A 55,977-nucleotide genomic window follows, 5' to 3' on the forward strand; every position below is an offset into this window, starting at 1 on the left:
AAGACGTCGCGGGCGGTCTTCGGACCTCGACCCTGATACCATACTGACGCGCTGAAGACCGCCCGTCTCCCCCATTTCAATGACCAGACGCGATTTTGCGGGCGTGGTGAGGATTTTCCGTATTTAATCCACCTCGCTTATGCCGATCTCCACCACCCTCATGCTGAGCTCCCACCTCCCTCATGCTGAGCCTGTCGAAGCACGCAACAACATTATTGCAGTCTCCCCGGAACACTGCAGCGAGCCCACCATGAGGGTTGGCTCACCACAGGCGAAGTGCGGGATCAGGTGATGACGCTGGGCTTGTCGCGCCTGGTGTGCGCCTTGATTTCGGCGATCGCCTCGGCGGCGCGGATGAGATCGGCCAGCGCGTCCTGTGTCTCCATATCGTGGCGGGCGGGATCGGGCTCATACCGTTCGATATAGACGCGAACGGTGGCGCCGGAGGTTCCGGTGCCCGAAAGGCGGAACACCACGCGCGAGCCGCCCTCGAACAGGACGCGGATGCCCTGATGCTCGCTGACGGACTTGTCGACCGGGTCGTGATAGGCGAAATCGTCGGCTGCGGCGACGGTCAGGCCGTCGAATGCCTTGCCCTTCAGGCTGGTCAATTTCGCCCGCAGCGCTTCCATCATTGCATTGGCGCCGGCGCTGTCCACACCCTCATAATCATGGCGCGCATAGTAATTGCGGCCATAGGTCGCCCAATGTTCCTGCGCGATGTTCCTGACGCTGGTGCGGCGGACCGCCAGAATGTTGAGCCAGAGCAGCACGGCCCAGAGCCCGTCCTTTTCCCGCACATGGTTCGAGCCGGTGCCGGCGCTCTCCTCGCCGCAGATTGTGGCCATGTCCGCATCGAGCAGATTGCCGAAGAACTTCCAGCCTGTCGGCGTTTCGTAAAGGCCGATGCCGAGCTTCTCCGCCACGCGGTCGGCCGCGCCGCTCGTCGGCATGGAACGGGCAATGCCCTTCAGCCCCGACTTGTAGCCGGGCGCAAGCTGCGCATTGGCAGCAAGCATGGCCAGCGAATCCGAGGGGGTGATGAAGATACCCTTGCCGATGATCAGGTTGCGGTCGCCATCGCCATCCGAGGCAGCGCCGAAATCGGGGCCGTCCTCCGACATCAGCAGATCATAGAGTTCTTTCGCATGGACGAGATTGGGGTCCGGATGATGCCCGCCGAAATCGGCAAGCGGCTCGAAATTCAGGCAGGTGCCATCCGGAGCGCCAAGGCGCTTCTCGAGGATCTCCTTGCCATAGGGGCCGGTGACCGCGTGCATGGAATCGAAACGCAGGGTGAAGCCGGATTTGATGAGCGCGCGGATGGCGTCGAAATCGAAGAGGGTTTCCATCAGTTCGGCATAGTCGGCGACCGGATCGATGACATCGATCTCCATGTCGGCGAGCGTCTGCCGGCCGATCGTGTCGATATCGACGTCCGGCGCATCGGCTATGCGGTATTCATCGATCGATCTGGAGCGGGCAAAGATCGCCTCGGTGATCTTTTCCGGCGCCGGGCCGCCATTGCCGATATTGTACTTGATGCCGAAATCCTCGTTCGGCCCGCCCGGATTGTGGCTGGCCGACAGGATGATGCCGCCAAAGGCCTTGTATTTGCGGATGACGTTGGACGCCGCCGGCGTCGAGAGTATGCCGCCCTTGCCGACGAGCACGCGGCCGAAACCATTGGCTGCGGCCATCTTCATGGCAATCTGGATGACCTCGCGATTGTAATAGCGACCGTCGCCGCCGATCACGAGAGTCTTGCCCTCGAAACCCTCGAGCGAATCGAAAACGGACTGGATGAAGTTTTCGGCATAATTGGGCTGCTGAAAGACCGGGACCTTCTTGCGCAAGCCCGATGTGCCGGGCTTCTGGTCGTCATAGGGTTTCGTGGAAACGGTTTTGAACATTGGCGCCTTTCCAGTTTATGCAATCGTTCTTCAATCTAGAGCCTATATCTCGCAAAAGACCAGCCCTGACCATGGGAATGGCAGGACATTACAACCGAAACGTGACAAAGGCCCGACATGAATTGTCGCCCGGCCCGGCCGCAAGGCAGGCGGCGATTGAATGGCCGGCTCCGGGGATCGGGATCGCTACCCCCAGAACGCAGGAAGAGGGCGCCGGGGGCACCCTCTTCACGCACTACTGGACGACCTGCCAGCCTATTTCACGATCACCTTCGCGCCGACCTGCGCGCGATTGTAGAGATCGATGATGTCCTGGTTCATGAGCCTGATGCAGCCCGACGACATGGCCTTGCCGATGGACCACCATTCGGGGGTGCCATGCAGGCGGTAGCCGGTATCGCCGCGCTTGTTGAACAGGTAAAGCGCGCGGGCGCCGAGCGGATTCTGCAGGCCCGGCTCCATTCCGCCGCGGAATTCGGCGAGCTCCGGCTTGCGCTTGATCATTTCGGAAGGCGGCGTCCACCGCGGCCATTCACGCTTCAGCGCTACCCGTGCCGTTCCGTTCCACTCGAAGCCTTCCTTGCCGACGCCGATACCGTAGCGCATGGCCTTGCCGCCGCCGAGGACGAGATAGAGGAACTTCGCGCCCGTATCGACGATGATCGTGCCCGGCTCTTCCGCGCCGTCATAGCGCACCTCCTGGCGCAGATATTGCGGCGGCACCTTGGCCCTCGGTATGGCCGGAAGCACATAGCCAGCATCGGTCACCGAACTATAGGAAGCGGTAGAATAGTTGAGCCCAATAGTGGAACAGCCGGAAATAGCGGTTGCCCCCATCAGCCCAACCGCCAGGAAAGCAGTCTTAAATCGCATGGTCACCCCAGAAAGTTGTTCGAATCGCGGTAAATCTTATTGTTGCCTCTCTAGGGCCATTATTGTTAATGCTTCATTAACCGTAAAGCTTAGTTTCCCGTTAACCGTGGATATTGCCGCTGCGCTGTGAAAAATTTTGCGCATGGTTGCAATTTTGCCGATAATGCTTCGATCATGCCGCTCGTAAGTCCCGTTCGCTCCAGCCCGCTCGTCGATGGACGGCAATCGGAAAACGCCATGCTCGTCCGGCGTGGCGTGCAGCGGCTTTTTCTCGAAATGGGGCTGGCCGTCGTGCCGGAACTGCCGCTCGCCTCGGGGCGCCGCGCCGATCTGGTCGCCCTCACGCGCAACGGCGAAATATGGATCGTGGAGATCAAGTCGTCGATCGAGGATTGGAAGGCCGACAGGAAATGGCCGATCTATCGCGACCATTGCGATCGGCTGTTCTTCGCCACGCATCCCGGCGTGCCGGCCGACATCTTCCCGGCCGATTGCGGCTTCATCCTGTCCGACGGCTACGGTGCGGAGATCATCCGCGACGCGCCCGAATACAAGCTCGCGGGCGCGACGCGCAAGGCCATGACGTTGAGATTTGCACGGGTGAGTGCCACGCGCATGACCCTGGCCGAATTGTCGGGCATCGACCTGCCCGACACGGACATGGAATAGGGTCACCAGCAATATATGCTACTAGCGCGGCGCCCGCTTGGCCAGTATCCGCTGCAGCGTGCGGCGGTGCATGTTCAGCCGGCGTGCCGTCTCGGAAACATTGCGATCGCACATTTCGTAGACGCGCTGGATATGCTCCCAGCGCACGCGATCGGCCGACATCGGGTTTTCGGGCGGCGCGACCTTTTCGCCGGAACGCCGGGTCAGGGCGGCGAATACTTCATCCGCATCGGCCGGCTTGGACAGATAGTCGATCGCGCCGAGCTTGACGGCATTGACCGCCGTCGCGATGTTGCCGTAGCCGGTGAGAATGACCGCGCGCGTATCTTCGCGCCGCGCCCGGATGGCTTCGATGATGTCGAGGCCGTTGCCATCGCCAAGGCGCATGTCGACGACGGCATAGGCGGGGGCATGCGTCTTGACGCTTGCCAGTCCGGCCTCCACCGATTCTGCCGTTGCGACCGTGAAGCCGCGCGATTCCATTGCTCGCGCCAGGCGTTGTAGGAATGGCTTGTCGTCATCGACAAGAAGAAGTGTGGGATCGTCGCCTATGGCGGCAATATCGTCCTGATCCGTAGTATCCATCAGGGTTTCCTGCTCTTTTGTCATCATTATTCGCTGTTAATGGGTCCCGGCGAGCGAAAAGTCAAAGCCTTCAATGATTTTTGTACGGTTTCGGCGGTATAATGCCGCTATTCGGCAATGATGGCGCCGCGCGGCCAGGTAACGATGACTTCGGCGCCCTGGCCGGGATCGTTGCGGTTGCGGAACGTGATGGTGGCGCCGGAGCGTTCGAGCAGGGTCTTGGCGATGAAGAGCCCGAGCCCCAGTCCGCCGCCATGTTCGTTGAGCGTCCGGTCGCGTCCGGTCGTATAGGGCTCGCCGATCCTGTCGAGTATATCGAGCGCGAAACCCTTGCCATCGTCGCTGACGATGATCTCGATGGTGCGCTCGTTCCAGCCCCACCGCACCTGGACCGTATTGGTGGCGAAGTCCACCGCGTTCTCGACGAGATTGCCGAGGCCGTAGATGATGCCCGGATTGCGCCGGACCACCGGTTCGTTGCCCTCGCCGGAAAGCTTCGTCACCTCGATACCTATGCCGAAATTGCGGTTCGGCTCGATGACCTCCTCGATCAGCGAGGAAATCTTCAGCCGCGACATATGTTCTTCGCTGGTGGAGGAAAGGCTGGTCAGCCGCTTGAGGATCTCGCGGCAGCGATCCGTCTGCGAACGCAAGAGTTCGACGTCCTCGGCGAAGCGGTCATCCTGCTTCAGCGCGCGCTCCATTTCCTTGGCGACGAGCGCGATGGTCGCGAGCGGCGTGCCGAGTTCATGCGCCGCCGCCGCCGCCAGCCCATCCAGCGCGGAAAGGTGCTGCTCGCGCTGCAGCGTCAGTTCGGTCGCCGTCAGCGCATCGGCGAGAAGCCGTGCCTCCTCGGCGACGCGATAGGCATAGACGGCGGTGAAGGCCAGTGCGGAAACCACCGAGCACCAGACGCCGGCGATGAAGACCAGCGGCAATTGCATGACCTGGCCCGGATACCAGGGCAGGGGAAGATAGACATAGGCAAGAACCGTCGCGCACAGCGTGACGAGCGCCCCGAGCGCCATGGTCGAACGCGAGGGCAGCGACGTCGCCGAAATGATCACCGGCACGATCATCAGCACGGCGAAGGGATTCTGCAGCCCTCCGGTCATGTAGAGTAGCCCCGCCACCTGCAGGATGTCGAAGGCCAGCACCGTTATGGCGGCGCGCGGCTCGAGGCGATGATTGATCGGATAGCGGAAGGACATCAACAGGTTCAGCCATGCCGAGCAGGCGATGAGCGCGAAGCAGATGCTGACCGGGAAGGGAAATTTGAGATAGAGCGCGACGAAAAGCACCGCGACGCTCTGGCCGGCGACGGCGAGCCAGCGCAGGCGGATGAGCGTCGTCAGCCGCAGACGCCGCGACAGATAGGAAGAACGTATCCCGATATCCTGAACCATGCGGCTGCTTTAGAGCAATCGCCGCGCAAAGGGAATTGGGAATTGCGGACTGCTTGCCAAGACCATTGGCCAAGACTATTGACCGGTCAACTGCCCCGGGGTTTGGCGCGGCTGGTCGCGACTGCGGTGGCGGGATCGTCCGGCCAGACATGGCGGGGATAGCGGCCGCGCATCTCGCTGCGCACGTCCGACCAGGACCCCTTCCAGAACCCCGGCAGGTCGCGGGTGATCTGGATTGGCCGGTGCGCCGGAGACAGCAGTTCCAGCAATAGCGGCACGGTGCCGTTGGCTATCGCCGGGTGGGTGGCAAGCCCGTAGAGTTCCTGCACGCGCACGCTCAGCACCGGCTCCCCTTCCTCGTAGCGGATGGGAGTGTTCGAACCCGTCGGCACGGTGAAATGCGTCGGCGCCAGCGTATCGATCCTGCGCTGCAATTCATGCGGCACCAGCGACCTCAGCCCGTTGGTGATGGCGGCGGCGCCTATGTCGTTCAGCCGCGGCGTGCCGCCGAGAAACGGCAGCAGCCAGTCCTCCAGCGTCTGCAGCAGCGCTTCGTCCGACATGGCCGGCCATGGCGCGCCGAGGCCGCTATGCAGCCAGGCGAGACGCCGCCGCAGGATCGATGCTTCCTTGGGCCAGGGCAGGATGTCGAGGCCATGGGCGCGGATCGCCTCGATCACGCCGAGATTCGCCTCGTCCCCACCAGGCGCGGGCAATGTTCGTTCCGCCAGGACCAGCGCCCCGATGCGCACCGTCTCGCGCGTCGAAAGCGCATTGCGGGTGCTGTCATAGGCGGTCTGCCGCGCGGTGACGATCTTGCCGGCCAGCGCCTCGGCGATGTCGGCCTCGGAAACCTCGGCGGCGGCGAGGATGCGCGCGCGCCCCGCTCTGCCCGCCATATCCGCGACCACCAGGAATGCCGCCCGGGCCAGCGGCGATATGGCATCGACCTCGCCGCCGCGACCATTGGCGAGGGTGAACTGGCCGTTGCCGCGCGATTTGGCGACGCGGTCCGGATAGGCGTCGAGCAGCAGCCGGCCGGCATGGACCATCGCCGCGGCCTTGTTGGCGCCGGGTCCCGCCAGTCTTTGCGCCAGGGCTCGCGCCGCCCTTGCCCGCTCGCCGCGATCACGGCGGAAATTTGCGAGCCGCGCGTCGAGATCGGCATCATTGCCGCCAAGGCCGCGTTCGGTGACGAGAACGGCGAGTTCGGCCGCCTGCAAGGCTTCGCCGCGCTCCCGTGCAAGCAGGACCATGTGGGCGAGGCGGGCCGGCAAGGCGAGGCCGCGCATGGCCTTGCCGACCGGCGTGAGCCGCTCGTCCTCCAGCGCCCCGAGTTCATTGAGCAGCAGCCGCGCTTCATTGAGTGCAGGACGCGGCGGCGCATCGAGAAACCGCAGGTCGGCGGGGTCGGCAAGGCCCCATGCCGCACAGTCGAGCAAGAGTCCGGTGAGGTCGGCCTGCAATATCTCGGGCGTGGTGAAGGTTTCGAGGGCGGCGGTCTGTTCGGCCCGCCAGAGACGCAGGGCGATGCCGGGTTCGGTCCGGCCTGCGCGGCCCGCCCGCTGATCGACCGCCGCTCGAGAAGCGCGAACCGTTTCGAGCCGCGTCAGTCCGGTGGCGGCCTCGAATCTCGGCAGCCGCGCCAGCCCGCTGTCGATGACGATGCGAACGCCGTCGATGGTGATGGAGGTTTCGGCTATCGACGTCGCCAGCACGATCTTCCGCTTGCCGGGCGGCGCCGGTTTGATGGCCGCATCCTGCATCGCGGCTTCGAGCGCGCCGTAGAGCGGCACGATGAAGCAATCCGCCGGAAGATCATCCGCCAGCAGCTGCGCCGTTCGCTCGATCTCGCGCTGGCCGGGCAGGAAAGCGAGGATGCTGCCCGGCTCCGCATGGACCATGTCGCGGATGGCCTTGGCCATGGCGGCCTCTATGCGTTCCTCCGGGCGCCGCTCGCGATGGCGGATGTCGATCGGATAGGAGCGCCCTTCGCTTTCGAGGACGGGCGCATCGCCGAGGAGCCGTGCGACCCGCGCGCCATCGAGCGTTGCCGACATGACCAGCAGTTTCAGGTCCGGCCGCAGCGCTCCCTGCACGTCCAGCGCCAGCGCCAGGCCGAAATCGGCATCGAGGCTGCGCTCATGGAATTCGTCGAAAAGCACCGCCGCTATGCCGGCAAGCATCGGATCGTCGAGCACCATGCGGGCGAATACGCCTTCGGTCACGACGATGATGCGGCTTTGCGCGGACACCTTGCTGTCGAGCCGCATACGGTAGCCGACCGTCGCCCCGACATCCTCGCCGAGAAGGCCGGCCATCCGCCGCGCCGCCGCCCGCGCCGCCAGCCGTCGCGGCTCGAGCAGCACGATGGTGCCGTCGCCGCGCCAATCGGCCTGCAACAGATGCAAGGGGATGAGCGTCGTCTTGCCGGCACCCGGCGGCGCCACCAGCACGGCGCCGTTTTTCGTTGCCAGCGCCTGATCCAGCGCGGGAAATATCTCGGTGACGGGAAGGAGGGGCAGGTCGTTCAAGCGCTTCGTCCGGGGCTGGTTGTGCCGGGTTTTTGACAGGCTTTGCCCGGAAATGTCCAGCCCCCAGGGAGGGTTCGCCGGTGAGTTCGCCGGTGGGTTCGCGGCCGAGTTCGGGGACGGGTGGGGCAAACGCCTTTCATGGCCTGGCACGAGGACTGGCACGAGGACTGGCAGGAGACGGTATTGTTCGACGGGTCGCCTCATACCTTCGCCGTATAAATCTCGGCGACGCCGGATCTATGTATATGAAATATAACACATTTCTTTCCTAAGAACTTTGCCGGCAGTCGGTTGATCCGTGACCATAGACTTTCGACCAATTGACGCTGCCGTAGCGGTTGGAAATGCTGTCCCTTTCAAAAGAGGGGTATTTCAACAAAATGAATTACAGAGCTTTTTCCCTTGCCGTTCTGGCTTTCCTGGCCGCATGCGACGATAGCCAGGAGAAGGCATCAGAAAGCAATTTTACTCCTCCGGCGGAAATCGTCGCAGCCCTGCCGGTGGTGATACAGGCCGCCGCGGAACCAGCGCAGGTAAAGCCGCCACTAACGCCGGAAGAGGCGTTCAACGCTGCCGCACCGCCTGACACGATAATAGATGAGAAGACACATTTCGACACGACGGCAGATGGAAGCGTCGCGCTTGCCGACGTAAGCCAGAAGGCTTCAGCGAAACGCCACAATATGGTGCTTGACGGAAAGACCGTATATTTCACTGCCCGTGCAGGTCATCTGGTGACCTACGATGCGGACAAGAAAAATCCGGAAGCAGCGGTGTTTTACACCGCCTATACGAGGGATGATCTGCCCAAGGAAAAACGTCCAGTGACGTTCTTCTGGAACGGGGGCCCCGGGTCGTCCTCCATTTGGCTGCACATGGGGTCCTGGGCGCCAAAAAGGTTGAAATCCGATGCGCCCAACATTCCAGAAAGCGATTATGCCAAACAGCCGGAAAGCTTTCCGTTTCTGGACAATGATATCAGCCTGCTTGGACAATCTGACCTGGTCTTTGTCGATCCCCCCGGCGCGGGTTACTCGGCGGCAATCGCGCCGCTGAAGAACAGGGATCTATGGGGAACGGATATCGATGCCAAGGTGGTTGCCGACTTCATTACCCGTTATAACAACGTCAACGGTCGCCAAAGTTCGCCGAAATATCTCTATGGCGAATCCTATGGCGGCATTCGCACACCCATCGTCGCCAATCTGCTCCAGGCAGCCGGAACCAGCCGTTTCGAACCGGACAGCTCGGGCAAGGCTCCCGTGGTGCTCTCCGGTTACATTCTCAACTCACCGCTCGTCGATTACACATCGAACTGCCATATGCGGAATACCTTCGGAACCGCCGCTGAAAAGGCAAAATATTGGAGCTGCGCCGGATTTATCCCATCCTATGCGATGACAGCGGACTATTTCCACAAATCAATTCGCAAAAATGAGACGAAGGCCGATTTTCTGACGGCAATGAAGACCTATACGCGAGACGTTTATACTCCCATATTCGATGAGTACATTGTAGATGGGTATATAAAGGAATCCGAATGGGAGAATTTCCAACAAACGAAGCCGGGGAAGGATTTTCAAAAGGACTTGAGTGACCGGTTCGTGGAAGATCAGCTTTTCTGGGATACGGATCGGAGGCCTTTGGATCTGCGGCCACACTTCTTTCAGCTGCGCTATACAGATGAGAAGGGAAAGAACGGCTTTCGTACTGGTCGCTTCGATGCACGGATGAAGGTTCCGCTTGTCAATGGCGAAACGGCCTATGCTGCCGATGATTACATCGACAAGGCGTTCCTTAACCAGTTCAAGACCTATCTGCCGGACTTCGCCAATTATAATGCCGTGTCCGATTACCAGCCGTCGAACAGTGTAGCGCGCGGCAACTGGGCCTGGAAGCGCGCCAGTCAAGCTTCCAACATGCCTACCAGCACACCTGATATTCTAAGTGCCCTGACTTACAATCCTGGGTTAAAACTGCTGATCCTGCATGGGTATCAGGATATCGCCACACCGGGCTTCCAGACGGAGCTCGATCTGGAAGCTGTCGGCCTGTTGGACCGTATTCCGGTTAAATGGTTCGAAGGCGGACATATGATCTATAATGACGAGTCATCACGTCCCTTGTTGAAAAAGACGCTGGATCAATATTACGAAGGCGCTCCCTATGACGCCGAAGCCGCCGTGGCGGTGCAGTCGATGCAGCAATCCAGAATCGTCTCGGCGAAGCGGCTGGTCGATGCCGCCGCTGCAAACTAGGAGCCATATGTCATGAAACATTCCCTGATCGCCATACTCGCTGCCGGTCTGGTCTTGGCCGCTACGTCGCTCACGATGGCTTTTGATGATATAGGCCAGCCTCCTCCCGATCCGGTCGGAACGGTATATCCGGAAATGACGCCGGAACTGGTCCAGAAGAAGGTCGAGGAACAGATACGGGCACAATTCGAAAAGGCTGCGGGCCCGAGCGGCTATCTGATCGATGCCCAACAGGCGCAAGCCAGTGGCTGGGGGTTTGTCGTCGATCATTTCGCGCAGATCGACAAGAATGGTGACGGGTCGGTGTCCCTTTCCGATATCTCGAATTTTCTCTCGGCCCGAACCCCGCAAGCCTTGATGAGGGCGGCCCGGCAGAACCTCAATCAAAGGAGCGGCACCCAAATCATAGAGTAAACAGGCTGGTATGGTTCCACGACCTTGCCTGTGACCCCCAATCGGATCGGCGGCATTTCGACAACCAAATGTCGCCGCTTCGATTGACGGGCTCCCCTGCGATCCTGATAGTGCGGAAAAGCAAATCAGCAATCGCAAGTCGCATCGGGAGACAGTCATATGAAATCGCGCGCAGCCGTCGCATGGGAAGCCAACAAGCCACTGACCATCGAAACGGTGGAGATCGGCGGCCCCAAGCCGGGCGAAGTGCTGGTCGAGATCATGGCGACCGGCGTCTGCCACACGGATGCCTATACGCTGTCGGGGCTCGATTCGGAGGGGAAGTTCCCGGCCATTCTCGGCCATGAGGGCGCGGGCGTCGTGCGCGAGATCGGCGCCGGCGTGACGTCGCTGAAGGTCGGCGATCACGTCATCCCGCTCTATACGCCGGAGTGCCGCCAGTGCAAGACCTGCCTTTCGCAGCGGTCGAACCTGTGCACCTCCATCCGCGCGACGCAGGGCCAGGGCGTGATGCCGGACGGCACCAGCCGCTTCTCCTGCGATGGCGGTGAAGTGTTTCACTATATGGGCTGCTCGACATTCTCCAATTTCACCGTGCTGCCGGAGATTGCGCTGGCGAAAGTCCGTGAAGACGCGCCCTTCGACAAGATCTGCTATATCGGCTGCGGCGTCACCACCGGCATCGGCGCCGTGATCTATACCGGCAAGGTCTGGCCCGGGGCCAATGTCGTCGTCTTCGGCCTCGGCGGCATCGGGCTCAACGTCATCCAGGGCGCCCGCATGGTCGGCGCCGACAAGATCGTCGGGGTCGACATCAATCCGGGCAAGGTGGAGATGGCGCGCAAATTCGGCATGACGCATTTCGTCAATCCGAAGGAGGTCGGCAATGACAAGGTGGTCCAGGCCATCCAGGACCTGACCGATGGCGGCGCCGATTTCTCCTTCGATGCCACCGGCAATACCAATGTCATGCGCCAGGCGCTGGAGTGCTGCCATCGCGGCTGGGGCACCAGCATCGTCATCGGCGTCGCCGAAGCCGGCAAGGAAATATCGACGCGGCCGTTCCAGCTGGTGACGGGCCGCAACTGGCGCGGCACTGCCTTTGGCGGCGCGCGCGGCCGCACGGACGTGCCGAAGATCGTCGACTGGTACATGGAGGGCAAGATCGACATCGACAGCCTCATCACCCACACCATGCCGCTCGACGAGATCAACACGGCGTTCGATCTCATGCATGAGGGCAAATCCATCCGCAGCGTCGTGACGTTCTGATGGCGGATTACCGCGTCATCCTCAGCGGTCTCGAGCAGATGTCGGCGCGCGATCTCTACGAGGTCATGAAACTGCGCGTCGATGTATTCGTCGTCGAGCAGAAATGCCCTTATCCCGAGCTCGACGGCAAGGATATCGATGCGCTCCACCTGCGGCTGATGCAGGGGAGCGAACTTCTGGGCTATGCCCGTATCCGCGGCGGCACGCCGGCCGATCCGACGCCGCGGATCGGGCGCGTCGTCGTCTCGCCCGCGCATCGCGGCAGGCGTCTCGGCGACAGGCTGATGGCCGAAGCGGTCAGCCAGTGCGAGCGGCTCTATGCCGGCCAGCCGATCCGCCTGTCGGCGCAGAGCCATCTGACGGAGTTTTACGGGTCGTTCGGCTTCGTCGCGGTATCGGATGAATATCTCGAGGACGATATTCCGCATATCGACATGCAGCGGCCAGCCATGATGCTGACGGAGTAGGCGGCATGTCGCGGCACCAGCCCTTTTTCATCGGCGCCATCGGTGGAATTGCCGGCTTTGTCGTCGCCCTCTGGCTGGCGCCGCGGCTGTCCTACCTGGTGGCCGCGAACCTGTTCTTCGTTCTCTATCTGGTGCTGACTTCGATCCGGCTTCCGGCGCTGACGGCGGAGTATCTGCGCCGCAATGCCGCCCGCTCCGATGTGCCGGTGTGGCTCATCTTCGCCGTGACGCTCGGCGCCGTCATCGTCGCGGTCGGCTCGCTCTTTGCACTCATCAATTCGGCACAGCGCCCGCATCCCGTCGATCTTGCGCTGGCGCTCGCCTCGGTGCCGCTCGGCTGGCTGACGATCCACATGATGGCGGCCATCCACTATGCCCATCTCTATTGGCAACCCGGCGCCGGTCATGGCAGCCCGCATGCCGGCGGGCTGGGTTTCCCCGGCGGCACGGAGCCCGGCGGCATCGAGTTCCTGTATTTCTCCTTCGTCATCGGCATGACCGGACAGACGTCGGATACCGCGATCACGACGACAGACATGCGCAAGGTCAATCTCGTACATTCGGTCGTATCGTTCTTTTTCAACACGGTTCTGGTAGCAGCGGCGGTCAATGTCGCCGTCTCGCTCGGCCAATAGACAGGAGCAGGCCCATGGAAACGCTTTCCCTCGCCCGGAGTTTCGCCGGAACCCAAGGGGTCTATCGCCACAGGAGCGAGGCATGCCAATGCGACATGACCTTCGCGGTCTTCCTGCCGCCGCAGGCGAAACAGGGCCCGGTTCCGGCGCTCTGGTACCTTTCCGGGCTGACCTGCACCCATCAGAATGTCATGGACAAGGGCGAGTACCGGCAGGCGGCCGCCGAACTGGGCATCGCCATCATCTGCCCGGATACCAGCCCGCGCGGCGAAACCGTGCCCGACGAAAAGGACAATTGGCAGTTCGGCAGCGGCGCCGGCTTCTATCTCGATGCGACGCAGCAGCCCTGGGCCGCCAATTACAACATGGAGAGCTATGTCGCGGCTGAGCTGCCTGCGCTCATCGCCGAAAATTTCCCGCTGGATATGGAGCGGCAGGCGATTTTCGGCCACTCCATGGGCGGCCATGGCGCGATAACGCTGGCATTGAAGAACCCCGGCCGCTTTCGCTCGGTTTCGGCGTTCGCGCCGATAGCGCGCCCGATGGTCGCCGGCTGGTCGCGTCCGGCCTTCGAGAAATATCTCGGCCCGGACGAAAATGCCTGGCGCGCCTATGACAGCGTGGCGCTGATCGAAGACGGGTTCCGGATACCGGAGCTGCTTGTCGACCAGGGCAAGGCGGATGGATTCCTGGATGACGGCCTGCGGCCCTGGCTGCTGGAGGACGCCTGCAAGGCGGCGGGCATACCGCTGACGCTCAACATGCGCGACGGCTACGACCACTCCTATTTCTTCATCTCGACCTTCATGGCCGAGCACATTGGCTGGCATGCGCAAAGACTGGGCTGAGGGGAATCCTGGCGCAAGCCTTTGTATTTGATGCAGTTATTGAACTTTAGACGAATTGACGCTGCGGATTCTGATCGGAAGAATAAGCTTTTTCGAACAGAGATATTCGCAAATGATTTTCAGAGTTTTATTGCTTTGCACCCTCATGCTGCTCACCGCCTGCAATCGTTCGGAAACTTCCACTCCGGAAACGCAAGGCATCTACGCCGCGCCGGATACAGTGCAGCCCGGGGCTGGATTGGATGCTGTTTCGGCTCGGACAGACCCCGCGGCGGAAGAAAATTCGGGAACAGCCGGCATCAGTGCCATCGATGAAGCCAGTGTCATGTTGCAATCAATCGGGGAGGCTGTCCGAAAAGAGGCTTCTGGTCCGAAGGAAGTTGCGCAAACTGAGGCCGATGCCGGGGCGACATATGCATCTGTTGCAGCAAAGGAAAATGCCGTCGTTGATGTGAACGACTATAATAAAGGTGTTGTGGGTCTGGATGCGGTGAGTGAGGCATCGGGCGTCAAGCACCATAGAATGACGCTCAACGGCAAGACGGTATATTTTACGGCCCGTGCCGGCCATGTCATCGCTTACGCGCAAAAGAATCCTGCAAATCCCGACAAGAAGGATGCGCAAGCTGCAATTTTCTATCAGGCCTATACAAGGGACGATCTTCCACGGGAGCAACGTCCGGTGACATTCCTTTTCAATGGCGGCCCTGGTTCATCTTCCCTTTGGTTGCATCTTGGTTCGTGGGCGCCCAAGCGACTCAGGGTTCCTGCACCGGATATTCCTGAAATTCACCAGAAAGCACAGCCGGATAGTCTCGAGCTCGTCGATAACGACGCGACACTGCTTGATCAGACTGATCTTGTTTTTGTGGACGCGCTTTCGACAGGCTATTCGGTGGCGATCAAGCCGCATAACCCTGCCGAATTTCGGAATGTTGATGCGGATGCGGCACTGATCCGCGATTTTATCACCAGCTATACGAATAAGTTTAACCGGCAGAGTTCTCCCAAATATCTTTATGGCGAATCCTACTCAGGTATTCGCGCGCCCATCGTAGCGAGGCTTCTGCAGGACGCAGGGTCGTCAAACTTTTTGCCGGATCCATCAGGTAAGCCGGCTATCAGTCTTTCCGGTGTGGTCCTGAATTCGCCGATCCTCGACTACGGATCAAATGTCGACGCAAATGGCCGCAACAGCACCAATGCCGGCGCATTGCCCACCTATGCCATGATCGCGGATTATCATAAGGGGCTGCGCGCAGCAGGGACGTCCTCCACCGACTATGCAAATTTGGTCCGCCAGTTCGTTAATAACGACTTTAAAGCGCTGTTGAAAAAGTATGACACAGGGCGTGTCCGCCAGGCAGATATCAAATGGGTGGTGCAGGCACCCTCGGACCATGACAATGCCGTTATTGACAGGCTAGCGGGCTATACGGGCATTGTCGCGGCCCAATGGAAGGTCGATCTGAATATGTGGCCCGCTCCCTTTAGAAACAGACTGATGCCAGCATACTCTTTAGGTTATTATGACGGCCGCCTGAAGATCAGAAATAGTGCCTATAATCCAGACGATTACAAGCGGAAAGCATTCGCCAATGAGATCAAGAAAATTCTCCCTGATTTTCTCAATTATTCCAATAAATCGACCTATGTGGTGAAGGGAAAGTCTTGGAATGCCGAGCAGGATAAACACAGCAGCAGTCTTCCTGATATTGCGCAGGCGCTCAGTAATGACTCAAAGCTTAAAATGCTGATCCTGCATGGTTATTATGATCTTGCCACGCCATTTTTTCAAACTGAACTTGATCTGAGTGGTGCCGGGTTGAATATTCCCGTGCATATGTTTGAGGCTGGGCACATGATCTATTATTCCGAGGCAACGCACGCCCCGCTAAAGAAGCTGTTCAACGATTACTATAACCCGCCCACCATCTCGGCGATGAACTGAACTGCAGGGCTTTCAGCCGATACTTGAGGATGAGTAGCATGAAAAGATATTTGATTATTTTCAGCCTTGCCGCCTATGGGATGTCAACGCTCCCATCGCATTCTTTCCCGGGCCATTTGAGGAGTTTGCCGAACGGGCAGCGTGAGAGCCGGTCTATCAACGTGGACGAAAAATGGTTTGATCCGCTTCCACGCGATTCGTCGATTCCCGCAAGCCCTAAAATGACTGAAGAAATTGTCCGGAAAACCATGGACGCAGAATTGAAGGCACGGTTCGACACCGCGGCAGATCCCTCCACGGGGCAGTTGACGAAACAACGTGCCAATGATTTTTCGTGGGGTTTCATTGCGGATCATTTCGAAGAGATAGACCGCCGAGGCAATGGCTTTGTCAGTTTCGGCGAAGTGAAGGACTTCATGGACGCAAGATCACCACTCAGGAAGAAGGCGGCAGAGACAGTTCAGATCGTCGAGTAGTATCGCAGACTGATGCCAGGCTGTTTCAGGTTGATTGTTCCGCCATCGCCATTCCCGCATCGACAGCAAACATGTCTCGCCGAAGCCGAGGCGCAGGTCGACATTGGTCGAGGCCGGCGTGGCCCGGGATCAATATTGCTGGCCGCTTTCCGTATCGAAGCTGATATTGATCTCGGTGCCCGGATCGAGGCGAACGACTTCGAGACTGGCGTTCAGCCCTCCAATCAGCGAGCGGACGATCTGCCCGCCGAGACTGCCGCTTTCGGGCCAGTTCCTGCCCTCGGGAATGCCATTGCCATTGTCGCGGACGCGCAGCTTGATCCGGTCGTCGTTCCGTTTCACCTGGATGCGGATGGTGCCGTTCTGCCGCTCGGCGAAGGCATGCTGATAGGCATTGGTCAGGATCTCCGACAGGAGCAGGCCGATATGGGCGGCGGTCTCCGTCTTTATGGCGATCGGCGGAACGATGACCTCGGTGCGAATGGTCCGGCTCAGCGCAAGCCCGCTCATCGTCGTCACGATGCGCTGGATGTAGCTGGAAAGATCGGTCATGGCCGAGGATTCCAGGTCCGACTTCGCTTCCGATAGTTCGTGATAGAGGATCTGCAGCGATTCCACGCGGCGGGCGAGGTTGGTGTAGTCCGCCTGCGGATCGTCCGAGCGGCTCCTCGCCTGCAGGCGTATGAGGCTCACCACCATCGCCAGGTGGTTCTTCACCCTGTGGGTCATCTCGCGCAGCGGCTGGTCCTCGGTGCCGCCGACGATGGTCGCCTCCCGGCGATTTCCAAGGATGCGCTGTACGCCAAGGAAGAAACGCAGATCGCCGTCCTTGCCAAAGAGCGGGGTGATGTGAAGGCGGTTCCAGAACGGTTCGCCATCGGCACGATAATTCAGGATATCGATGGTGAATTCCTGTCGATTGCCGATATTGCGGGCGATTTCGGAGGTTGTCTCGGGGTCCGTGTCCGGCCCCTGGAGAAAGCGGCAGTTGCGGCCCACGGAAGCGAGCTTGCTGTATCCTGTCGCGTTTTCGAAGGTCCGGTTTACATAAATCAGCGGATTGTCGGGCAAGTGTGGATTCGTCAGCACCACCGAAAGCGGTATGTTCTCCAGGGCAAGATAAAGCGCCTCATCTTCCAAGCGGGCAAGGCCTGCCGACTCCATATCCAGTTCCTCATCGTCGGGGTATCACAACCATTGGTAGACCACCATCCGGCTGCGTGGTCAACTTCTGGACCGGCCAGGGCTGCGTTTCGTCGGCCATGTCGAAACGGTAGCGATGAAGCAGGATGGCGAGCGCGATAACCGCCTCCTGCAATGCGAAACTGGCGCCGATGCACACCCGGGGCCCGGCGCCGAAGGGCAGATACTGGAAGCGGTCGATCCTGGACCGGTTTTCCGGATGAAACCGCGAGGGCAGGAAGGCATCCGGCTGTTCCCAATAGAGCCGGTGACGATGCACGGTCCACGGCATGACGAGCACGGCCGCGCCTTTCGGCAGCAGCAGGTCCTGATATCTGTCGTCTTCGACCGGCTCGCGGTTGATGGAGGGAGCCGGCGGGTAAAGCCGCATCGCCTCCTCGAAGGCCGCCCGCGTAAGCGGCAGGGCGTCCAGCCATTCATGCGGCGGCGGCAGGTCGCGCCGGTCCATGAAATCGTCGATCTCCTGCTCGATGTCGTCGCGTTCCCATGGCGCCTTCGACAGGAGATAGAGCGTCCACCCGAGCGCGCGGGCGGTGGTCTCGTGCCCGGCGCCGATGAATGTGATGATATTGTCCTCGATCTCCGCGCGGGAGAGCCCGTCCGGCCCTTCCGTGCGCAACAGGAGCGTGAGGAAATCGCTGGGCACCGCATCGCCGTCCCGGTCCATGCGCGCCTTGCGCATTTCGATGGTGCTGGCGACGATCTGGCGGAAGAAGGCGAGCGCCCTGCGCCCGCGCAACTGGGTAAAGCGCGGCAGCCATTCCGGCGCGCCGAGAAGATCGAGCGGATCGACGCGGCCCATCGTCTCGAAAAGCCGGTCCACCTCGTGCGAAAAACTGTCTGGATCACCCGCGATCTCGCCGGAAAACAGCGTCTCGGCCAGAATATCGTAGGTCAGCATCGTCATGTCGCGGGAGACGTCAACCGGGCCGCGCGCATCCGCATATCGGTCGGCGAAGCTCTCGGTCGTTTTCTTCATCGCCTCGGCGAAGCCGTGAATATGGCGCGGGGTGAAAACGGGAGCCATGGCCTTGCGGGACCGCTTCCACGTCTCGCCTTCGGCGGTCAGCAGCCCATCGCGCAGGATCGGCCGCAATATGCGCTGGCGCACGGCGGCCATGCGGTAGTTCCTGGCGTTGTCGACGAGCACGTGCCGGATGAGACCCGGATCATTGGCGATGATCGTATGGGCGAAGGACCATTCGATCGATACCCATGGTTCATTGTAGGAAGGCTCGCCCCACAGTTCCAGCGGGTTGCGATACACGGTCCGGATCAATTGCAGCGTGCCGACGGGACCCGTGCGGGGAACAGGGGCGGGCGGGGTGAAAACGGGTCGTGGCGTATCCATGGGACCGATGTGGGTATGATGGCGCCGGAAGTCCATAAGTCCTTGGTATCGTATCGGCCGGAACCGCCCCGCAGCCGCCGATAATCCCTGTTGACGTTGGCCTCGCGAAGGGCTTCTATCGAGCCGCCTACGGTCTTTTCATTACCTCTTCGATTTTTACTACCAAAGTTTCATCATGATTATTGTGAGGTCTTTCATGAGATTGCGCTCGTTTTCGTTTGCGCTGGCCTTGATCCTGTCCGCCTGTGACGGCGGCTCCGACTCCGACATTTCTCCACCGAAATCAGTATCGGCAGTATCGGCTTTCCCGGCATTCCCGGTGGCCGCGCCGCCAGTATCGAACGACGAGATGCCCGATGCAGCCGAGACGTCCGACCGGCCCTATGACGCCTATGATTCGGTGGACTATGCGCAGGTGAGCCAGACGCCATCCAGCCGGCGCCACACGGCCACCATCAACGGGACGACGATAGCTTATACGGCCACGGCCGGTCACCTCGTCGCCTATGATCTGACGAAGATGAAGATTCGGCCGAACAGCGCGCCTCCGGAAGAGGCGGCAGAGGCCGCGATCTTCTACACGGCCTATACGAGTGACGACGCCGGGGACAAGGATTTGCGGCCCGTGACCTTTGTCTTCAACGGCGGCCCCGGTGCCTCCTCGGCAGCGCTGGATGTCGGCATGCTCGGCCCCAAGGATGCCGGCAATGGTTCGTATCAAGACAATCCCGCCAGCCTGCTCGACAGGACCGACCTCGTTTTCGTCGATCCGGTGGGAACGGGCTATTCGGCGGCGATCCTGCCCCATATGAACAGGGACTTCTGGGGCGTCGACAGCGATGCCAAGGTCCTGCGCGATTTCATCATCAGCTATATCAATGCCAACAATCGCCAGTCCTCGCCGAAATACATCTATGGCGTGTCCTATGGCGGCATGCGCGCGCCGATCATGGCCAGGCTGCTGCTCGAAGAGGGTTCGCGGAATTATGCGGCCGATCCCGGCGGCAAGCCGGCCAACATCCTGTCGGGGCTGATCCTGAATTCACCCTATCTCAACGGCAATAGCGATTGCGACGCGCATGCAGTCAGTTGCGCAGGAAATTTTCCGACCTATCTGCTCATCGCGCGCCATCACAAGAAAGCGGAGCGGCTCGTCATAAGCCTCGCAACCGCGGAGCAGGAAATGTTCGAATTCAGCGACCGGTTCACCACGCTGTACTGGAGGGTCTTCGATACGGTCTATGATGATGAGGCGCGGCCCGGCTATGACCGGACCAGATGGGACGCCTATCTGAAGACCGCGGCGGCAAAGTCCTTCATCGACACGCTCCATGCCATGACGGGCATAGGCAAGTCCTATGAGCCTGGTGCCGGCCCTGCGGACAATCCATGGGTCCGGGCGCCCAATATGTCGGCGCAGCGCTTTCGAGTGCTGTTCGCCCCGGAAAAGGGCGTCCTCAGCATTAATGACGGGCGGAAGTTCATCGAGCCCTCGCGGCGTGACCCGGCGTTCGTGGCGGGCGACGTATATTACGATGCGATCAAACCCTATCAGGAGGCAATGACGGGATACAGGACGAAGGCGCATTATCTCGATCAGAACGCGCGCGGACCAGTGATCTGGGACTACAAGCCCGACGGCAGGCTGGCTCTCGGAGCCGACCGTACCGCGACGTGCCTGGTCGATCTTGCCTATGCCCTGCGGTTGAACGCCAGGCTCAAGGTGCTGGTGCAGCACGGGTATTTCGATCTGAACACGCCCTACCACCGGACGCGGCAGGATCTCGCGGATGCCGATCTGGCAACGCTGGTCTCGTTGTCGCTTTATCCAGCGGGCCATGCGTTGGTGGCCATGCCGGCAGAAGCCTTCGGCAGGTCAATGGTGGAACTGCGCGGATTTTACGATGACAGGAGCGCGGGCGTGGTCGCCGCGTCTCGTCCGGCCGGGAGCGTCAACTGATGCGGCGCGCTCTTGCCCTGGCGTTGGTCTCCTTCGCCATCTCTGCCGCCCCTGCGGGCGCGGCGGAGGCCGAGCGGGTGACCATGCGCGAAAACCCGGCCCTCAGCGTCCCCCGGCCGATCCTGCCGCCGCGGCCAACTTCGCCGCCGATCACGCCCGAATTCATCAAGAGCTCCCTCGATGCGCATATGCGACAGCGTCTCGAGGCGGCGGCGGACCCAGCGACCGGGCTGGTGAGCGTTGAATCGGCAGGGAAATATGGCTGGGGCTATCTGATCGACCACTTCGCCGAGATCGACGGCGACCATGATGGCGACATCACCGCCGAGGAAGGGGCAACATTCTTCGGGATGAGCCCGCCGGTCGCCCGACCCGCCTCCGCCGAAATCCAGTTCGTCGAATGAGTGATCGCTGACGCAAGCGGGGCCCGCAGGCCCCGCGGGCCTGTTCCTGCGCCGCCATGCGTGTTATACCATTGGCGGAGAAGTGAAATCCGCGTCGCGCATGGCCCATGCAGGCTCCAGGCAGGCTAGGACATGAATAATCCATAGTCCGGGTCCAATTGGTCGATCATCCGTGGATGAAGGATCGCGCGAATTGGAAACGGAGACATTAATCACTATATCTAGAAGTGATATGGGGACTTGATTCGCCCAGCTTTTGTACAGCTGCGCCATTCTCGGCGCCGGGAAAAGATTGAATATATATGAGTGATACACCCGAGATGACAGTCGAAACGTCGCCGGAATACGGCGCGGAGTCCATCAAGGTTCTGAAGGGGCTCGATGCGGTACGCAAGCGCCCCGGCATGTATATCGGCGATACGGATGACGGTTCCGGCCTTCATCACATGGTTTACGAAGTCGTCGACAATGCCATCGACGAAGCGCTGGCAGGCCATGCCACGCGCGTCACCGTCACGCTCAACCCCGACGGTTCCTGCACGGTCACCGACAATGGGCGCGGCATTCCGACGGACATGCACTCGGAAGGCGTCTCGGCCGCCGAGGTCATCATGACCCAGCTGCACGCCGGCGGCAAGTTCGACCAGAATTCCTACAAGGTATCCGGCGGTCTCCATGGCGTCGGCGTTTCGGTGGTCAATGCGCTTTCGGTCTGGCTGCGGCTGAAGATCCGCCGCCAGGGCAAGATCCATGAAATGAGCTTCACCCATGGCGTCGCCGACGCACCGCTGCGCGTCACGGGCGATGCGGGCGGCGAGACCGGCACGGAGGTTTCGTTCCTGCCGTCGAGCGATACGTTCAGCATGGTGGAATTCGACTTCAAGACGCTCGAGCACCGGCTGCGCGAACTCGCCTTCCTGAATTCCGGCGTTCGCATCCTGCTGGCGGACCGCCGCCACGCCGATCCGGAGGAGCTCGAACTCTTCTACGAGGGCGGCCTGACCGCCTATGTGCGCTATCTCGACCGCAGCAAGAAGGAACTGATCAACGATCCGATCTATATTCGCGGCGAGCGCGACGATACGACGGTCGAAGTGGCCATGTGGTGGAATGACAGCTACCACGAGAATGTCCTTTGCTTCACCAACAACATTCCGCAGCGCGACGGCGGCACCCATCTCGCCGGTTTTCGCGGCGCGCTGACGCGGCAGATGACCTCCTATGCGGAAACTTCCGGCCAGACCAAGAAGGCCAAGGTATCGCTGACCGGCGACGATTGCCGCGAGGGGCTGACGGCGGTGCTGTCGGTCAAGGTTCCCGATCCAAAGTTCTCGTCGCAGACCAAGGACAAGCTGGTGTCCTCCGAGGTTCGCCCGGTCGTCGAAAGCCTGGTGAACGAGGCGCTGTCCACATGGCTCGAGGAACATCCCGCCGAAGGGCGCGCGCTGGTCGAGAAAGTGATCCAGGCGGCGTCGGCGCGTGAAGCCGCCCGCAAGGCGCGCGACATCACCCGCAAGAACACGCTGAGCATCAGCTCGCTGCCGGGCAAGCTTGCCGATTGCCAGGAGAAGGACCCGGCGAAATCGGAAATCTTCATCGTCGAGGGTGATAGCGCCGGCGGCTCGGCCAAGGGTGGCCGTTCGCGCCAGAACCAGGCGATCCTGCCTCTGCGCGGCAAGATCCTCAACGTCGAGCGCGTCAAGCTCGACCGCATGCTGTCATCCGACCAGATCGGCACGCTGATCCTCGCGCTTGGCACCAGCATCGGCAAGGACGAGTTCAATCCGGACAAGCTGCGCTACCACAAGATCATCATCATGACCGACGCCGACGTGGACGGTGCGCATATCAGGACGCTGCTTCTGACGTTCTTCTTCCGCCAGATGCCGGAATTGATCGAACGCGGCCATATCTATATCGCCCAGCCGCCGCTCTACAAGGTGACGCGCGGCAAGTCCTCGCAATACATCAAGAATGAAGAGGCCTTCGAACAGTTCCTCGTCGATTCGGGTCTGGAAGAGGCCTCCCTGTCGCTGGATACCGGCGAGGTCAGGATGGGGGCGGATCTGCGCAGCGTCATCAATGACGCGCTGGCGGTGCGCCATCTCCTCAATGGGTTGAACACGCGCTACAACCGTTCCGTCGTCGAACAGGCGACGATCGCCGGCGCGCTCAATCCCGAGGCGCTGTCCGATCCCGCGCGTTCGGAGGAATTGGCCGCCGAAGTGGCCGGACGTCTCGATATCATCGCCGAGGAAACGGAGAAGGGCTGGACCGGCCGTGTCGCCCTGGCTGCCGATGGCGTCGACGGCTATATTTTCGAGCGCTCGCTGCGCGGCGTGAAGGAGACGGTGACGCTGGACATGGCGCTGCTGGGTTCGGCCGATGCGCGCCAGCTCGATCGCTATACGGCGCGCCTGCACGATATCTATTCGCGGCCGCCGGTGCTGCGCCGCAAGGAGAAGATCGATACGGTCGCCGGGCCCATCGCCCTGCTCGAAGCCGTCTTCGCCGCCGGCCGCAAGGGGCTTTCGCTCCAGCGCTACAAGGGTCTCGGCGAAATGAATGCCGACCAGTTGTGGGAAACGACGCTCGACCCGAATGCGCGCTCGCTCCTGCAGGTCAAGGTCAACGATGCGACGGATGCGGACAGCCTCTTCGCCCGGCTGATGGGCGATGAAGTCGAGCCGCGCCGCGAATTCATCCAGGACAACGCGCTCAGCGTCGCCAATCTCGACGTCTGACGGCGAGTCCTGCCCGCTTCCCGCGCAGGCAGGGTTCTCCATCGCGACAGCGTTCCTCGACGGGCGTGGCGCCTTACCGGCGCCGCGCCCGGTGTCGTTTGGTCGCTCTTCTCCTCGAAACTATACTTTTGTCTAATAACTTCTTGAATGTTCCCCGGGGCCATGATCTTTTGGCCCGAATTTGCCGCGTTCCGTGAGCCGCCCGGCTCGCAGGGGCCGCTGTTTTTGTGGAATAGCCGGAGTTGAAATGCAGTCTGTCTTCGATGGTCACAACGATGTCCTCTACCGCTTGTGGAAACACTCGAAAGAAGGCGCCGATCCCGTCCGGGAATTCATCGATGGCACGCCGACCGGCCACATAGACAAGCGAAGGGCGATCAAGGGCGGGCTCGCCGGCGGCCTCTGCGCGATCTACGTGCCCTCCGGCGATCTCGCCTTCCGCGCTCCCGATGCCAACGGCCATTATTCGACGCCGCTGGCTGCGCCGCTCGAACGGGCGCCGTCGCTCGATATCGCCGTCGAAATGGCCGCGATCGCCTTGCGCATGGACAGGGCCGGGGCCTGGAAGCTCTGCCGCAGCACCGCCGACATCAGGCAATGTATGGAAGACGACATGTTCGCCGCCGTCCTGCACATGGAAGGTTGCGAAGCGATCGGCGAAGACCTCGCCGCGCTGGACCTGTTCCATGCGGCCGGGTTGCGCAGCCTCGGGCCGGTCTGGAGCCGCCACAACATATTCGGCCATGGCGTGCCGTTTGCCTATCCGATGAGCCCCGATACTGGCGATGGGCTGACGCATGCGGGCGAGGAACTGGTGCGCCGCTGCAACCAGCTCGGCATATTGGTCGATCTGGCGCATATCACCGAGAAAGGCTTCTGGGACGTGGCGCGCATCAGCGACCAGCCGCTGGTCGCCAGCCATTCCAACGTGCATTCGCTGACCCCCGTGGCGCGCAACCTGACGGACAGGCAGCTCGACGCCATCCGCGAGTCGAAGGGCGTTGCCGGGCTGAATTACGCGGTCGCCATGCTGCGGCCAGATGCGCGCGAAAACGCCGAAACGCCGCTTTCCGACATGGTCCGCCATATCGACTATATGGTGCAGAGGATGGGTATCGACTGCGTGGCCCTTGGCTCAGACTTCGATGGTGCTAAAATCCCCGCGGAAATCGCCGATGCCGCCGGAAATCAGAGATTGGTGACGGCGCTGCAAAAGGCGGGATACGGGCAAGAGGATCTCGCAAAGATCTGCCGCGACAACTGGTTGCGCGTGCTGCGCTCCGCATGGCACGAAGACAATTAAAAACAACTGCTCTAGAACAGGGAACCGAACGACATGTTTATGCAAAGGATCAACCCCAAATTCCGGCTCATGTTGAGCGGCGCGGCGCTTTCCGCGCTGGTGTTCTCCAGCATTCCGGCATTGGCCGAGACGCCGCCGGACACGCTGGTCGAAGCTTTCGCCATCGACGATGTCATCACGCTCGATCCGGCGGAAGCCTTCGAGCTGACGATGGGCGAGATCAATGGCAACACCTATGACAAGCTCGTGCGCCTCGACGTCAACGATCCGTCCAAGATCGTCGCCGACCTCGCCGAAAGCTGGACGGTGTCGGACGATGGCCTGACCTATACGTTCAAGCTGAAGCAGGGGTTGAAGTTCGCTTCCGGCAATCCCCTCACTGCCGAGGACGTGGCCTATTCCTTCGAGCGCGCCATCAAGCTCGACAAGTCCCCGGCATTCATCCTGACGCAGTTCGGCCTCAAGCCCGACAATGTCGCGGAAAAGGCCAAGGCGACCGATCCTTCGACATTCGTGTTCACGGTGGACCAGGCCTATGCGCCGAGCTTCGTGCTCAACTGCCTGACATCGACCGTCGCTTCGGTGGTCGACAAGAAGCTGATCCTCGAACACGTCGTCAATGATGATTTCGGCAATGCCTGGATGAAGACCGCCTATGCCGGTTCCGGCCCGATGAAGATCCGCGACTGGCGCGCCAACGAGATCATCGTCCTCGAGCGCAACGACAATTATTATGGCGAGAAGGCACCGCTCACCCGCGTGATCTACCGCCATGTGAAGGAAAGCGCGGCGCAGCGCCTGCTTCTCGAAAAGGGCGACATCGACATCGCGCGCAATCTGGAGCCGAACGATCTCGAACAGGTCACCAAGAACAGCGACATCACCACGGTCAGCGCGCCCAAGGGCACGATCTATTATTTCAGCCTCAACCAGAAGAACGAGAACCTGGCGAAGCCGGAAGTGCGCCAGGCGCTGAAATATCTGGTCGATTACGATGCGATCGGCGAAAAACTGATCAAGGGCATCGGCGAGATACACCAGACCTTCCTGCCGAAGAACATTCTCGGCCAGCTCGACGAAAAGCCGTTCAAGCTCGACGTGGCGAAGGCCAAGGAGCTTCTGGAAAAGGCCGGTCTCAAGGACGGCTTCACCGTCACCATGGACGTGCGCAACAACCAGCCGGTCACCGGCATCGCCGAGTCCGTGCAGCAGAGCTTCGCGCAGGCTGGCGTCAAGCTCGAGATCATCCCCGGCGATGGCAAGCAGACACTGACCAAATTCCGCGCCCGCACGCACGACATGTATATCGGCCAGTGGGGCGTCGATTATTGGGACCCGCATTCCAATGCGGAAACCTTCACCAGCAATCCCGACAATGCCGATACCGGCACCAACAAGACGCTGGCCTGGCGCAATGCCTGGGACGTGCCCGAACTGACCAAGGAGACCAGGCAGGCCTTGCTGGAACGCGATCCGGAGAAGCGCGCCACCATGTATCAGGACCTGCAGCGCAAGGTGCTGGAGACGAGCCCGTTCGTCATGCTGTTCCAGCAGATCGAGGTCGCCGGGGTGCGGGCGAATGTCAAGAACCTGAAGCTCGGGCCGTCATTCGACACCAATTACGTGTTCAATGTCTCCAAGTGATTGGGGTCTCCAAGTGATTGGGACATGAATCGGTGACTATCCCTGATATCAATCCGGGGTCCGGGCGCTCTGGCGCCTGGGCTTCGACCTTCGCCTGGGCGCTTGGACGTTTCCTGCTCATCGGCGCGATCACATTCCTCGGGCTGCTGGCGGTCACGTTCTTCATCGGCCGTGTCATCCCCATCGATCCGGCCATCGCCATCGTCGGCGACCGCGCACCGGCCCATGTGGTCGAGCGCGTGCGGGAGGAGCTCGGGCTCAACCTGCCGCTCTACCAGCAGTTCGTCCTCTATGTGAAAGGCGTGCTTCAGGGCGATTTCGGCAATTCCGTGCTGACCACCAATCCGGTCATGGCCGACATCCGCCGCGTCTTTCCGGCCACGATGGAGCTTGCCACCTTCGGCACGCTCATCGGCGCGGTGTTCGGCATCCCGCTTGGCGTGCTTGCCGCCGTCAAGCGCGGCAGCCTCATCGACCAGATCGTCCGCATCATCGGCCTCATCGGCTATTCGATGCCGATCTTCTGGCTCGGCCTGCTCGGACTGCTGCTGTTCTATGCCAAGCTCGGCTGGACGTCCGGCCCCGGCCGCATCGACGTCGTCTACGAATATACGTTCACGCCGATCACCGGCTTCTACCTGCTCGATGCGATCCTGCAGAACAATTGGGATGCTTTCCGCAACATATTCAGCTTCATCATCCTGCCGGCATCGCTGCTCGGCTATTTCTCGCTCGCCTATATCAGCCGCATGACGCGTTCCTTCATGCTCAATGAGCTCGAGCAGGAATATGTCATCACCGCCCGCGCCAAGGGCCTGTCCGAAACGCGCATCATCTGGGCCCATGCGCTGCGCAATGCCGCCGTGCCGCTCGTGACCGTGATCGCCCTGTCCTATGCCGGGCTGCTCGAAGGTTCGGTGCTGACGGAAACGGTCTTCTCCTGGCCGGGCCTCGGCAGCTACATCACCAATTCGCTGCAGAATGCCGACATGAACGCCGTGCTTGGCGGTACGATCGTCATCGGCGCGGTGTTCATCGCAGTCAACCTCCTGTCCGATCTGCTCTATCGGGCCCTCGACCCACGGACGCGCAAACGATGAACGCTCCCTCACGCAGCATGACCCGCCGGGAATGGCTCACGACAGACAGGCCGCAATCGCGCCTGCAGGCACGGCTTGGCCGCGCCTATCTCGTATGGAGCCGCTTTGCCAGCAACAGGCTGGCCGTTGCAGGCCTCGCCATCATCGTCGCGCTTCTCCTTGTCGCCATCTTCGCGGGCTACCTCGCGCCGCATTCGCCGGTCAGCGGCGACCTGCGCAATGCACGGCTATTGCCCCCCGGCGGCGAATACTGGCTCGGGACGGACGATCAGGGCCGCGATATCCTCTCGCGCCTCATCTATGGCTCCCGGCTCACGCTCTACGTCGTCGTGCTGGTCGCCATCATCGCCGCGCCCATCGGCCTGCTCGTCGGCACCGTGTCCGGCTATGCCGGTGGCTGGGTCGATGCCATCCTGATGCGGATCACCGACATCTTCCTGGCATTCCCGAAACTCATTCTCGCACTGGCCTTCGTCGCCGCCCTCGGACCGGGCATCGAGAATGCCGTCATCGCCATCGCCATAACCTCGTGGCCGCCCTATGCGCGCATCGCCCGCGCCGAGACGCTGACGGTGCGCAATTCCGATTACATCGCCGCGGTGCAATTGATGGGCGCTTCGCCGCTGCGGATCGTCCTGCGCCACATCATGCCGCTCTGCCTGTCTTCGCTGATCGTCCGGGTGACGCTCGACATGGCCGGCATCATCCTCACCGCCGCCGGCCTCGGCTTTCTCGGCCTCGGCGCGCAGCCGCCTCTGCCGGAATGGGGCGCGATGATCGCCTCCGGCCGCCGCTTCATCCTCGATCAATGGTGGGTGGCGGCAGCGCCCGGCTTCGCCATCCTCGTCGTCAGCCTCGGCTTCAACCTCCTCGGCGACGGCCTGCGCGACGCGCTCGATCCGCGGGGGAGCACCCAATGACGCTGCTGACGGTCGAAAACCTGCGGGTGCAGTTTCCGACGCGCACCGGCGTGGTCGATGCGGTACGCGGCGTGTCCTTCACGCTCGGCCGGGAGCGGCTCGGCATCGTCGGCGAATCCGGCTCCGGCAAGTCGCAGACCGGGCGCGCCATCATGGGGCTGACGCCGCCCCATGCGCGCATATCCGCCGACAGGCTCGAATTCGACGGAACCGACATGCTGGCCGCTTCGGCCAGGGAACGGCGGGCGCTGCGCGGCAACAGGATCGCGATGGTCCTGCAGGACCCGAAATATTCGCTCAATCCGGTGATGAGCATCGGGCGCCAGATCGTGGAGACGCTGCGGACGCATGAGCGCGTCAGCCGCGGCGAGGCACGCCGCCGGGCGCTCGACATGCTGGCCGCCGTGCAGATCCGGGATCCGGAACGTGTCTTCGACCTGCATCCGCACGAGGTGTCGGGCGGCATGGGGCAAAGGGCGATGATCGCCATGATGCTGATCACGGGCCCGGAACTGCTGATCGCCGACGAGCCGACTTCGGCGCTGGACGTAACCGTGCAGCTCGATGTCCTGCGCATCCTCGACGATCTGGTGCGCGACCGCGGCATGGGGCTGATCTTCATTTCACACGATCTGCGTCTCGTCTCGTCGTTCTGCGACCGCGTCATCGTCATGTATGCCGGCCGCATCGTCGAGGAGATCGCCGCGATGGAACTCGGCAATGCGAAGCACCCCTATACGCAGGGACTGTTGAACTGCATGCCGCAGATCGGCGCCGACAGGCATCCGCTTCCCGTCCTCGAAAGAAAGCCGGAGTGGGCCTCATGACCAAGCCGCTGATCATCGAATACCTGCAGGTGACCTATGACGGGTTCCAGGCCCTGCGCGGGGTCAGCCTCGACGTCAATGCCGGCGAATCCTTCGGGCTGGTCGGGGAATCGGGCTCGGGGAAATCGACGCTCCTGCGCGCGGTGGCAGGTCTTGCTCCCGTGACCGGCGGGACGATCACCGTCAATGGCAATCCCCTGGGCAGCACCAGGACCAAGGCGTTCTACCGCGACGTCCAGATGGTGTTCCAGGACCCCTATGGCTCCCTGCATCCGCGCCAGACCGTGGACCGGCTGCTGCTCGAACCGCTGGCGATCCATGGTTTCGACGATGCGGAGCGGCGCATCCTGCGGGCGCTCGACGAGGTCGGCCTCGGCTCGAGCTTCCGCTTCCGCTATTCGCACCAGCTTTCGGGCGGCCAGCGCCAGCGCGTGGCGATCGCCCGCGCGCTGATCCTCGAACCTTCGATCCTGCTGCTCGACGAGCCGACTTCGGCTCTCGACGCCTCGGTGCAGGCGGAAGTCCTCAACCTGCTGGAGCAGATCAGGCGCGACCGGGATCTCACCTTCGTCATGGTCAGCCATGATCTGGCCGTCGTCACCCATATGTGCGACCGGCTGATGGTGATGCAGAACGGCGCGGAGGTCGAGCGGCTGACGGCGGGGGCGCTGGCGCAGCAGGCCGTCACCCAGGACTATACCCGCAATCTCCTCGTCGCGAGCAAGGGCTTCGTGCGGCCCTGATATACCGGGCCTGACATCGGGCCACGGCAGATGGGCCGATCGAGGCGGCAGCGCATTGACTTCGCCCGCGCGCCGCCCCATCATGACTTCATTCCGAGGGGGGCATCCTACGATGCTGAGATGGCGGTGAGCCGGACCCTTGAACCTGATCCGGGTCATGCCGGCGTAGGAACGGGAATGGACATTCATCACGCTGTCTCAGCCTCGCCTTCGCACTTGTCCGGATCTCCAATCGATGGAGTGCCGAAGTGCCAGATGTAGATTACCGCCTCAATGCCATTGTCGATTTCGACGCCATAGGACCTGCGAGGGACCTCGGCGCGCTGGCGCTGGCTGCCGCCAGGGGCGGCGCGACGATCATCCAGTATCGCGACAAGAATTCGCCGACGCGCCAGATGGTGGAGCGAGCCCGCACCATCCACGCGGCGCTGCGGGGAACCGGCGTTCCGCTCGTCGTCAATGATCGCATCGACGTCGCCCTCGCTTCGGGCGTCGAAGGTGTCCATGTCGGCCGCGAGGACATGCTGGTGGCCGATGCGCGCCGTCTGCTCGGGCGGGACAGGATCATCGGCCTCACGGTCAAGAACGAGGACGATGCGCGGGCGGCGCTGGACGGCGATATCGACTATGCCTGCATAGGCGGTCTCTTCGAGACGCCGACCAAGCACAATCTCAGCCCCATCGGCTTTGACGGTTTCCGCCGCCTGGCCGCGCTGATCCGCCAGGGCAAGCCAGAGTTGCCGATCGGCGCCATTGCCGGGATCGGCCTTGCGCGCACGCCGCAGGCCATCGAAGCGGGCGCCGATGGCGTTGCCGTCATCTCCGCCATCTTCCGCCAGCCCGATGCCGAGGCGGCAGCACGGCAATTGCGCGAGGCGGTCGATGCGGCGCTGACGGTTCGCGCATGACCGCCATCGCCCTGACCATCGCCGGCTCCGACAGTGGCGGCGGCGCCGGCATCCAGGCCGACCTGAAAACATTCTCGGCCCTCGGCGTCTATGGCGCCAGCGTGCTGACTGCCGTCACCGCGCAGAATACGCTCGGCGTCCACGCGGTCGAAAACCTGTCGCCCTCGATCATCCGCGCCCAGATCGATGCGGTGCTCGCCGACATCGCCGTACGGTCGATAAAGGTCGGCATGGTGTCCTCCGTCGCGACCATCGAGACCATAGCGTCGGCGCTGTCCGGCTGGGACAGGATGGTGGTGTTCGATCCGGTCATGGTCGCCACCTCCGGCGACCGCCTGCTGGAGGATGGCGCGATCGAGGCGCTTCGGGCGCTGCTTCTGCCGCGCTCGCTGCTGTTGACGCCAAACCTCGCCGAAGCCGCCTTGCTGACCGGCGAAGCCATTGCGCAGGATGAGCGCGCGATGATCCGCCAGGCTGAGCTCATGCTGGCGCAGGGGCCGGAAGCCGTACTGATGAAGGGCGGCCATGGCACGGGCGAGGACAGCACCGATGTGCTTGTGCGCCCGTCTGGCGTCCAGCGCTTCAGCGCCAGGCGGATCGATACCAGCAATGATCATGGAACGGGCTGCACGCTGTCGGCGGCCATTGCCGCGGAACTCGCCAAGGGCCAGCCGCTCGAGCAGGCGGTCGGCGCCGCAAAGGACTATCTGACGTCAGCCATGGCGGCTGCGACGAATATCAAAGTGGGGCAGGGCCGGGGGCCGGTGCACCATTTCCATCATTGGTGGAAGTAGCGGCGCTGGCCGGTTACGGGCGGGTCGTCGGCAGGGAAACCGCGGCGGGCGATGCCGCTGCCGGCTCGGCGCCATAGGCCATCTGCGCCGGCGTCGCCTGGGCCTGTGTCGCCTGGGCCAGTGTCGCCTGGGCCGGTACAGTCTGCGCGGGTGCGCTCTCTGCCGTCATGACCGCCGGCTTTGCCGTTGCAGCGCTCGACGGCTTCAGTCCGGTCTCTTCGAGCAGGCCCTTGCGCTTGGCCTGGTAATAATAGCCGCGGGAATAGAGCCGAACCGCCTGGTCCGGATTGCCATCGGCAACCATATAGGCTCCGGCGAGATATTTGACGCCGTATTTGAGATTGGTTTCCGCGTCGAGCAGATCCTTGGCGCTGCCCTTGTGGCCCATGCCGCGCGCGGTTGCGGGCAGCATCTGCATCAGGCCCCAATAGGGTCCGTTGCGCGCCGCGGGATTGAAGCGGCTTTCGCGATGCACGACGCGGCGGACGAGCGATTCCGGTACCGAATAGGCAACCGAATATTTGGATATGAGGCTGTCGAGGGCCGGGTCCGGCGCCTTGAAGGCTGCCGGGAGTGCTGCCGAGGCCGCTGACGGCTGGCTGGCCGGGGCGAGAGCAAGTTCCCTGGTTCCGGCCTGCGCGCTATCGGCCGCCGCGACGGCCTGCGAGGCTCCTGCCTCGGCGGTGCGGGGCGAGGGCTGCGGCACCGGCAGCGAGGACGCCTGCGGCAGTTTTGGATCGGTCGTGGTGCAGGCCCCGAGAGCGAGGCCAAGACCAAGACAGGCAAAGGTGCCGAGCAAGCGAATTTCAGACAGCATTTCTCACCGGTTTGACGATGGATCATCGAGTGGATTTCTCTTAGCCTGTTCGTGGCGGCACCCGGCAATCACTTTCTGATACAATGTGTAACAGCCGCCCGATGCCAACCGGCCGGCAGCGCCGCGTTTCAAGGCTGCGAGGCAAGAAAGCCCGCAACGCGGAGACGAGTTGACTCGCGCATATATATCAATGTATCAGTTGGCTATTGGTAAGACCAGTTTACCAGTCGGCGCAGAAGGGAGACTGCGCGGGAGGGAACATGTTTGCAGCCATCCAGCCGCGCCGGCTCTACCGGCAAGTGGCAGACCAGATCCGGCAACGGATCGAGGGCGGAGCATTTTCGGTCGGCGAGCGACTGCCCGGCGAGCGCGAGCTGGCCGAGGAACTGAGCGTTTCCCGCCCCACCGTGCGCGAGGCGCTCATTGCTCTCGAGGTCGAAGGCCTCATCCACATCCGCATGGGCTCGGGCATCTATGTCGCGCGGCAGACGCGGGACCGGCCGCTTTCGCTTCACTCCGAGGAACTGGAAGGGCCGTTCGAGCTGCTGCGCGCCCGCACGCTCATCGAATGCGCCATCGTCGAGGAGGCCGCGCTGGCGATAACGCCGGCCCATGTCGCGGCAATGGACGATGTGCTGACGCGCATGGCGCGAACCTTCAAGGATCCGCACCAGTCCATCATGCTGGACAGGCTGTTCCACACCACCATTTGCAGCATCATCGGCAATGCGGCGCTCGACCGCGTGGTCGGCGACCTGTTCGACCAGCGCCTGACGCCCTATTTCACCAGGCTCGCCAGCCATTTCGAAAGCCCGGCCTCGTGGCGCGAGGCGTTCGAGGAGCACCGCGCCATCCGCGACGCCATCGCGGCGGGCGATCCGGCGCGGGCGCGGTCGGTGATGCGCCATCATCTGCAGCAATCGCAATCGAGATTTTCCAGGAGCTTCGACGGGGAACTGGAAAGTGAGAAGGGGCGAACCAGCCCGGCATAAACCGAGACGATCCAATTCAATCTGGGAGGAGAATGAACGTGAAGATCAAATTTGCAAGCTTACTGGGCGCTGCGGCAGCGCTGACACTTTCGGCAATGGCCGCCCATGCCCAAACGACGCTGAAATGGGCGCATGTCTACGAGACGTCGGAACCGTTCCACACGGAATCCGTCTGGGCAGCCGAGGAAATCGCCAAGCGCACCAATGGCCGCTACAAGATCGACGTATTCCCGGCCTCGCAGCTCGGCAAGGAAGCGGATATCAACCAGGGCCTGCGGCTCGGAACGGTCGATATCATCATTTCCGGCTCGAGCTTCGCCGCCCGCGATTACAAGCCGATCGGCGTGACCTATTTTCCCTATATCTTCCGTGATCCGGATCACCTCATCGCCTATACGAAGAGCGATATCTTCAAGCGGCTCGCCGCAGGCTACGAGGAAAAGACCGGCAACCACATCACGGCCGTCAGCTATTACGGCACGCGCCATACCACGGCGAACAAGCCCATCGCCAAATGTTCCGACATGCAGGGCCTGAAGATCCGCGTGCCGGACGTTCCGGCCTATCTCGCAATGCCGCGTGCCTGCGGCGCGAACACGACCCCCATCGCCTTTGCCGAAGTCTATCTCGCGCTTCAGAACGGCACGGTCGAGGCGCAGGAAAATCCGCTGACCACCATCGAGGCGAAGAAGTTCTTCGAGGTGCAGAAGAACATCGTCCTCACCGGCCATATCGTCGATCACCTGAATACGGTGGTCTCCAAGCAGCTCTGGGCCAGCCTTTCCGACGAGGACAAGAAGATCTTCGAGGAAGTCATGCAGCAGGCTGCCGAGAAGACCACGAAGAACATCGCCGCCAAGGAAACGGAACTCGTCGCGGGCTTCAAGGAGCGCGGCCTGTCGGTCACCGAAGTGGACAAGGCCGATTTCGAGAAGACGGTTCTCGAAAAGGTGAAGTTCGAGGATTTCGGCTACGAGAAGTCCGATTGGGAAGCCATTCGCGCCATCAAATAGTCTTCGCGCAAGCATTTCGCACAGTGCCGGGCGGCATGGTCCGCCCGGTCGCCAGCTGACCTGACCACCGGAGACCGGCATGTCGAAAGAAGAGATCCATACCCAAGTGACGGCGGAAGAACTGGCGCATTCCTTCGAGGATGTGGCGCCCGTCGCCCGCATGTCCGATTACGCGGTGGAGGACTGGCTCACGCTCGTCGTGTTCTGGCTGATGACGGCCTGCGTCTTTCTGCAGTTCTTCACGCGCTACGTCCTCAATGACAGCTATGCCTGGACCGAGGAAATCGCCATCAACTGCCTTGTCGGCGTGGTCTTCCTCGGCTCCGTCATGTGTGCCCGCCTGTCGCGCCATATCCAGGTCGACGTGCTCTATCACTACCTGCCCGCAGGGGTGGCGCGGGTGCTCGCGACCTTCGTCGATATCGTGCGCATCGGCTTCTTCGCCTATGCCGTCTGGCTGATGTGGCGCTATGTCGAGATCGTCGCCGACGAGCGCATGGTCACGATCGACCTGCCGCGCAACATCGTGTTCTACGGCGTGCTCTTGTCCTTCATCCTGATGCTGCTGCGCTCGATACAGGTCTTCATCGCCAATCTGCGCCGGGGCTATTCCGTGCTGGAGCGGCCCGAAATGTTCCAGAACCTGGGGGATTGATTCATGTTGTTGCTGGTTGGATCATTCCTGGTCCTGATGCTCGTCGGCGTACCCGTCGCCATTTCGATGGCGGTCGCCTCGGTGCTCTATCTCGTCTTCTTCGGCGTCGCGCCGGATATCATCGTCGCGCAGCGCATGATCGCCGGCGTCGAGAGCTTTCCGCTCCTCGCCGTGCCGTTCTTCATCCTTGCGGGCAATCTGATGAATTCCGCCGGCGTCACCGGCCGCATCTATTCCTTCGCCGTCGCTCTCGTCGGCTGGATGAAGGGCGGCCTGGCGCAGGTCAATATTGTCGGCTCCGTCATCTTCTCGGGCATGTCCGGCACCGCGCTCGCCGATGCGGCGGGTATCGGCACCATCGAGATCAAGGCGATGAAGGACCATGGCTATCCGGTGGAAGCCGCCGTCGGCGTCACCGCCGCCTCGGCGACGCTCGGGCCGATCTTCCCGCCTTCGCTGCCCTTCGTCATCTATGGGATGATGGCGAATGTGTCGATCGGCGCGCTGTTCATGGCCGGCATCCTGCCCGGCATCGTCATGACCGTGCTGATGATGGTGACGGTCGCCATCTTCGCCTATCGCCGCAGCTGGGGTTCGGATGCGCCGTTCCAGATCAAGCAATTGCTCGAGGCGTCGCTTGAAATCGTCGTCGTCGCCTGCGTCCCGGTCCTCATCTATCTGCTCACCCTGACCGGGCTTTCCATCAATGCCTCGGTCGGCATCGCGTTGGTGCTGCTGCTCGCCGCCGACTGGTATTTCGACTTCTCCGCCGTCATGGCGCTGATGACGCCGGTCATCCTGATCGGCGGCATGACGATGGGCTGGTTCACCCCGACGGAAGCCGCCGTCGCCGCCGTGCTCTGGTCGCTGTTCCTCGGCCTGGTGCGCTATCGCACCATGACGCTTTCCAGCCTCGCCAAGGCGAGTTTCGATACGATCGAGACCACCGCGTCGGTGCTGTTCATCGTCACCGCCGCCTCCGTCTTCGCCTGGCTCCTGACGGTCAGCCAGGCAGCGCAGCTGCTGTCGACGGCGATCCTTTCGATCACCGAGAACAAATGGGTCTTCCTCATCCTCGTCAATCTCCTGATGCTGTTCGTCGGCTGCTTCCTCGACACGATCGCCGCAATCACCATCCTCGTGCCGATCCTGCTGCCGCTGGTGATCAAGTTCGGCATCGATCCGGTGCATTTCGGCCTGATCATGACGCTCAACCTGATGATCGGCCTGCTGCATCCGCCGCTGGGGATGGTGCTCTTCGTCCTCTCCCGCGTGGCGAAACTCTCGGTCGAGCGCACCACCATGGCGATCCTGCCCTGGCTCGTGCCGCTCTTCATCGCGCTGATCGCCATCACGTTCGTCCCGGCCATCACGCTTTGGCTGCCGACCCAGCTGGGCCTGGTGAAATGAGCGCGAAAACCATCGCGGCAACGCTCTTCGGCGCCGAGGATCTGCGCGTCGTCGAAACCGAGCTTGGTCCGCTTGCGCCCGGCATGGTGCGGGTGAAGTTCGGCGCCGGCGGCATTTGCGGCTCGGACATGCACTATTTCCGCCATGCCCGTACCGGAGATTTCGTGGTGAAATCGCCGCTGATCCTCGGCCACGAGGTTGCCGGCGAGGTGGTGGAACTCGGTTTCGCCACCTCCGGCCTTGCGGTCGGCGACAGGGTGGCGGTCAATCCCTCGCGCTGGTGCGGCACCTGCGCCTATTGCCATGAAGGCCGGCCGAACCTGTGCGAGAACATCTTCTTCATGGGTTCCGCCTCGAAGACGCCGCACATGCAGGGCGGGTTCGCCGCCCTGTTCGATGCGACCGCGGCGCAATGCGTCAAGGTTCCGGCGGAGCTGCCGTTCCAGGCGGCCGCGCTGGCGGAGCCGCTTGCCGTCTGCCTCCACGCGGTGCGCCGCGCCGGCCACGTCAAGGGCGCCTCGACGATCATCTTCGGCTCCGGTCCCATCGGGCTGCTGACGCTGCTTGCGCTCAAACATGCCGGCGCCCGGTCGGTCGCCATGGTCGACATCGCGGCGGCGCCGCTGAAATTCGCCCGCGAGCTCGGCGCCGACCAGACGATCGACATTTCCGGCGGCGCCGACGAACTCGCCGCCTATGCCGCGGCGACGCCCTATGACATGGCGTTCGAGATATCCGGCACGGCTGCCGGCCTTGCATCCGCCATCCGCACGGTCCGCCGCGGCGGGCGCGTCATCCAGGTCGGCAATCTCGCCGGCGGCATGATCGAGCTTCCGGCCAATGCGATCATGGCCAAGGAACTCGACCTCGTCGGCACGTTCCGCTTCGGCGAGGAGTTCTTCGAGGCGGTGGAACTGATCGTCGACAACAGGATCGACGTTCTTCGCCTCGTCACCGGCGAATACAGGCTGGAAGATGCGCCGGCGGCGTTCCGCACCGCGCTCGATCGTTCGCGCAGCGTGAAGGTCATGCTGACGGCATAGGCCCGGCCCGGACAGGCATGGCCGGATAGCATGGCTTGGACAGGCATGGCTTGGCGCGGATCGAGAAATAGGCTAACAACCGGGCAGCAAGGGCGGCGCCGCGCCGCCCGGCCCATCCGTAGTCAATTGCCGCCGCGAGTGTCCATGTTTCCCATTTCCTTCGTCAAGATCGCGCTCGCCCTCTGTTTCGCATTGAGCCTGGCGAGCGGTTGCAGCTCGACGTCGCGCGATCCGGTGGGCGCAATCACGCTTGCTCCCGTATCCGAAAAGTCGGCCTCCATCGTCGTGGACGGCAGCACCGGAGCCGTGCTGCAGCAATCGAGTGCCGACCTGCCGCGCATCCCGGCCTCGCTGACCAAGATGATGACGCTCTATCTGGTGTTCGAGGCGCTGGAATCGGGGCGGATCACCAAGACGACGCCCATTCCCGTCTCGGCCCACGCGGCTTCGCAGCCGCCGAGCCGGCTGAGGCTCAAGCCCGGCCAGTCGATCGATGTCGATACGGCGATCAAGGCGCTGGTGGTGAAATCGGCCAATGACGTGGCGGTGGCGCTGGGCGAATATCTCGGCGGCACGGAGGAACAGTTCGCGGCGCAGATGACGGCCAAGGCGCGGCAGCTCGGACTGCGCAGCACCGTCTTCCGCAATGCGTCGGGCCTGCCGGACAGCCAGCAGGTGACCACCGCGCGCGACATGGCGCTGCTCGGGCTTTCGCTGCGCAAGCATCATCCGCAATATTACTACTACTTCGGCGAGAAGGACTTCATGTTCAATGGCAAGTTGATCCGCGGCCATAATCGCGTCCTGGCGCAGGTCGAAGGCGCCGACGGCATCAAGACCGGCTATGTGCGCGCATCCGGCTTCAACATCGTCACCTCCATCAATGACAATGGCCGCCAGCTGGTCGCCGTGGTCATGGGCGGCGAAACAGCCCGGCAGCGCGACGCCCAGGTGGTCAGCCTCGTCAATGCCTACCTGCCGCAGGTCGCCTCGCGCTAGCCAGGTCGCTTCTCGGTCAAATGCCGATACGGGGTTGAAATCCTCCCCCCAGCCATTGCATCTTGGCGCGCACGAGTCGTTTTGATTGGCAATTGGCGGGAGGGAGGCCAGCCATGAGATCGCATCTGATGGCGTTTCGCAGCAAGGCCGCGGCCTGGCTGACAGCGGGGATAGGTTCGTTCCTGGCGCTCGGCGTTGCCTTTGCCCTTGGCGCCTTCGAAGCCATGCCGAAGGACACTCTGCCCAAACTGACCGCCGGGGAGACCATGGAGGCGGGGAAATGGCGCATAAAGCCGCTCCGGCTCTGGTCCACCGACAAGAAGGTCTTCAGCACGACGCCGAAAGAGGGCCTGCGGGCGCTGGTGCTGGAGGCGGAAGTCATGAACCGTTCCGTCAAGTCGGACAGCGGCTATGCCACGGCCCTGCGCCTGCCGATCGAATTTGCCGCGGTCGAGCAGCCGATGGTCTACCTCATGCGCGATGAAACGCTGATGCCCGACCTGCAGCCCGGAATGCCGGAAAAGATGACCTATGTCTGGCTCATGCCCGCCGATGCCATGCCGAAGGACCGCATGATCTTCGGCATCGAGGCGTTCCAGTTCAAATACCGCAATAATCTGACCGGGACGCCCGGCTGGTGGAACAAGCACATTGCCGGCACGCTGGAAATGCCGCTGGCGGCGGAGCAGGGCTGATGCGCCGGCTCGTCAATGTCGCCGTCCTGCTGGTGGCGATCGGCGTCCTCTTCGCCATGCAGCAGACCAAGCCGCGCTATGGCGAGCTGACCGGCGCGATTCCGGTCCATGGCAAGATGCACGAGAAGGTGCGGGCGCGGCAATTCGAGGTGACGCTGGACGAGGTGGTCTTCGCGCGCGAACTGGCGGTCACCGAATTCGGCAAGACCCGCATCGCGACGACATCCGGGCTCTGGGCGATCGTCACGGCGGAACTCGGCGCCACCGAAAGCTCGACGGGCGTCTCGTCGGCGATCTGGAAGGGCCCGACCGGGCTGCTCTTCAACCTCAGCGACAGGGGCGGATCCTCCGGCGACCAGCAACCGCCCTTCCTGGTCGAGCCCGGCCTGCCGAAGAAGGTGCGTTTCGTCTTCGAGATCAATCCGGATCAGGTCAATGGCGCCACCCTGCTCGTTTCCAGCAAGATGGAGCCGGTGCTCGATTCGGAGGCCCGCATTTCCATCGACGATTTCCGGAAGTTCAATGATGGCGCGCCGCTGACCGTGGACCGTTTCGACCTGTCCCGTCCGGTAAACATTGCGGGGAATTGAGCCATGGCGAACCCAGTTCAGACCGGTGAAAGCCCCGAGCGGGTCTGGCGGCGGCGCAGCCTGCTGGCGCTGGTCGTCGTCGTGCCTCTGGCGCTGGTCGTAACATCCTATCGCGACGTGCTCGAACTGTCGAAATATCGTGACGTCTTCGCCACGGATATCGCGCCCGGCGAAACGGCGGACTATGCCGGCAGCCGCTGGCAATTTCTCGGCATTCGCAATGCGACAGGCGAAATGCGGCCCGGACGGCAGCCGCCGAAGGGAGCTGTGCCGGTCATTGCCCGTTTCGCTGTGGAGATCGGCGATCCCGACCTGCGCAATCTGTGGCTGATGTGCTCCGTCAGGCTCTACGACAAGGCCGGGCGCTCCTGGCTGCCGGCCAATGTCAACGGCCTGCCGCGGGCGCAGGAGGGCATCCAGACCTGTATGTCGGCAACCTTTTCGGGCGCGGCGCAGGGCGACCGCATGGTGATCGAGGAACGCTATCTCGTGCCGGAGAATGTCGTGCCGGAACTCTATCCGACCATCGGCGTCCATAGCCAGCGCCCGCGCTATCTGCGCTTTGCCGCGCCCTGAAAAGGTTCAGGCCTCGGGTTCACGCGCAGGGTTCACGCGCTGGCGGGGGCCGGCGAAGGCTGCTCGGCCGGGGCCTTGCGGGTCATCGAGAATGCGGTTTCCAGTACGGCGGCGAGGAAGCAGATGCGCAACGGCTCGATGAGGATGCCGGTCGATGAATCCTGCAGCGGGCTTCCGAACAGGAAGCTGACGAAATTGCCGAGCACCGACCATTCATTGAGGCCGTGCGGGCCGATGAGCCGCGCGGCGCCGAGCCACAGCCACGCGCCGGCCCATTCGATGAAGCGATAGCCGAGGATCAGCGTGATGATGAGGAGCAGGCCGGAATTCAGCGTCAGCCGCACGCCATTGGCGATCGGCAGATAGCGCGAGCGATAGCCGCCGATGAAGTGCTCGACGAAATCGCGCAGGAATTTCGGGATCGACTTGTAGCGCTCGCCGAACCGCTCCACCCGGCGGTGGATGCGCAGCAGTTCCTGCTCGTCGCGCACGTCATAGCCGTAGACGATGGCGACCATGACCAGCCAGATCACCGGCAGCAGGGCGTGGAAGAACAGGCTGACGGCGAGCGTTCCGGCGCTTTCGGGAACCTGTTCCACGGCCACCATGGCGGCCGCATGGGCATGGCCGATCGGCTGTACCAGCACAGCCAGCAATTGCTCGAACCACGACCAGAGCCGGCCTTCGACCAGCATGTTCATCCACTGGTCCTTCCAGCGGCTGATGATGTAGAGACCGATGAAGATCCAGTTCGTCTCGCAGATGACCATGACGATCTGCCAGATCGCCTTGCCGGTGCGCTCCCGCATCGTCTTGGCGAAGCGGCGCACGGCCCAGGATATGACCACGGACAGGAGGATCCATTTCGAATCGAGCACGTCCAGCACATTGCCGCCCTCGCCGCCAAACGGCATCATGGCCAGGGCGAGGCGCGAATATTGCCGCACCGTATCGCCGAGAAAGCCCCAGGCGGCGTAATAGGCGAAGAAGGGAAGCAGCGCCACGCCGATGATCGTCGCAAGGCGCGAAAGGCCGCCCGGGCCAGCATCGCCCGTCGTTCGAGTGTCGCCGTCGCCCTGCGCCGCCATGACGGAGGGCAGGCCGGGGCGGACGATGAGGATGAGGGAAACCGTGGTCACCAATTGCGCGAGGGCGACCAGCGTCAGCACGCCAAGGCCGAGATAATGGTTCACATAGGCGGCCCGGACGGCGAGGTACATCAGCAGATCCGTCGCCATCAGGCCGAGCAGGAGGACGAGGACGAGCTGTGGCCAGAACCTCAGCCAGAGTCGCATTGTCAGTCTGATCGGCAGAGCCATTTCGGCCAGCATGGAACGCCTCCCTCACGAATCCCATGCCGACCTTAACTGTTTTTGCGGCTATGCCAAGTTTGGGCCAAGATTGGGCCAAGCTTGGGCAAGGCTTGGCCTCGCCCTCAGGCATGGGCCAGCGCCACCTGTCCCTCGCGCCTGTCGAGCTGGTGGCTCCAGATCGTCAGCACCATGGCGCCGAGGACGAGCAGCGAGCCCACCCATGGCGTTGCGCCGAGCCCGAGCGGCGATGCCACCACGATGCCGCCGAGGAACGCGCCGCCGGCTATGCCGAGATTGAAGGCGGCGATGTTGAGCGCGGAGGCCACGTCGACGGCACCCGGCCGGTGGAGCTTCGCCAGCTGCACCACATAGAGCTGGAGGCCGGGAACGTTCGAGAACGACAGGGCGCCGAGCACCGCCAGCGTCACCAGCGACCATACCGGCGAGACGGCGGTGAAGGTCAGGATGGCGAGGGCGATGGCCTGCAGCAGGAACATTACCATCAGCGCCTTGACCGGATTGCCGTCGGCCAGGCGTCCGCCCGCCATGTTGCCGATGGCGATGGACAGGCCATAGAGCACGAGCACCAGGCTGACGGTCGAATTGGCAAAGCCGGTGATCTCCTCGAGCACCGAGGCAAGGTAGGTGAACATGACGAAGGTGCCGCCATAGCCGAGCGCCGTCATGGCGAAGGCAAGGATCAGCCGGCCGCTGCCGAGCACGCGCAGCTGGTCCATGAGGCGGGCGGGCGGTGCCTTGGCGATGGTGGAAGGCAGCAGGAAGGCGATGGCGAGGAAGGCGATGACGCCGAGCAGCGACACGGCCCAGAATGTGGCGCGCCAGCCGAGTTGCTGGCCGATGAAGGTGCCGAGCGGGACGCCGGTGACGATGGCGACGGTGAGGCCGAGAAACATCGTGGCGATGGCGGAAGCGCGCCGGTTGGGCGCCACGAGATCGGCCGCTATGGTCGCGCCGACGGAGAAGAATACGCCATGGGCAAAGGCGCTCAGCACGCGGGCCACGAGCAGCATCGCATAGGTCGGCGAGAGCGCGGCGGCGCTGTTGCCGATGATGAAGAGCGCCATCAGGCCGAGCAGCAGCGGCTTGCGCTCGACGCGGCCGGTGAGGGCGGTGAGGATCGGGGCGCCGAAGGTGACGCCGAGCGCGTAGACGCTGACGATGAGGCCGGCCAGCGGCAGGTTGATGCCGAGATCTGCGGCTACGGTCGGCAGCAGTCCGACAATGACGAATTCGGTCGTTCCTATGGCATAGGCGCTGATCGTCAGCGCCAGAAGGGCAAGAGGCATGGTCTTTTCCTCGGATCAAGGTTGAATGGAGCCCGGCGACAGCCGCCGGTTACGTTGCAGCCAATATGGCGCGCGGCGATTGCATTGATAACCGAGCTGCAACGCTCAACCTTTGTGAAGCGAATTCACAGATGAGGGGATGGGGTGGGTGGCAGGGGGATAGTTCTGCGAGGTTTCAGATCATGGCTCCCTGCTTTTCTGCAATCAAATCAATCATCCTCATCCTGAGCCCCTCATGCTGAGGCTGTCGAAGCACGAAGCACGCACATCATTTATGCAACGCGCGGCCCTCCGTGGGGGATAAGTGGAAACTTATCCCACCACTTTGAAACCGGGTTATTGTGATTCGGTCCTTTCCAGTGGGGGAGCAGCTTCCGGTGCTGTTTCGACAAGCTGGGAAAGGGTGGCGTTGCCGGGATATCGGAAGTGACAACCCCGATCGACCAGCAAACTGCAGATGGAAACGGAGGTGGCGCTTCGTTTTCCGGGTTGTTGCGTCTGACAAGCGTGGCAATAGTAGGCAAAGACGTCGCGGGCGGTCTTCGGACCTCGACCCTGATACCACTACGACGCGCTGAAGACCGCCCGTCTCCCCCCATTTTCAATGACCAGACGCGATTGCGCGGGCGTGGTGAGGATTTTCCGTATTTAACAAGAGACTGCACAAACGTTGTTGCGCCCTTCGACAAGCTCAGGATGACGGGAGAGTTTTGCAGGGTTGTAGGTCTGCGAGCTCAACCCCGCCAACCTGTCAGAACCACCACCCTGCCAAACTCCCCTCAGCGGTCCCAGTCGGGAGCGAGGTGCCCGGGATTGACAATGCGCCCGTCCGGCCGGGCCAGAGCGTGCAGCGCCTGCATCTGCGTCTCCGAAAGCACGAAATCAAATATGTCGAAATTGCTGCGCAGACGATCCTCGCTGACGGTTTTCGACAGCGCGATCACGCCGTCCTGCTGCACGAGCCAGCGCAGCACGACCTGCGCTTCGGATTTGCCATGGGCCGCGGCGATGGCCTTGATTGCCGGATCGCCGATCACCTTGCCATCGGCCATGGCGTAATAGGCGGTGATGCTCATGCCGCTGCGCCGTGCCGCTTCCAGCACTACCGTCTGGTCGAGATAGGGGTGATATTCGATCTGGTTGGTGACGATCGGCGCCTTGCTCAGCGATACGGCCTCGGCCATGAGCGCCGTGCTGAAATTGCTGACGCCGATATGCCGGACCTTGCCCGCATCGCGGACCTCGTTGAGCGCGCCGATGCGCTCCGCCAGCGGAACAGGGCTCTTAGGCCAGTGCAGCAGCAGCAGGTCGATGTAATCCGTCCGCAATTTCCCGAGGCTCTCGTCGACGGAGGCGATGAGATCCGCATGGGCATATTTGTCGACCCAGACCTTCGTCGTCAGGAATACATCCTCGCGCCGCACGCCCGAACCCGCGATCGCCTCGCCGACCTCGCTTTCATTGCCATAGATCTGCGCGGTATCGACATGGCGGTAGCCGAGCTTCAGCGCCGCCGGCACCATGCGCAGCACGTCCGCGCCGGGCATGCGGTATGTGCCGAAACCGATTGCGGGAATGGCGGCTCCATTGGCGTCAACATTGAACATCGATCTTCCTTTCAATAATGGGCTTTCAACAATGGGCTTCCAACAACGGGAACTGTCATGCGCTCTTGCGGGCGCAATCCGGGAGTGGATATGGAACGTTCGATTGCCTATGATAATCGCAGCTTATCGCTTAACTCCTGTGAATGGAATTCATAGGTCGAAAGGTTCTGCCCGATGGACAACAGGATAGGGGAAATGGACGTGTTCGTCACGGCGGTCGAACTCGACAGTTTCTCGGCTGCCGGCCGTCGCCTTGGCCTGTCGCCCTCCGCCGTCAGCAAGATGATCCGCCGCATCGAGGACCGGCTCGGCACGCGGCTTCTCGTCCGCTCCACCCGCTCGCTGCAATTGACGCCCGAGGGCGAAATCTACCGCCAGCGGGCGAGGCGCATCATCGCCGAGATCGAGGAGACGGAGCGGGTCGTCGCTTCCGGCGCCTCGGTCGCGCCGCGCGGCCTGCTGCGGGTCAATTCCTCCGTCGCCGTCGGCCAGAGCCTCATCCTGCCGCTGATGCCGAAATTCCTCGAACTCTACCCGGAGGTGGAGCTCGACATGACGCTGAGCGAAAGGGTGGTGGACCTGATCGGCGAACGCGCCGATATCGGCATCCGCGTCGGCCCGATGCGCGATTCCAACCTCAAGGCGCGCAAGCTCTGCGAAAGCCGGAAAGTGGTGGTCGCGGCGCCCGAATATCTGCGGCGGCACGGTACGCCGCAGCATCCGGACGAGCTCGAGAACCACAATTGCCTGAACTTCAATTTCCGCCGCGCCGTCGAGGAATGGCCGTTCATGGATCCGAAGAGCGGTATTGTCGAGATGATCCCGATCTCGGGAAATTTCCTCGCCAGCAGCGGCGCGATCAACCGCCAGATGTGCCTGGCGGGCCTGGGCATCACCCGGCTCGGCGCCTTCCACCTTGCCGACGATATTCGCGAGGGCAGGCTGGTGGTGATCCTCGAGGATTACAATCCGGGCGATCTTGAGCAGATCAATGCCGTCTTCGTCGGCCATGATTATCTCGCCACCCGCGTGCGCACCTTCATCGATTTCCTCGTCGAGCACATGGGCGCGCGGTGATCGCCCGGAACGGTATGGAGAACGACATGGATATTGGAACTCCCGGCCTGAATTTGCCTTTATCTGTGCATACGCGCATCATGAAAAAGCGAAGGAGCATGGCATGGGAAACGAAGCGATAGTCCGGCTTCAGCGGCACGCTGACCTGGTGCAGCAGCTCGTCAAACAGGTTCCGGCCGCGCTGAACCGGCCAAATCTGACATTCGAACAGGCCTCGCGCCTGCATGGCGTGATCGACAAGGGCGTGCGCGATTTCGGTGAGGTGGAAGCCATGATCGGCCAGGCGGAGGTGGACGCCTCCTATCGGCGCGCCGCCGCCAGCCTGGCGAAGATCTGGGCCCATCTCGCCAGTTCCGCCGAGGCAAGGGTGCAGGCGCTGCGGCCGGCGGAGGATGTCGAGGATGCCATTGCCGTGCAGGAGGACGAGCCATAGCGCCCGGCATGGCCCGGTTCACGGCTTCGCCGGCGGCTTGCGGTTCTTCAGGTTGAGCGCATTGCCGCACAGGATCAGCGCTGCCCCGGCGGCGGTGTAGATGTCGATCTGTTCCGCATAGAGCAGCCAGCCGACGACCGCCGTCAGCGGCACCCGCAGGAAGTCCATGGGCACCACCACGGTCGCATCCGCATGGTTGAGCGCGCGGGCCATGCAATAATGCGAGAACGTGCCGGTGAAGGCGATGATGATGATCCACGGCATCACTTCGAGGCTCGGCCAGCGCCAGAACCAGGCGGCGGGCAGGAAGCCGATGGCGGACTGGATGACGAGCATCCAGAAGATGATGCGCACCGCGCTGTCCGTGCGCGTCAGCGATTTGACCATGGTGAAGGAAATGCCGAAGGTCAGCGCCGCGCCGAGCACGATCAGCTGGCCGGTCTCGATCGAGGCCATTCCGGGCCGGACGATGATGACGACGCCGATGATGCCGAGGAGCACGGTGAGGCCGCGCCACAGGGTGAGGCGCTCGCCGAGAAAGGCCACCGCCAGCAGCGCCGTCCACGCCGGCGTGGTGAATTCTATGGCGATCAGCTGCGCCAGCGGGATGAGCGAGAGCGCCTGGAGCCAGGCGAACTGGCCGGTGTAATGCGCGGTATTGCGCGCAATGTGCAGCCACATCCGGCTGGTCTGCATGGCGCGCAATCCGCCGGCGGCGCGTACCAGCGGATACAGCATGACCAGGCCGATCAGCGAGCGCATTTCCATGATCTGGAAGACGTTGAGCTCGCGCGAGGCCTCGCGGCCCGACACCGCCATCAGGATGATGGCGACAAGCGAGCCGGCCATCCACAGGGCCGCCCTGATATTCGATTGCTGGGGTTCCATGGCGAGCGCCGCTTGCCGGCCTATCTGGCGTAGATGCCGGCGAAGTCGGCAAAGCCCTTGACCTCGATGGGATTGCCCGAGGGATCGCGGAAGAACATGGTCCATTGCTCGCCCGGCTCGCCCTGGAACCGCACGACGGGCGGCATGACGAAATCCACCGAATGCTGCTTCAGCCGCTCCGCCAGCGCGTTCCAGTCGTCGAGCGGCAGGATCACGCCGAAATGCGGCATCGGCACCATGTGGTCGCCCACCTTGCCGGTATTGGCGGTGGCGAATGGCTGGCCGAGATGCAGCGAGATCTGATGGCCGAAGAAATCGAAATCCACCCATGTGTCGGTGCTGCGGCCCTCGGTGCAGCCAAGGACGCCGCCATAGAAGCGCCGGGCCTCGTCAAGATCGGTTACATGATAGGCGAAATGGAAAAGTGAGGGCATGGCGTGATTCCGAACGGGTGAGGGAGCCGCAGGCTATCAGCTTGGCGCCCTCCTAACAATCTCGGCTTGCGGAGGATGAGAGAAGCGGGGCTGCCGGAACCAATCGCCCGGGACGGGAGTTTAGTAGCGCTACACTTACATTGATCTCAAAACAGGAAATTGAAATGTCGATCTTGATCAGTCTTTTGATCACCGTTCTGGTGATTTTCCTAGTCCTTTATCTCATCCAGATGCTGCCGCTCGATGGCCGGGCAAAGCAGATCGCCCAGGTCATCGTGGTCGTCATCGGCATCATCTCGCTGCTGCGCTATCTCGCCATATTCTGATCCGGCAGCCGGAGCGGCCGCGGCGGCCGTTCCGCGCTTCTGAGGCGCCATCCATCCTCGAACTAGTCATCCTCGAGCTGGCCCAGCAGCCAATCCCTGAAGGCCCGGATCTTGGGGACATTGCGCCGCGTCTCCTTGTAGACCAGCCAGTAATAGAGGCCTTCGCTGCCGACGATGTCGAAGGGCTGGATAAGCTGTCCTTGTTCGAGCTCCGTCTGGTAGAACACCGGCGACAGAATGCCGACGCCCATTCCGGCAAGCACGGCCTTGCCCTCCAGATGCTGGTCGCCGAAGCGGCTGCGCGGATTGCCGAGCAGGTTCGGCTCGGGGATGCCGACGACGCCGAACCACAATTTCCACCAGCTGTCGCTCGGGTCAACGATCGGCAGTTTCAGCAGGTCTTCCGGCTTATGAATGCCGCCGATCGACTCCGCCAGCGCCGGCGTCAGCATCGGCGTGAACTGCGCATCGAATATCCTGTGCGCGGTCAGCCCCGGCCATTTCCCATGGCCCGAGCGCACGCCGACATCTGCCTCCTGCCCATTGAAATCGATCAGGTCGCGCGTGGCTTTCAGCCGTACGGCAAGGTTTGGATGCGCCAGCTGGAACGAGCCGAGCCGCGGCACGAGCCAATTCGCCGCGAAGGTCGGAATGGTGGTGATGGCGAGGATGCCATCGGCGTTTTCGCGGGACGAGGCGATAGCGCCGCGGATCAGGTCGAAGGCTTCGCTGATTGCCGGCGAAAGCCGCGCGCCGACCTCGGTGAGGATGACCTGACGCGGCCTGCGCAGGAAAAGCGGCGCGTCGATGCGCTCCTCCAGAAGCTTGATCTGGTAGCTCACCGCCGCCTGGGTCATGCCGAGTTCCTCGGCCGCGCGGGTGAAGCTGCCAAGCCTGGCGGCGGCCTCGAAGACGCGGATTGCGGATAGGGGCGGAAGCTGCATCGATCGTCTCGCATAAGCTGTACTTATGTATGCTAATCGGGGTTTTGTTGGAATACAAGCACGGGAGCGCGCATCTTGCCGCCATCAAACGGGCCCCGGAGCGGCCCGGCGAGCGGAGTTGAAACGATGAGCAACATGGCAATTCAGACGTGGCGGCCGGCGGCGAAGGAAAGCTGGTGGCAGCGCATTCGCGGCCGTTTCGGCAAGGGCAGCACGGCCATCATTCGCGCCGAGGAACTATCGGATCACATGTTGCGCGACCTCGGCCTGCTCGACGGCCGCGACAGGAAGGGCGACGAGCGGAGCAGCCATGTGGATGGCGCGCGGTTCTAGGAGTCGAAATCGGTCTCGAGGCGCTTTTCCAGCGCCACGAGATCGTCGGGCAGGGGCATGCCCATCGCCTTCAGCTCGTTCAGCTGCTCGCGCAGTCTTTCGTGAATCTCATGCGCATCCGCTGGCCGGGAGACCATGTCCTCCATCAGAAGTGCGATCCTGGCTTTGATGTCTTCGAAGGCCATGCCTGTTCTCCCATTGATGCAACGGCGCTGCATCCGACCATGCTAGACCAAATTTTGTTTATTTAAAGCCGCATCCGGCTTCAGGCGTCGACTTCCTCGTCGGCGGTGGGCGCCGCGGAGAGCACCGAGGCCAGAAACCCCGGAAAACGCGCCTCCAGGTCGCCGCGGCGCAGGCTGAGCAGGCGCTTGGTGCCGTCGGGACGAACATTGATGATGCCGGCCTCGCGCAGCTTGGCGATATGGTAGCTCAGCGCCGTCTTCGAGCCGAGATTGAGGAAATAGCTGCATGTCACGTTGCGCTCGCTCTCGCCATGGCGGGAGAGGATCGAGACGATGGCGAGCCGCGTTTCGTCGCCAAGGGCGCCAAGCACGGCGGGCAATGTGATGTCTTCCTTCGAGGGGTGATGAAGCACATTGGTCATGCCCAATGAATAGCAATTGGCAGGAGAGTTTTCAATGTTCAATATTCGTTGAACTTTCCCTTGACAGACGATGCGGCGGTCGTAATAGTTCAACATTCATTGAACATCGAGGCGCAGCATGGATATTCGGCTCATCGGATTGGCACTGGGGACTTTTGCCATCGGCATCGAGGGTTTCGTCGTCGCCAGCCTTCTGCCGCAGATCGCCGGCGATACGGGCGTCACGCTTGTCCAGGCCGGCTATCTGGTCGTGACCTATGCCTTTGCCTATGCCATCGGCGCGCCGATCGTCGCGGCGATCACCGGGTCGCTCGACCGGCGCAGCATATTGGCCGGCAGCGCGCTGGTTTTCGTCGCGGGCTCGCTGCTGGCCGCCATCTCTCCGAATTATATCCTGCTCATGGCGGCACGGCTGCTGATCGCCGTCGTCGCGGGACTTTACGCCGCCACCGCCCAGGCGACCGCCGTCGCCATATCGGAGCCGCATCACCGCGGACGGGCGATTTCGGCCATCGTCGCCGGCACCACGCTCGCCGTCGCCTTCGGCGCGCCGCTCGGCGCTTTCATCAGCGGCCTTGCCGGCTGGCGCGGCACCTATCTGTTCATCGCGCTCGTCGGCATGCTGGCAAGCCTCATCGTCTGGTGGGTGCTGCCCGCCGGCCTGCGCGCCGACAGGCTCAGCCTGAAGCAGAGGCTTGCGGTGATCCGGCATCCGGGGCTGCTGCCGGCACTCCTGACCATGCTGCTCTATATGACCGGGGCTTTCGCGGTCTATACCTATATCGCCGCCATCGCGCTGGACGGCGTCGGCCTTGGCCGCGAACTCCTGCCGGTCATCCTCCTCGCCTTCGGCGTCGGCGCGGCGCTCGGCAATTTCCTCGGCGGCCAGCTTGCCGATCGTTTCGGCGCGACGCGCACGGTCGTCCTCTCATCCGTACTGAGCACGCTGACGCTGGCGGCGGTCAGCTGGATCATGGCGTTGCCGCAGGATATTGCCGGTCCGGTACTGATTGCCCATATGGTGCTCTGGGGCGTCATCGCCTGGATGTTCGCCCCGGCGCAGGCGAGCCGCATCCTCTCCATCGCGCCGGAAAGCGCGCCGCTCGCGCTGTCGCTCAACTATTCGGCGCTCTATCTCGGCGTCGCCATAGGCTCGATGATCGGCGGTGTGGTCATTGCCGAGTTCGGCCTGCAACAATTGGGATGGATCGGAGCGATCTTCCCCGTCCTCGGCCTTGCCGTCATGCGGCTTGCCCGCAGCACGCGACCGCGCGATCTGTCGCTCGCCTGACGCGCGCCCCGTTCCTTCGGGCAGCTTCTTCGGCAGCCATTTCCAGACGACGAGGCCGACGAGCAGCCGAAGCGCGCCGCTCGTTGGTGCAACCCGCTGTCCGGGCGGGACGGACATGATCCTTTAGGCTTACTTGTGTTCACGAACAGTTGATCGTAAGCTGAGACGAATGTCGACCATCGGTCGTCAAGGCGACCTTCAGACGTCCGACCAACCCGGTGTTCAGGCAAGCAATGATCGAATTGGCCGCCATAAAACTGTTCATTCCCCTGCGCTGCGAGGAATGCGGCTATTGTCACGATACGATTCCGCTGGAAGATGCGCATGATTCCCCCGTTCACTGCCGGGAATGCGGCGCCTTCATGTGCGCGTGGGAGGATCTGGAACAGCGCCGCCTCGCCCGCACCGGCAGCTGAACACGGCTGCCGCGCGCGGGCCCGGCATGTCCTCAGGCCAGGATGGCGGTGACGCGGATTTCCACGCGCATCTGCGGCAGTCCCAGCGCCTCGACGCCGAGCTGCGTCCAGATGGGTGCATGATTCGGCATATATTGCCGGTAGAACTTGACCATCGCGGCGTTGACCTCGGGCGGGAAGCCGCCGACATGGTAGGAATTGACGTGGACGACGTCCTTCCAGCTCGCCCCGGCCGTCGCCAGCGTACGCTCGAGATTGCGGAATGCCTGGGCGATCTCCTCCTCCAGTGCCTCGGGAATGTTGAAATCGTCGTCCCAGCCGCCCTGGCCCGACGTTTCGACGCGATTGCCGATCTTTACCGCCTGCGAATAATGCAATTCCTTGCGTAGATAGTCGCCATAGCCGGGGGTGACGAAGAATTCAGGCTTTTCCATGGGATTTCCTCTTGAGCGATGGACCGGCAGCGCATGGCCGGATACATTTCCGCAGGCCCTATGTGGTGTCGCCCGCTGAAACTGCAATGCGCCGCGGCCCATGCGCGGGACATCAATGCGATGCGCCGGAACCGCCGACGGCGACGATCGAGAAGGGCTGGCCCTCGACGGCGATGCTGCGCACTTCCTTCAGGCTTTCCGCATCGACGATCCGGACCAGCGAATGGCGCGGATCGGTAATGGCGATATGCCCGTCAGCCGCAGCCAGCCGCGGTCGCGGATCGCGCCAATGGCCGTCCTTGCTATAGGGTTCGGTAACCCGCGCCTTGCGGACTATCTCGCCCTTGACCACGTCCAGCACATGCAGGTCGCCATCTTCCGTCAGTATATAGGCATTGCGCGGCGCCGCGGGATCGAGCAGGAAATCGACCCGCCGCGTCGGCAGTTCGACCAGCCGGAAATGCCGGTCGCTGTCCGGATCGATGAGAACGAGCTTGTCCTCGCCGTAATTGCCGAGGAAGAACTGCAGCGTCTTGCCGCCGAGCAGCGTGCCGGTATGGCCCTTCGGAAGCTCGGCGGGGTAGGGCAGCATCTCCAGCCTGGGACCGTTGGCACCGCCGCCCGGCCGGGCGATCAGCACGCCCTCCTTGCAGCCAAAGGCGACGAGCCGCGCCGATGTGGCCTCGCCATGCAGGTCGGTGCATTGTGCCGTCTCGCCGACCTGCTCGCCCTTGTCGTCGACGACGCGCAGGCCGATGCGCGGCGGCAGCGTGTCCGGCTTGGTCTCCACCTCGGTGTCCGGCGCCGAGACGAGGACGAAGCGCCCCATCGTCACCGCGACGCCATGATGCGGCTTGATGGTGCTGACGCTGCGCTTCTCGACCTTCCCGTCGAGAATGGCCGCTTCCTCGACGATTTCGGCCTTGTCGGCGTGATCGTAGAACAGGGCCAGCTGGTCGTCATGCGGCACGACATGGCCGGGGCGCTTGCCTTCGAAGGTGACGGGCAGCAGCGCCGGATCGGAAATTTCGAGGTCGCGATGCTCGCCATGATCGGTGAAATCGATGCCGGTCCTGATGGCGTGGATGATGTCGGCCTCGGTCTGCGCGGCATAGACCGTCCGGCCCGAAGCGCTCGCCGTCAGGGCGGCATAGGCCTTGATGTCATAGCGGCCGAGCTCCTTGCCGCTCTCGAAGTCGATGGCGCGCACGACCGGGCTGGTGTGATCGGCGACGAAAAGCCGCCAGGCTTCCCGGGTGGCGTGATCGTCCTCTGCAAAAGCGCCGGGCGCAAAGGCGAGGCTCGCCGCGACGGCAGCCAGCAAACGGTTTCGGGCGAGAGGCAGTTGCATCTGGTGTCCTTCCTTCAAGTTTCATCGCCGGCGAGCGCGACCCGCCCGCCGGTATGGATCGTTATAGTATTACGTCGGTTTAAACGTAATAACATTACTGACGCGCCCGGTGTCAATGCCGAATTGCCGGGGTGGTGGATTTGCCTGTGGAGGGGAGCGGTTGCAGATTGGCGGGCTGCACGAACGTTGCTGCGTGTTCGACAGGTTGAGGCCGAGGGGGACGCGACAAGGAGGTTGATCGCGCACGGCACTCTGGGCAGTATGGCGCCAGCAGGGAGGAACGGCGATGGCAATTGCAAAAAACACGATTTGCGTATGGTATGACAAGGAGGCGGAGGAGGCGGCGCGCTTCTACGCCGAGACTTTCCCGGACAGCGCGGTGACGGGGGTTCACCACGCTCCCACGGACTATCCGTCGGGCAAGAAGGGCGACGTGCTGACGGTAGAGTTCACCGTTGCGGGCATCCCCTGCCTCGGCCTCAATGGCGGCCCGGCATTCAAGCATAATCAGGCATTCTCGTTCCAGATCGCCACCGACGACCAGGAGGAGACGGACCGCTACTGGAATGCCATCGTCGACAATGGCGGGACTGCCAATGTGTGCGGCTGGTGCCAGGACAAATGGGGCATCTCGTGGCAGATCACCCCGCGCGTGCTGACCGAGGCGATGTTTGCCGGCGGCGACGAGGCAAGGCGCGCGTTCGAGGCGATGATGAAGATGGGCAAGATCGATGTCGCCGCCATCGAGGCGGCGCGCCGCGGCTGAGGCTCAAGGCTCCAGCTCGACGCTGGCGCGGATGGTGTCGAGGATTTCGGCGCTGGTCAGGAGGTTTTTCTCCACCGCCAGTTCGACGAAGGGCCGTTTCTGCGCTTGCGCTTCCTTCACCAGCCTGGAAACTTCGGCATAGCCGAGCTTGCCGGCGAAGAAGGTTGCGATCGCCGGGGATTGCATGAGGTTCCGACTGGTTTGCTCGCGGTCCACCTCGATGCCCGCCACGCAGCGTTCGGTGAATATGCGGATGGCGCGAAGCATGAGGTCGAGCGAGTCGAAGATGCGGGAGGCGATGGCCGGCTCGAAATGGTTGATCTCGAGCTGTCCCTGCAGGCAGGCCAGCGAAACCGTCATGTCGTTGCCGATCACCGCGATGGAGACCTGCTGCATCATCATCGGCAGGACGGGATTGACCTTGCCGGGCATGATCGACGAACCCGGCTGAACCGGCGGCAGCATCAATTCGCCAATGCCGCTTTCGGGGTCCGACGCCAGGATGGCGAGATCGGAGGCGATCTTGCCGAGAACCTCGGCGCAGACCCGCAAATCCGCCGAAATGCGCGAGAAAACGTCGGCATTCTGCATGGCGTCGAACATGTTCCCCGCCGGCTGGACTTCCTCGCCGACGATGGCCCGAAGACGCTCATAGACGCGGGCGCGGTAAGCCGGAACCGCCCCGAGGCCGGTGCCTATGGCGGTGCCGCCCAGCGGCAGGACGAGCAATTGACGCCGGGTTTCCGCCAGCCTGTCGGCCTGCCGGCGGATGCCGGCCGCATAGCCGCCGAATGCCTGGCCGAGCAGCATCGGCTGGCCCGCCTGCAGGCAGGTGCGGCCGACCCGCAGCACGTCCGGGAAGGTCTCGGCGCGCTCGGCGAAGGCGTCGGCGAGACCGCCCAGCGCCTGCAGCAGATCGTGGCTTTTGTCGAAGATCGCCAGTTTCAGCGCCGATGGAACGACGTCGTTCGTCGATTGCCCGGCATTGACATGATCATTGGGGTGGAGGCGGGAATAGGTGCCCGGCGCCTCGCCCATGAGTTGCAGGGCCCGGTTCGCCAGCACCTCGTTCATGTTCATGTTGATCGAGGTGCCGCCGGAACCTTCGAGCAGGTCGATGACGAAATACCCGGCGTGCGCGCCGCGCTCGACCTCGATGGCAGCCGCCGCGATCGCATCCGCCAGCGGCCGGGGGATGACGCCCAGATCGCGATTGGCCTGCGCAGCGGCCCGCTTGATCTGCGCCAGCGCCTTGACCAGCTGGGGGATGTGGCGGAGCTTCACCGCGGAGATGTCGAAGTTCTCCAGTCCGCGCAGCGTGGCAATGCCGTAGAGAGCGTTTGACGCCACCTGCCGCGTGCCCAGGCTGTCGGTCTCGGTTCGGGTCGCGGTCATCGGCGGTCGCCTCAATTTCCGCTCAGCTTCGCCAAGATGCGCACCCAGCTGCGGATGCCCTTG

General features: G+C 62.5%; 56 protein-coding genes and 1 riboswitch (1 of these 57 only partly in view). Of the genes, 36 read left to right on the top strand and 20 right to left on the bottom strand.

The window, feature by feature from the left end:
• Nucleotides 1-284: 284 nt before the first annotated feature.
• Both OSJ75_RS16560 and OSJ75_RS16565 read right to left on the bottom strand, forming a co-directional pair.
• Nucleotides 285-1,913, bottom strand: coding sequence for an alpha-D-glucose phosphate-specific phosphoglucomutase (locus OSJ75_RS16560; protein WP_267228793.1), 1,629 nt, complete (start codon nt 1,911-1,913; stop codon nt 285-287).
• A gap of 255 nt (nt 1,914-2,168) precedes the next feature.
• Nucleotides 2,169-2,786: a L,D-transpeptidase gene (locus OSJ75_RS16565; protein ID WP_250020175.1), complete on the bottom strand. Its 618-nt coding sequence runs from the start codon at nt 2,784-2,786 to the stop codon at nt 2,169-2,171.
• A gap of 174 nt (nt 2,787-2,960) precedes the next feature.
• Between OSJ75_RS16565 and OSJ75_RS16570 the strand changes: the two genes are divergently transcribed.
• A complete protein-coding gene (locus tag OSJ75_RS16570; protein ID WP_267228794.1) occupies nt 2,961-3,455 on the top strand; it encodes an MmcB family DNA repair protein in 495 nt (164 codons plus the stop codon).
• Nucleotides 3,456-3,476: 21 nt separating this feature from the next.
• Here OSJ75_RS16570 and OSJ75_RS16575 read toward each other — a convergent pair whose 3' ends face one another.
• The 3 genes from OSJ75_RS16575 to hrpB all read right to left on the bottom strand — a co-directional run bounded on the left by OSJ75_RS16575 (nt 3,477) and on the right by hrpB (nt 7,980).
• On the bottom strand, nt 3,477-4,040 hold the full coding sequence (locus OSJ75_RS16575) for an ActR/PrrA/RegA family redox response regulator transcription factor (RefSeq protein ID WP_250020177.1): 564 nt from the start codon (nt 4,038-4,040) through the stop codon (nt 3,477-3,479).
• Between the two features lie 107 nt (nt 4,041-4,147).
• Nucleotides 4,148-5,446: an ActS/PrrB/RegB family redox-sensitive histidine kinase gene (locus OSJ75_RS16580; RefSeq protein WP_267228795.1), complete on the bottom strand. Its 1,299-nt coding sequence runs from the start codon at nt 5,444-5,446 to the stop codon at nt 4,148-4,150.
• Between the two features lie 86 nt (nt 5,447-5,532).
• Entirely contained in the window at nt 5,533-7,980 is a 2,448-nt protein-coding gene (gene hrpB, locus OSJ75_RS16585; RefSeq protein ID WP_267228796.1) for an ATP-dependent helicase HrpB, read from the bottom strand.
• A gap of 344 nt (nt 7,981-8,324) precedes the next feature.
• Between hrpB and OSJ75_RS16590 the strand changes: the two genes are divergently transcribed.
• From OSJ75_RS16590 to OSJ75_RS16625, 8 genes are all read left to right on the top strand, one after another.
• Nucleotides 8,325-10,238 carry a S10 family serine carboxypeptidase-like protein gene (locus OSJ75_RS16590; protein WP_267228797.1) on the top strand — a complete coding sequence of 638 codons (1,914 nt, stop codon included), beginning with the start codon at nt 8,325-8,327 and terminating at the stop codon, nt 10,236-10,238.
• Between the two features lie 12 nt (nt 10,239-10,250).
• A complete protein-coding gene (locus OSJ75_RS16595) occupies nt 10,251-10,652 on the top strand; it encodes an EF-hand domain-containing protein (RefSeq protein ID WP_250020181.1) in 402 nt (133 codons plus the stop codon).
• Between the two features lie 159 nt (nt 10,653-10,811).
• Nucleotides 10,812-11,924, top strand: coding sequence for an S-(hydroxymethyl)glutathione dehydrogenase/class III alcohol dehydrogenase (locus OSJ75_RS16600; protein ID WP_250020182.1), 1,113 nt, complete (start codon nt 10,812-10,814; stop codon nt 11,922-11,924).
• Complete coding sequence (locus OSJ75_RS16605) at nt 11,924-12,391, top strand: GNAT family N-acetyltransferase (RefSeq protein ID WP_267228798.1); 468 nt, start codon at nt 11,924-11,926, stop codon at nt 12,389-12,391. Before OSJ75_RS16600 ends, OSJ75_RS16605 begins: the two co-directional genes overlap by 1 nt.
• 5 nt (nt 12,392-12,396) lie before the next feature.
• Complete coding sequence (locus tag OSJ75_RS16610; protein WP_267228799.1) at nt 12,397-13,026, top strand: DUF1345 domain-containing protein; 630 nt, start codon at nt 12,397-12,399, stop codon at nt 13,024-13,026.
• 14 nt (nt 13,027-13,040) lie between these two features.
• On the top strand, nt 13,041-13,874 hold the full coding sequence (gene fghA, locus OSJ75_RS16615) for an S-formylglutathione hydrolase (protein WP_267228800.1): 834 nt from the start codon (nt 13,041-13,043) through the stop codon (nt 13,872-13,874).
• 112 nt (nt 13,875-13,986) lie between these two features.
• A complete protein-coding gene (locus tag OSJ75_RS16620; RefSeq protein WP_267228801.1) occupies nt 13,987-15,825 on the top strand; it encodes a S10 family serine carboxypeptidase-like protein in 1,839 nt (612 codons plus the stop codon).
• Nucleotides 15,826-15,863: 38 nt separating this feature from the next.
• The gene (locus OSJ75_RS16625) at nt 15,864-16,301 is read left to right on the top strand and encodes a hypothetical protein (protein WP_267228802.1); all 438 of its coding nucleotides are present in this window, start codon (nt 15,864-15,866) and stop codon (nt 16,299-16,301) included.
• A gap of 129 nt (nt 16,302-16,430) precedes the next feature.
• Here OSJ75_RS16625 and OSJ75_RS16630 read toward each other — a convergent pair whose 3' ends face one another.
• Together OSJ75_RS16630 and OSJ75_RS16635 are read right to left on the bottom strand one after the other, a co-directional pair.
• On the bottom strand, nt 16,431-17,465 hold the full coding sequence (locus OSJ75_RS16630; protein WP_267228803.1) for a PAS domain-containing protein: 1,035 nt from the start codon (nt 17,463-17,465) through the stop codon (nt 16,431-16,433).
• 10 nt (nt 17,466-17,475) lie between these two features.
• Nucleotides 17,476-18,855, bottom strand: coding sequence for a cytochrome P450 (locus OSJ75_RS16635; protein ID WP_267228804.1), 1,380 nt, complete (start codon nt 18,853-18,855; stop codon nt 17,476-17,478).
• A 196-nt stretch (nt 18,856-19,051) separates the two neighbouring features.
• Here OSJ75_RS16635 and OSJ75_RS16640 point away from each other — a divergent pair, with 196 nt between their 5' ends.
• The 11 genes from OSJ75_RS16640 (at nt 19,052) to thiD (ending at nt 32,202) form a co-directional block, all read left to right on the top strand.
• Nucleotides 19,052-20,815: a S10 family serine carboxypeptidase-like protein gene (locus tag OSJ75_RS16640; RefSeq protein ID WP_267228805.1), complete on the top strand. Its 1,764-nt coding sequence runs from the start codon at nt 19,052-19,054 to the stop codon at nt 20,813-20,815.
• Nucleotides 20,815-21,219: a hypothetical protein gene (locus OSJ75_RS16645; RefSeq protein ID WP_267228806.1), complete on the top strand. Its 405-nt coding sequence runs from the start codon at nt 20,815-20,817 to the stop codon at nt 21,217-21,219. The genes OSJ75_RS16640 and OSJ75_RS16645 overlap by 1 nt, the downstream gene beginning before the upstream one ends.
• 302 nt (nt 21,220-21,521) lie before the next feature.
• Nucleotides 21,522-23,963, top strand: coding sequence for a DNA topoisomerase (ATP-hydrolyzing) subunit B (gyrB, locus tag OSJ75_RS16650; RefSeq protein WP_250020190.1), 2,442 nt, complete (start codon nt 21,522-21,524; stop codon nt 23,961-23,963).
• Nucleotides 23,964-24,210: 247 nt separating this feature from the next.
• Complete coding sequence (locus OSJ75_RS16655; protein ID WP_267228807.1) at nt 24,211-25,266, top strand: dipeptidase; 1,056 nt, start codon at nt 24,211-24,213, stop codon at nt 25,264-25,266.
• A gap of 33 nt (nt 25,267-25,299) precedes the next feature.
• Entirely contained in the window at nt 25,300-26,910 is a 1,611-nt protein-coding gene (locus OSJ75_RS16660) for an ABC transporter substrate-binding protein (RefSeq protein ID WP_250020192.1), read from the top strand.
• Nucleotides 26,911-26,957: 47 nt separating this feature from the next.
• Nucleotides 26,958-28,010 (top strand): ABC transporter permease, encoded by a 1,053-nt coding sequence (locus OSJ75_RS16665; protein ID WP_416362582.1) that lies wholly within the window; start codon nt 26,958-26,960, stop codon nt 28,008-28,010.
• Nucleotides 28,007-28,930 (top strand): nickel transporter permease, encoded by a 924-nt coding sequence (gene nikC, locus OSJ75_RS16670; RefSeq protein WP_267228808.1) that lies wholly within the window; start codon nt 28,007-28,009, stop codon nt 28,928-28,930. The genes OSJ75_RS16665 and nikC overlap by 4 nt, the downstream gene beginning before the upstream one ends.
• The gene (locus OSJ75_RS16675) at nt 28,927-29,757 is read left to right on the top strand and encodes an ABC transporter ATP-binding protein (protein WP_267228809.1); all 831 of its coding nucleotides are present in this window, start codon (nt 28,927-28,929) and stop codon (nt 29,755-29,757) included. Before nikC ends, OSJ75_RS16675 begins: the two co-directional genes overlap by 4 nt.
• On the top strand, nt 29,754-30,500 hold the full coding sequence (locus tag OSJ75_RS16680) for an ABC transporter ATP-binding protein (protein WP_267228810.1): 747 nt from the start codon (nt 29,754-29,756) through the stop codon (nt 30,498-30,500). The genes OSJ75_RS16675 and OSJ75_RS16680 overlap by 4 nt, the downstream gene beginning before the upstream one ends.
• An 86-nt stretch (nt 30,501-30,586) precedes the next feature.
• A riboswitch (TPP riboswitch) is annotated at nt 30,587-30,689 on the top strand.
• A gap of 59 nt (nt 30,690-30,748) precedes the next feature.
• Nucleotides 30,749-31,408, top strand: coding sequence for a thiamine phosphate synthase (thiE, locus tag OSJ75_RS16685; RefSeq protein ID WP_267228811.1), 660 nt, complete (start codon nt 30,749-30,751; stop codon nt 31,406-31,408).
• A complete protein-coding gene (gene thiD / locus OSJ75_RS16690; protein WP_267228812.1) occupies nt 31,405-32,202 on the top strand; it encodes a bifunctional hydroxymethylpyrimidine kinase/phosphomethylpyrimidine kinase in 798 nt (265 codons plus the stop codon). The genes thiE and thiD overlap by 4 nt, the downstream gene beginning before the upstream one ends.
• 13 nt (nt 32,203-32,215) lie before the next feature.
• Here the strand turns inward: thiD and OSJ75_RS16695 are convergent, their stop codons facing one another.
• Nucleotides 32,216-33,019, bottom strand: a complete 804-nt coding sequence (locus OSJ75_RS16695; protein WP_267228813.1) for a lytic transglycosylase domain-containing protein — start codon at nt 33,017-33,019, stop codon at nt 32,216-32,218.
• 260 nt (nt 33,020-33,279) lie between these two features.
• Here OSJ75_RS16695 and OSJ75_RS16700 point away from each other — a divergent pair, with 260 nt between their 5' ends.
• From OSJ75_RS16700 to OSJ75_RS16740, 9 genes are all read left to right on the top strand, one after another.
• A complete protein-coding gene (locus tag OSJ75_RS16700; RefSeq protein ID WP_267228814.1) occupies nt 33,280-34,011 on the top strand; it encodes a FadR/GntR family transcriptional regulator in 732 nt (243 codons plus the stop codon).
• A gap of 32 nt (nt 34,012-34,043) precedes the next feature.
• Nucleotides 34,044-35,024 (top strand): sialic acid TRAP transporter substrate-binding protein SiaP, encoded by a 981-nt coding sequence (locus tag OSJ75_RS16705; RefSeq protein WP_416362579.1) that lies wholly within the window; start codon nt 34,044-34,046, stop codon nt 35,022-35,024.
• 79 nt (nt 35,025-35,103) lie between these two features.
• Complete coding sequence (locus tag OSJ75_RS16710; protein ID WP_250020201.1) at nt 35,104-35,679, top strand: TRAP transporter small permease; 576 nt, start codon at nt 35,104-35,106, stop codon at nt 35,677-35,679.
• A 3-nt stretch (nt 35,680-35,682) separates the two neighbouring features.
• Nucleotides 35,683-37,089, top strand: coding sequence for a TRAP transporter large permease (locus OSJ75_RS16715; RefSeq protein ID WP_250020202.1), 1,407 nt, complete (start codon nt 35,683-35,685; stop codon nt 37,087-37,089).
• Nucleotides 37,086-38,132 (top strand): L-idonate 5-dehydrogenase, encoded by a 1,047-nt coding sequence (locus OSJ75_RS16720; RefSeq protein WP_267228816.1) that lies wholly within the window; start codon nt 37,086-37,088, stop codon nt 38,130-38,132. The genes OSJ75_RS16715 and OSJ75_RS16720 overlap by 4 nt, the downstream gene beginning before the upstream one ends.
• Nucleotides 38,133-38,276: 144 nt before the next feature.
• Nucleotides 38,277-39,131, top strand: a complete 855-nt coding sequence (locus OSJ75_RS16725) for a D-alanyl-D-alanine carboxypeptidase family protein (RefSeq protein ID WP_267228817.1) — start codon at nt 38,277-38,279, stop codon at nt 39,129-39,131.
• A 113-nt stretch (nt 39,132-39,244) separates the two neighbouring features.
• Entirely contained in the window at nt 39,245-39,826 is a 582-nt protein-coding gene (locus OSJ75_RS16730; RefSeq protein ID WP_267228818.1) for a hypothetical protein, read from the top strand.
• A complete protein-coding gene (locus tag OSJ75_RS16735) occupies nt 39,826-40,416 on the top strand; it encodes a hypothetical protein (protein ID WP_267228819.1) in 591 nt (196 codons plus the stop codon). The genes OSJ75_RS16730 and OSJ75_RS16735 overlap by 1 nt, the downstream gene beginning before the upstream one ends.
• Before the next feature lie 3 nt (nt 40,417-40,419).
• Nucleotides 40,420-40,992, top strand: coding sequence for a hypothetical protein (locus OSJ75_RS16740; protein WP_267228820.1), 573 nt, complete (start codon nt 40,420-40,422; stop codon nt 40,990-40,992).
• 32 nt (nt 40,993-41,024) lie between these two features.
• On the opposite strand, the gene OSJ75_RS16745 is transcribed toward OSJ75_RS16740, so the two are convergent.
• From OSJ75_RS16745 to OSJ75_RS16755, 3 genes are all read right to left on the bottom strand, one after another.
• Complete coding sequence (locus OSJ75_RS16745; RefSeq protein WP_267228821.1) at nt 41,025-42,323, bottom strand: hypothetical protein; 1,299 nt, start codon at nt 42,321-42,323, stop codon at nt 41,025-41,027.
• A 104-nt stretch (nt 42,324-42,427) separates the two neighbouring features.
• Nucleotides 42,428-43,612 carry an MFS transporter gene (locus tag OSJ75_RS16750; RefSeq protein WP_267228822.1) on the bottom strand — a complete coding sequence of 395 codons (1,185 nt, stop codon included), beginning with the start codon at nt 43,610-43,612 and terminating at the stop codon, nt 42,428-42,430.
• A 779-nt stretch (nt 43,613-44,391) separates the two neighbouring features.
• Nucleotides 44,392-45,219 carry an aldo/keto reductase gene (locus OSJ75_RS16755; RefSeq protein WP_267228823.1) on the bottom strand — a complete coding sequence of 276 codons (828 nt, stop codon included), beginning with the start codon at nt 45,217-45,219 and terminating at the stop codon, nt 44,392-44,394.
• 174 nt (nt 45,220-45,393) lie between these two features.
• Between OSJ75_RS16755 and OSJ75_RS16760 the strand changes: the two genes are divergently transcribed.
• Together OSJ75_RS16760 and OSJ75_RS16765 are read left to right on the top strand one after the other, a co-directional pair.
• On the top strand, nt 45,394-46,296 hold the full coding sequence (locus OSJ75_RS16760) for a LysR family transcriptional regulator (RefSeq protein WP_250020311.1): 903 nt from the start codon (nt 45,394-45,396) through the stop codon (nt 46,294-46,296).
• A 103-nt stretch (nt 46,297-46,399) separates the two neighbouring features.
• On the top strand, nt 46,400-46,729 hold the full coding sequence (locus tag OSJ75_RS16765) for a hypothetical protein (RefSeq protein ID WP_267228824.1): 330 nt from the start codon (nt 46,400-46,402) through the stop codon (nt 46,727-46,729).
• Nucleotides 46,730-46,747: 18 nt separating this feature from the next.
• Here OSJ75_RS16765 and OSJ75_RS16770 read toward each other — a convergent pair whose 3' ends face one another.
• Entirely contained in the window at nt 46,748-47,617 is an 870-nt protein-coding gene (locus OSJ75_RS16770; protein WP_267228825.1) for a DMT family transporter, read from the bottom strand.
• 20 nt (nt 47,618-47,637) lie between these two features.
• Entirely contained in the window at nt 47,638-48,051 is a 414-nt protein-coding gene (locus tag OSJ75_RS16775; RefSeq protein ID WP_250020308.1) for a VOC family protein, read from the bottom strand.
• Between the two features lie 164 nt (nt 48,052-48,215).
• On the opposite strand from OSJ75_RS16775, the gene OSJ75_RS16780 reads away from it, so the two are divergent.
• A complete protein-coding gene (locus OSJ75_RS16780) occupies nt 48,216-48,377 on the top strand; it encodes a Thivi_2564 family membrane protein (RefSeq protein ID WP_250020307.1) in 162 nt (53 codons plus the stop codon).
• A gap of 62 nt (nt 48,378-48,439) precedes the next feature.
• Here OSJ75_RS16780 and OSJ75_RS16785 read toward each other — a convergent pair whose 3' ends face one another.
• Entirely contained in the window at nt 48,440-49,321 is an 882-nt protein-coding gene (locus tag OSJ75_RS16785; protein ID WP_267228826.1) for a LysR substrate-binding domain-containing protein, read from the bottom strand.
• 126 nt (nt 49,322-49,447) lie between these two features.
• Here OSJ75_RS16785 and OSJ75_RS16790 point away from each other — a divergent pair, with 126 nt between their 5' ends.
• The gene (locus tag OSJ75_RS16790) at nt 49,448-49,654 is read left to right on the top strand and encodes a hypothetical protein (protein WP_250020305.1); all 207 of its coding nucleotides are present in this window, start codon (nt 49,448-49,450) and stop codon (nt 49,652-49,654) included.
• On the opposite strand, the gene OSJ75_RS16795 is transcribed toward OSJ75_RS16790, so the two are convergent.
• Both OSJ75_RS16795 and OSJ75_RS16800 read right to left on the bottom strand, forming a co-directional pair.
• On the bottom strand, nt 49,651-49,839 hold the full coding sequence (locus tag OSJ75_RS16795) for a hypothetical protein (protein ID WP_250020304.1): 189 nt from the start codon (nt 49,837-49,839) through the stop codon (nt 49,651-49,653). The genes OSJ75_RS16790 and OSJ75_RS16795 overlap by 4 nt on opposite strands.
• 80 nt (nt 49,840-49,919) lie before the next feature.
• A complete protein-coding gene (locus OSJ75_RS16800) occupies nt 49,920-50,261 on the bottom strand; it encodes an ArsR/SmtB family transcription factor (RefSeq protein ID WP_267228950.1) in 342 nt (113 codons plus the stop codon).
• Between the two features lie 118 nt (nt 50,262-50,379).
• Between OSJ75_RS16800 and OSJ75_RS16805 the strand changes: the two genes are divergently transcribed.
• A complete protein-coding gene (locus tag OSJ75_RS16805; protein WP_267228827.1) occupies nt 50,380-51,552 on the top strand; it encodes an MFS transporter in 1,173 nt (390 codons plus the stop codon).
• Nucleotides 51,553-51,785: 233 nt separating this feature from the next.
• On the top strand, nt 51,786-51,968 hold the full coding sequence (locus OSJ75_RS16810) for a hypothetical protein (protein ID WP_250020302.1): 183 nt from the start codon (nt 51,786-51,788) through the stop codon (nt 51,966-51,968).
• Nucleotides 51,969-52,000: 32 nt separating this feature from the next.
• Here OSJ75_RS16810 and OSJ75_RS16815 read toward each other — a convergent pair whose 3' ends face one another.
• Together OSJ75_RS16815 and aztD are read right to left on the bottom strand one after the other, a co-directional pair.
• Nucleotides 52,001-52,402, bottom strand: a complete 402-nt coding sequence (locus OSJ75_RS16815) for a RidA family protein (RefSeq protein ID WP_267228828.1) — start codon at nt 52,400-52,402, stop codon at nt 52,001-52,003.
• Nucleotides 52,403-52,514: 112 nt separating this feature from the next.
• Entirely contained in the window at nt 52,515-53,753 is a 1,239-nt protein-coding gene (gene aztD / locus OSJ75_RS16820) for a zinc metallochaperone AztD (protein ID WP_267228829.1), read from the bottom strand.
• 292 nt (nt 53,754-54,045) lie between these two features.
• On the opposite strand from aztD, the gene OSJ75_RS16825 reads away from it, so the two are divergent.
• Nucleotides 54,046-54,519, top strand: a complete 474-nt coding sequence (locus OSJ75_RS16825) for a VOC family protein (protein WP_250020313.1) — start codon at nt 54,046-54,048, stop codon at nt 54,517-54,519.
• 3 nt (nt 54,520-54,522) lie between these two features.
• Here the strand turns inward: OSJ75_RS16825 and OSJ75_RS16830 are convergent, their stop codons facing one another.
• Nucleotides 54,523-55,914, bottom strand: coding sequence for an aspartate ammonia-lyase (locus OSJ75_RS16830; protein ID WP_267228830.1), 1,392 nt, complete (start codon nt 55,912-55,914; stop codon nt 54,523-54,525).
• 11 nt (nt 55,915-55,925) lie between these two features.
• Nucleotides 55,926-55,977: the final stretch of a M20/M25/M40 family metallo-hydrolase gene (locus OSJ75_RS16835; protein WP_267228831.1), read on the bottom strand. It continues 1,325 nt past the right edge of the window; only the last 52 of its 1,377 coding nucleotides appear in the window; its start codon lies beyond the right edge, outside the window — the gene reads right to left on this strand; the stop codon is at nt 55,926-55,928.

Origin of the sequence: Phyllobacterium sp. 0TCS1.6A, assembly GCF_026420825.1 — a bacterium.
Lineage (GTDB): Bacteria > Pseudomonadota > Alphaproteobacteria > Rhizobiales > Rhizobiaceae > Phyllobacterium.

Coding starts and splice junctions, on each gene's coding strand:
- OSJ75_RS16700 (WP_267228814.1), top strand. CDS start 33,280: ATGTTTGCAGCCATCCAGCCGCGCCGGCTCTACCGGCAAGTGGCAGAC.
- OSJ75_RS16640 (WP_267228805.1), top strand. CDS start 19,052: ATGAGATTGCGCTCGTTTTCGTTTGCGCTGGCCTTGATCCTGTCCGCC.
- OSJ75_RS16770 (WP_267228825.1), bottom strand. CDS start 47,617: ATGGAACCCCAGCAATCGAATATCAGGGCGGCCCTGTGGATGGCCGGC.
- OSJ75_RS16805 (WP_267228827.1), top strand. CDS start 50,380: ATGGATATTCGGCTCATCGGATTGGCACTGGGGACTTTTGCCATCGGC.
- OSJ75_RS16780 (WP_250020307.1), top strand. CDS start 48,216: ATGTCGATCTTGATCAGTCTTTTGATCACCGTTCTGGTGATTTTCCTA.
- OSJ75_RS16680 (WP_267228810.1), top strand. CDS start 29,754: ATGACCAAGCCGCTGATCATCGAATACCTGCAGGTGACCTATGACGGG.
- OSJ75_RS16715 (WP_250020202.1), top strand. CDS start 35,683: ATGTTGTTGCTGGTTGGATCATTCCTGGTCCTGATGCTCGTCGGCGTA.
- OSJ75_RS16620 (WP_267228801.1), top strand. CDS start 13,987: ATGATTTTCAGAGTTTTATTGCTTTGCACCCTCATGCTGCTCACCGCC.
- OSJ75_RS16580 (WP_267228795.1), bottom strand. CDS start 5,446: ATGGTTCAGGATATCGGGATACGTTCTTCCTATCTGTCGCGGCGTCTG.
- OSJ75_RS16830 (WP_267228830.1), bottom strand. CDS start 55,914: ATGACCGCGACCCGAACCGAGACCGACAGCCTGGGCACGCGGCAGGTG.
- OSJ75_RS16740 (WP_267228820.1), top strand. CDS start 40,420: ATGGCGAACCCAGTTCAGACCGGTGAAAGCCCCGAGCGGGTCTGGCGG.
- OSJ75_RS16675 (WP_267228809.1), top strand. CDS start 28,927: ATGACGCTGCTGACGGTCGAAAACCTGCGGGTGCAGTTTCCGACGCGC.
- OSJ75_RS16635 (WP_267228804.1), bottom strand. CDS start 18,855: ATGGATACGCCACGACCCGTTTTCACCCCGCCCGCCCCTGTTCCCCGC.
- OSJ75_RS16595 (WP_250020181.1), top strand. CDS start 10,251: ATGAAACATTCCCTGATCGCCATACTCGCTGCCGGTCTGGTCTTGGCC.
- OSJ75_RS16705 (WP_416362579.1), top strand. CDS start 34,044: ATGAACGTGAAGATCAAATTTGCAAGCTTACTGGGCGCTGCGGCAGCG.
- OSJ75_RS16575 (WP_250020177.1), bottom strand. CDS start 4,040: ATGGATACTACGGATCAGGACGATATTGCCGCCATAGGCGACGATCCC.
- OSJ75_RS16800 (WP_267228950.1), bottom strand. CDS start 50,261: ATGACCAATGTGCTTCATCACCCCTCGAAGGAAGACATCACATTGCCC.
- OSJ75_RS16775 (WP_250020308.1), bottom strand. CDS start 48,051: ATGCCCTCACTTTTCCATTTCGCCTATCATGTAACCGATCTTGACGAG.
- OSJ75_RS16785 (WP_267228826.1), bottom strand. CDS start 49,321: ATGCAGCTTCCGCCCCTATCCGCAATCCGCGTCTTCGAGGCCGCCGCC.
- OSJ75_RS16765 (WP_267228824.1), top strand. CDS start 46,400: ATGGGAAACGAAGCGATAGTCCGGCTTCAGCGGCACGCTGACCTGGTG.
- OSJ75_RS16755 (WP_267228823.1), bottom strand. CDS start 45,219: ATGTTCAATGTTGACGCCAATGGAGCCGCCATTCCCGCAATCGGTTTC.
- OSJ75_RS16725 (WP_267228817.1), top strand. CDS start 38,277: ATGTTTCCCATTTCCTTCGTCAAGATCGCGCTCGCCCTCTGTTTCGCA.
- OSJ75_RS16745 (WP_267228821.1), bottom strand. CDS start 42,323: ATGCTGGCCGAAATGGCTCTGCCGATCAGACTGACAATGCGACTCTGG.
- OSJ75_RS16790 (WP_250020305.1), top strand. CDS start 49,448: ATGAGCAACATGGCAATTCAGACGTGGCGGCCGGCGGCGAAGGAAAGC.
- nikC (WP_267228808.1), top strand. CDS start 28,007: ATGAACGCTCCCTCACGCAGCATGACCCGCCGGGAATGGCTCACGACA.
- OSJ75_RS16655 (WP_267228807.1), top strand. CDS start 24,211: ATGCAGTCTGTCTTCGATGGTCACAACGATGTCCTCTACCGCTTGTGG.
- OSJ75_RS16565 (WP_250020175.1), bottom strand. CDS start 2,786: ATGCGATTTAAGACTGCTTTCCTGGCGGTTGGGCTGATGGGGGCAACC.
- OSJ75_RS16710 (WP_250020201.1), top strand. CDS start 35,104: ATGTCGAAAGAAGAGATCCATACCCAAGTGACGGCGGAAGAACTGGCG.
- OSJ75_RS16630 (WP_267228803.1), bottom strand. CDS start 17,465: ATGGAGTCGGCAGGCCTTGCCCGCTTGGAAGATGAGGCGCTTTATCTT.
- OSJ75_RS16760 (WP_250020311.1), top strand. CDS start 45,394: ATGGACAACAGGATAGGGGAAATGGACGTGTTCGTCACGGCGGTCGAA.
- OSJ75_RS16815 (WP_267228828.1), bottom strand. CDS start 52,402: ATGGAAAAGCCTGAATTCTTCGTCACCCCCGGCTATGGCGACTATCTA.
- OSJ75_RS16560 (WP_267228793.1), bottom strand. CDS start 1,913: ATGTTCAAAACCGTTTCCACGAAACCCTATGACGACCAGAAGCCCGGC.
- aztD (WP_267228829.1), bottom strand. CDS start 53,753: ATGCAACTGCCTCTCGCCCGAAACCGTTTGCTGGCTGCCGTCGCGGCG.
- gyrB (WP_250020190.1), top strand. CDS start 21,522: ATGAGTGATACACCCGAGATGACAGTCGAAACGTCGCCGGAATACGGC.
- OSJ75_RS16610 (WP_267228799.1), top strand. CDS start 12,397: ATGTCGCGGCACCAGCCCTTTTTCATCGGCGCCATCGGTGGAATTGCC.
- OSJ75_RS16810 (WP_250020302.1), top strand. CDS start 51,786: ATGATCGAATTGGCCGCCATAAAACTGTTCATTCCCCTGCGCTGCGAG.
- OSJ75_RS16695 (WP_267228813.1), bottom strand. CDS start 33,019: ATGCTGTCTGAAATTCGCTTGCTCGGCACCTTTGCCTGTCTTGGTCTT.
- OSJ75_RS16605 (WP_267228798.1), top strand. CDS start 11,924: ATGGCGGATTACCGCGTCATCCTCAGCGGTCTCGAGCAGATGTCGGCG.
- OSJ75_RS16795 (WP_250020304.1), bottom strand. CDS start 49,839: ATGGCCTTCGAAGACATCAAAGCCAGGATCGCACTTCTGATGGAGGAC.
- OSJ75_RS16625 (WP_267228802.1), top strand. CDS start 15,864: ATGAAAAGATATTTGATTATTTTCAGCCTTGCCGCCTATGGGATGTCA.
- fghA (WP_267228800.1), top strand. CDS start 13,041: ATGGAAACGCTTTCCCTCGCCCGGAGTTTCGCCGGAACCCAAGGGGTC.
- OSJ75_RS16645 (WP_267228806.1), top strand. CDS start 20,815: ATGCGGCGCGCTCTTGCCCTGGCGTTGGTCTCCTTCGCCATCTCTGCC.
- OSJ75_RS16735 (WP_267228819.1), top strand. CDS start 39,826: ATGCGCCGGCTCGTCAATGTCGCCGTCCTGCTGGTGGCGATCGGCGTC.
- OSJ75_RS16720 (WP_267228816.1), top strand. CDS start 37,086: ATGAGCGCGAAAACCATCGCGGCAACGCTCTTCGGCGCCGAGGATCTG.
- thiD (WP_267228812.1), top strand. CDS start 31,405: ATGACCGCCATCGCCCTGACCATCGCCGGCTCCGACAGTGGCGGCGGC.
- OSJ75_RS16600 (WP_250020182.1), top strand. CDS start 10,812: ATGAAATCGCGCGCAGCCGTCGCATGGGAAGCCAACAAGCCACTGACC.
- OSJ75_RS16660 (WP_250020192.1), top strand. CDS start 25,300: ATGTTTATGCAAAGGATCAACCCCAAATTCCGGCTCATGTTGAGCGGC.
- OSJ75_RS16750 (WP_267228822.1), bottom strand. CDS start 43,612: ATGCCTCTTGCCCTTCTGGCGCTGACGATCAGCGCCTATGCCATAGGA.
- OSJ75_RS16570 (WP_267228794.1), top strand. CDS start 2,961: ATGCCGCTCGTAAGTCCCGTTCGCTCCAGCCCGCTCGTCGATGGACGG.
- OSJ75_RS16590 (WP_267228797.1), top strand. CDS start 8,325: ATGCTGTCCCTTTCAAAAGAGGGGTATTTCAACAAAATGAATTACAGA.
- OSJ75_RS16730 (WP_267228818.1), top strand. CDS start 39,245: ATGAGATCGCATCTGATGGCGTTTCGCAGCAAGGCCGCGGCCTGGCTG.